The sequence below is a fragment of the Bacteroidota bacterium genome (genome assembly GCA_037133915.1).
Lineage (GTDB): Bacteria > Bacteroidota > Bacteroidia > Bacteroidales > CAIWKO01 > JBAXND01.
Genome location: JBAXND010000018.1, coordinates 1 through 57,671 on the forward strand (window position 1 = coordinate 1; position 57,671 = coordinate 57,671).

Annotated in this window: 53 protein-coding genes and 1 tRNA gene (1 of these 54 running past the window's edge); 23 read left to right on the forward strand and 31 right to left on the reverse strand. The window is 41.8% G+C overall.

Annotation, left to right across the window (positions count from 1 at the left end; genetic code table 11):
- Positions 1-313: 313 nt before the first annotated feature.
- The 4 genes from WCM76_07890 (at position 314) to WCM76_07905 (ending at position 3,133) form a co-directional block, all read left to right on the forward strand.
- Positions 314-781: a hypothetical protein gene (locus WCM76_07890; GenBank protein ID MEI6765548.1), complete on the forward strand. Its 468-nt coding sequence runs from the start codon at positions 314-316 to the stop codon at positions 779-781.
- 135 nt (positions 782-916) lie between these two features.
- Positions 917-1,663, forward strand: a complete 747-nt coding sequence (locus tag WCM76_07895; protein MEI6765549.1) for a hypothetical protein — start codon at positions 917-919, stop codon at positions 1,661-1,663.
- A 358-nt stretch (positions 1,664-2,021) separates the two neighbouring features.
- Positions 2,022-2,468 carry a hypothetical protein gene (locus WCM76_07900; protein MEI6765550.1) on the forward strand — a complete coding sequence of 149 codons (447 nt, stop codon included), beginning with the start codon at positions 2,022-2,024 and terminating at the stop codon, positions 2,466-2,468.
- A gap of 17 nt (positions 2,469-2,485) precedes the next feature.
- Positions 2,486-3,133 (forward strand): hypothetical protein, encoded by a 648-nt coding sequence (locus tag WCM76_07905; GenBank protein ID MEI6765551.1) that lies wholly within the window; start codon positions 2,486-2,488, stop codon positions 3,131-3,133.
- Here WCM76_07905 and WCM76_07910 read toward each other — a convergent pair whose 3' ends face one another.
- The gene (locus WCM76_07910) at positions 3,134-3,643 is read right to left on the reverse strand and encodes a nitroreductase family protein (protein MEI6765552.1); all 510 of its coding nucleotides are present in this window, start codon (positions 3,641-3,643) and stop codon (positions 3,134-3,136) included.
- Positions 3,644-3,850: 207 nt separating this feature from the next.
- On the opposite strand from WCM76_07910, the gene WCM76_07915 reads away from it, so the two are divergent.
- From WCM76_07915 to WCM76_07925, 3 genes are all read left to right on the forward strand, one after another.
- Complete coding sequence (locus WCM76_07915) at positions 3,851-4,903, forward strand: hypothetical protein (protein ID MEI6765553.1); 1,053 nt, start codon at positions 3,851-3,853, stop codon at positions 4,901-4,903.
- Positions 4,904-5,016: 113 nt separating this feature from the next.
- A complete protein-coding gene (locus WCM76_07920) occupies positions 5,017-6,069 on the forward strand; it encodes a radical SAM protein (GenBank protein MEI6765554.1) in 1,053 nt (350 codons plus the stop codon).
- A gap of 52 nt (positions 6,070-6,121) precedes the next feature.
- Positions 6,122-6,196, forward strand: a tRNA-Val gene (locus tag WCM76_07925).
- A 208-nt stretch (positions 6,197-6,404) separates the two neighbouring features.
- Here the strand turns inward: WCM76_07925 and WCM76_07930 are convergent.
- The 5 genes from WCM76_07930 to WCM76_07950 all read right to left on the reverse strand — a co-directional run bounded on the left by WCM76_07930 (position 6,405) and on the right by WCM76_07950 (position 12,038).
- Complete coding sequence (locus tag WCM76_07930) at positions 6,405-8,738, reverse strand: TonB-dependent receptor (protein ID MEI6765555.1); 2,334 nt, start codon at positions 8,736-8,738, stop codon at positions 6,405-6,407.
- A gap of 76 nt (positions 8,739-8,814) precedes the next feature.
- A complete protein-coding gene (locus tag WCM76_07935; protein MEI6765556.1) occupies positions 8,815-9,267 on the reverse strand; it encodes a hypothetical protein in 453 nt (150 codons plus the stop codon).
- Positions 9,268-9,738: 471 nt separating this feature from the next.
- On the reverse strand, positions 9,739-11,229 hold the full coding sequence (locus WCM76_07940; GenBank protein MEI6765557.1) for a hypothetical protein: 1,491 nt from the start codon (positions 11,227-11,229) through the stop codon (positions 9,739-9,741).
- Positions 11,230-11,267: 38 nt separating this feature from the next.
- Positions 11,268-11,624 (reverse strand): GtrA family protein, encoded by a 357-nt coding sequence (locus WCM76_07945; protein MEI6765558.1) that lies wholly within the window; start codon positions 11,622-11,624, stop codon positions 11,268-11,270.
- Positions 11,625-11,807: 183 nt separating this feature from the next.
- Positions 11,808-12,038, reverse strand: coding sequence for a hypothetical protein (locus tag WCM76_07950; protein ID MEI6765559.1), 231 nt, complete (start codon positions 12,036-12,038; stop codon positions 11,808-11,810).
- 374 nt (positions 12,039-12,412) lie between these two features.
- On the opposite strand from WCM76_07950, the gene WCM76_07955 reads away from it, so the two are divergent.
- From WCM76_07955 to WCM76_07980, 6 genes are all read left to right on the forward strand, one after another.
- On the forward strand, positions 12,413-13,843 hold the full coding sequence (locus WCM76_07955) for a TolC family protein (protein ID MEI6765560.1): 1,431 nt from the start codon (positions 12,413-12,415) through the stop codon (positions 13,841-13,843).
- A gap of 8 nt (positions 13,844-13,851) precedes the next feature.
- Entirely contained in the window at positions 13,852-15,234 is a 1,383-nt protein-coding gene (locus tag WCM76_07960; GenBank protein ID MEI6765561.1) for an efflux RND transporter periplasmic adaptor subunit, read from the forward strand.
- A 23-nt stretch (positions 15,235-15,257) separates the two neighbouring features.
- Entirely contained in the window at positions 15,258-15,974 is a 717-nt protein-coding gene (gene tsaB / locus WCM76_07965; GenBank protein ID MEI6765562.1) for a tRNA (adenosine(37)-N6)-threonylcarbamoyltransferase complex dimerization subunit type 1 TsaB, read from the forward strand.
- A gap of 54 nt (positions 15,975-16,028) precedes the next feature.
- Positions 16,029-17,534 (forward strand): AMP-binding protein, encoded by a 1,506-nt coding sequence (locus tag WCM76_07970; protein MEI6765563.1) that lies wholly within the window; start codon positions 16,029-16,031, stop codon positions 17,532-17,534.
- 193 nt (positions 17,535-17,727) lie between these two features.
- A complete protein-coding gene (gene lpxK, locus WCM76_07975; GenBank protein MEI6765564.1) occupies positions 17,728-18,834 on the forward strand; it encodes a tetraacyldisaccharide 4'-kinase in 1,107 nt (368 codons plus the stop codon).
- Positions 18,818-19,630 (forward strand): purine-nucleoside phosphorylase, encoded by an 813-nt coding sequence (locus tag WCM76_07980; protein ID MEI6765565.1) that lies wholly within the window; start codon positions 18,818-18,820, stop codon positions 19,628-19,630. Before lpxK ends, WCM76_07980 begins: the two co-directional genes overlap by 17 nt.
- Before the next feature lies 1 nt (position 19,631).
- Here WCM76_07980 and WCM76_07985 read toward each other — a convergent pair whose 3' ends face one another.
- The 10 genes from WCM76_07985 to WCM76_08030 all read right to left on the reverse strand — a co-directional run bounded on the left by WCM76_07985 (position 19,632) and on the right by WCM76_08030 (position 31,521).
- Positions 19,632-20,141, reverse strand: a complete 510-nt coding sequence (locus WCM76_07985) for a hypothetical protein (protein MEI6765566.1) — start codon at positions 20,139-20,141, stop codon at positions 19,632-19,634.
- A complete protein-coding gene (locus tag WCM76_07990) occupies positions 20,138-20,524 on the reverse strand; it encodes an MmcQ/YjbR family DNA-binding protein (protein MEI6765567.1) in 387 nt (128 codons plus the stop codon). The genes WCM76_07985 and WCM76_07990 overlap by 4 nt, the downstream gene beginning before the upstream one ends.
- 188 nt (positions 20,525-20,712) lie before the next feature.
- Complete coding sequence (locus WCM76_07995; protein MEI6765568.1) at positions 20,713-22,758, reverse strand: PKD domain-containing protein; 2,046 nt, start codon at positions 22,756-22,758, stop codon at positions 20,713-20,715.
- Positions 22,759-22,945: 187 nt separating this feature from the next.
- A complete protein-coding gene (locus tag WCM76_08000; GenBank protein MEI6765569.1) occupies positions 22,946-25,393 on the reverse strand; it encodes a gliding motility-associated C-terminal domain-containing protein in 2,448 nt (815 codons plus the stop codon).
- Positions 25,394-25,646: 253 nt separating this feature from the next.
- Positions 25,647-26,912, reverse strand: a complete 1,266-nt coding sequence (locus WCM76_08005; protein ID MEI6765570.1) for a hypothetical protein — start codon at positions 26,910-26,912, stop codon at positions 25,647-25,649.
- Positions 26,905-27,513 (reverse strand): sigma-70 family RNA polymerase sigma factor, encoded by a 609-nt coding sequence (locus WCM76_08010; protein ID MEI6765571.1) that lies wholly within the window; start codon positions 27,511-27,513, stop codon positions 26,905-26,907. Before WCM76_08010 ends, WCM76_08005 begins: the two co-directional genes overlap by 8 nt.
- 94 nt (positions 27,514-27,607) lie before the next feature.
- Positions 27,608-28,075 carry a hypothetical protein gene (locus WCM76_08015; GenBank protein MEI6765572.1) on the reverse strand — a complete coding sequence of 156 codons (468 nt, stop codon included), beginning with the start codon at positions 28,073-28,075 and terminating at the stop codon, positions 27,608-27,610.
- Positions 28,076-28,088: 13 nt separating this feature from the next.
- On the reverse strand, positions 28,089-28,625 hold the full coding sequence (locus WCM76_08020) for a DUF4468 domain-containing protein (protein MEI6765573.1): 537 nt from the start codon (positions 28,623-28,625) through the stop codon (positions 28,089-28,091).
- A gap of 81 nt (positions 28,626-28,706) precedes the next feature.
- Positions 28,707-30,431, reverse strand: coding sequence for a M23 family metallopeptidase (locus tag WCM76_08025; protein ID MEI6765574.1), 1,725 nt, complete (start codon positions 30,429-30,431; stop codon positions 28,707-28,709).
- Between the two features lie 49 nt (positions 30,432-30,480).
- Positions 30,481-31,521, reverse strand: a complete 1,041-nt coding sequence (locus WCM76_08030; protein ID MEI6765575.1) for a tetratricopeptide repeat protein — start codon at positions 31,519-31,521, stop codon at positions 30,481-30,483.
- A gap of 157 nt (positions 31,522-31,678) precedes the next feature.
- Between WCM76_08030 and rnr the strand changes: the two genes are divergently transcribed.
- Positions 31,679-33,859, forward strand: coding sequence for a ribonuclease R (gene rnr / locus WCM76_08035; GenBank protein ID MEI6765576.1), 2,181 nt, complete (start codon positions 31,679-31,681; stop codon positions 33,857-33,859).
- Here rnr and WCM76_08040 read toward each other — a convergent pair.
- From WCM76_08040 to nadA, 4 genes are all read right to left on the reverse strand, one after another.
- The gene (locus WCM76_08040) at positions 33,846-34,598 is read right to left on the reverse strand and encodes a response regulator (GenBank protein MEI6765577.1); all 753 of its coding nucleotides are present in this window, start codon (positions 34,596-34,598) and stop codon (positions 33,846-33,848) included. The two genes, rnr and WCM76_08040, sit on opposite strands and share 14 nt — an antisense overlap.
- Before the next feature lie 119 nt (positions 34,599-34,717).
- Positions 34,718-35,470 carry a response regulator gene (locus tag WCM76_08045; protein ID MEI6765578.1) on the reverse strand — a complete coding sequence of 251 codons (753 nt, stop codon included), beginning with the start codon at positions 35,468-35,470 and terminating at the stop codon, positions 34,718-34,720.
- 42 nt (positions 35,471-35,512) lie between these two features.
- Complete coding sequence (locus tag WCM76_08050; GenBank protein MEI6765579.1) at positions 35,513-37,021, reverse strand: hypothetical protein; 1,509 nt, start codon at positions 37,019-37,021, stop codon at positions 35,513-35,515.
- Positions 37,022-37,026: 5 nt separating this feature from the next.
- On the reverse strand, positions 37,027-37,959 hold the full coding sequence (nadA, locus tag WCM76_08055; protein MEI6765580.1) for a quinolinate synthase NadA: 933 nt from the start codon (positions 37,957-37,959) through the stop codon (positions 37,027-37,029).
- 525 nt (positions 37,960-38,484) lie between these two features.
- Between nadA and rpiB the strand changes: the two genes are divergently transcribed.
- The 4 genes from rpiB to pyk all read left to right on the forward strand — a co-directional run bounded on the left by rpiB (position 38,485) and on the right by pyk (position 42,345).
- Positions 38,485-38,937: a ribose 5-phosphate isomerase B gene (gene rpiB, locus WCM76_08060; protein ID MEI6765581.1), complete on the forward strand. Its 453-nt coding sequence runs from the start codon at positions 38,485-38,487 to the stop codon at positions 38,935-38,937.
- A gap of 9 nt (positions 38,938-38,946) precedes the next feature.
- Positions 38,947-40,332, forward strand: coding sequence for a LutB/LldF family L-lactate oxidation iron-sulfur protein (locus WCM76_08065; protein ID MEI6765582.1), 1,386 nt, complete (start codon positions 38,947-38,949; stop codon positions 40,330-40,332).
- Positions 40,333-40,443: 111 nt separating this feature from the next.
- Positions 40,444-40,905: an IPExxxVDY family protein gene (locus WCM76_08070; GenBank protein ID MEI6765583.1), complete on the forward strand. Its 462-nt coding sequence runs from the start codon at positions 40,444-40,446 to the stop codon at positions 40,903-40,905.
- Between the two features lie 15 nt (positions 40,906-40,920).
- Complete coding sequence (gene pyk, locus WCM76_08075) at positions 40,921-42,345, forward strand: pyruvate kinase (GenBank protein ID MEI6765584.1); 1,425 nt, start codon at positions 40,921-40,923, stop codon at positions 42,343-42,345.
- Here pyk and WCM76_08080 read toward each other — a convergent pair.
- The 5 genes from WCM76_08080 to WCM76_08100 are packed head-to-tail and all read right to left on the reverse strand — an operon-like array spanning position 42,326 to position 44,857.
- On the reverse strand, positions 42,326-42,769 hold the full coding sequence (locus WCM76_08080; protein MEI6765585.1) for a hypothetical protein: 444 nt from the start codon (positions 42,767-42,769) through the stop codon (positions 42,326-42,328). The two genes, pyk and WCM76_08080, sit on opposite strands and share 20 nt — an antisense overlap.
- A 29-nt stretch (positions 42,770-42,798) precedes the next feature.
- Positions 42,799-43,125 (reverse strand): nucleotide pyrophosphohydrolase, encoded by a 327-nt coding sequence (locus tag WCM76_08085; protein MEI6765586.1) that lies wholly within the window; start codon positions 43,123-43,125, stop codon positions 42,799-42,801.
- A gap of 2 nt (positions 43,126-43,127) precedes the next feature.
- Entirely contained in the window at positions 43,128-43,580 is a 453-nt protein-coding gene (dtd, locus tag WCM76_08090; protein ID MEI6765587.1) for a D-aminoacyl-tRNA deacylase, read from the reverse strand.
- Positions 43,581-43,594: 14 nt separating this feature from the next.
- Entirely contained in the window at positions 43,595-44,560 is a 966-nt protein-coding gene (rsgA, locus tag WCM76_08095; protein ID MEI6765588.1) for a ribosome small subunit-dependent GTPase A, read from the reverse strand.
- Positions 44,561-44,587: 27 nt separating this feature from the next.
- Positions 44,588-44,857, reverse strand: a complete 270-nt coding sequence (locus tag WCM76_08100; protein ID MEI6765589.1) for a cupin domain-containing protein — start codon at positions 44,855-44,857, stop codon at positions 44,588-44,590.
- 120 nt (positions 44,858-44,977) lie between these two features.
- On the opposite strand from WCM76_08100, the gene WCM76_08105 reads away from it, so the two are divergent.
- Complete coding sequence (locus tag WCM76_08105) at positions 44,978-45,748, forward strand: T9SS type A sorting domain-containing protein (protein ID MEI6765590.1); 771 nt, start codon at positions 44,978-44,980, stop codon at positions 45,746-45,748.
- 177 nt (positions 45,749-45,925) lie between these two features.
- Here WCM76_08105 and WCM76_08110 read toward each other — a convergent pair whose 3' ends face one another.
- Positions 45,926-47,188 carry a M28 family peptidase gene (locus tag WCM76_08110; GenBank protein ID MEI6765591.1) on the reverse strand — a complete coding sequence of 421 codons (1,263 nt, stop codon included), beginning with the start codon at positions 47,186-47,188 and terminating at the stop codon, positions 45,926-45,928.
- A 34-nt stretch (positions 47,189-47,222) separates the two neighbouring features.
- On the reverse strand, positions 47,223-48,119 hold the full coding sequence (locus tag WCM76_08115; GenBank protein MEI6765592.1) for a hypothetical protein: 897 nt from the start codon (positions 48,117-48,119) through the stop codon (positions 47,223-47,225).
- 256 nt (positions 48,120-48,375) lie between these two features.
- Between WCM76_08115 and WCM76_08120 the strand changes: the two genes are divergently transcribed.
- Complete coding sequence (locus tag WCM76_08120) at positions 48,376-48,969, forward strand: thymidine kinase (protein MEI6765593.1); 594 nt, start codon at positions 48,376-48,378, stop codon at positions 48,967-48,969.
- 3 nt (positions 48,970-48,972) lie between these two features.
- On the opposite strand, the gene WCM76_08125 is transcribed toward WCM76_08120, so the two are convergent.
- Positions 48,973-49,344 (reverse strand): hypothetical protein, encoded by a 372-nt coding sequence (locus WCM76_08125; protein ID MEI6765594.1) that lies wholly within the window; start codon positions 49,342-49,344, stop codon positions 48,973-48,975.
- A 100-nt stretch (positions 49,345-49,444) separates the two neighbouring features.
- Here WCM76_08125 and WCM76_08130 point away from each other — a divergent pair, with 100 nt between their 5' ends.
- From WCM76_08130 to WCM76_08140, 3 genes are all read left to right on the forward strand, one after another.
- Entirely contained in the window at positions 49,445-50,074 is a 630-nt protein-coding gene (locus tag WCM76_08130) for a peptidylprolyl isomerase (GenBank protein ID MEI6765595.1), read from the forward strand.
- An 84-nt stretch (positions 50,075-50,158) separates the two neighbouring features.
- Positions 50,159-51,181, forward strand: coding sequence for a phenylalanine--tRNA ligase subunit alpha (pheS, locus tag WCM76_08135; protein ID MEI6765596.1), 1,023 nt, complete (start codon positions 50,159-50,161; stop codon positions 51,179-51,181).
- Positions 51,181-51,684 (forward strand): NUDIX domain-containing protein, encoded by a 504-nt coding sequence (locus tag WCM76_08140; GenBank protein MEI6765597.1) that lies wholly within the window; start codon positions 51,181-51,183, stop codon positions 51,682-51,684. The genes pheS and WCM76_08140 overlap by 1 nt, the downstream gene beginning before the upstream one ends.
- A gap of 3 nt (positions 51,685-51,687) precedes the next feature.
- On the opposite strand, the gene WCM76_08145 is transcribed toward WCM76_08140, so the two are convergent.
- From WCM76_08145 to mnmG, 3 genes are all read right to left on the reverse strand, one after another.
- Positions 51,688-55,116 (reverse strand): ATP-binding protein, encoded by a 3,429-nt coding sequence (locus WCM76_08145; protein MEI6765598.1) that lies wholly within the window; start codon positions 55,114-55,116, stop codon positions 51,688-51,690.
- A gap of 441 nt (positions 55,117-55,557) precedes the next feature.
- Complete coding sequence (locus WCM76_08150) at positions 55,558-56,451, reverse strand: class I SAM-dependent methyltransferase (GenBank protein MEI6765599.1); 894 nt, start codon at positions 56,449-56,451, stop codon at positions 55,558-55,560.
- Positions 56,452-56,492: 41 nt separating this feature from the next.
- Positions 56,493-57,671, reverse strand: the 3' portion of a protein-coding gene (gene mnmG, locus WCM76_08155; GenBank protein ID MEI6765600.1) for a tRNA uridine-5-carboxymethylaminomethyl(34) synthesis enzyme MnmG. Its footprint extends 693 nt past the window's final position; only the last 1,179 of its 1,872 coding nucleotides appear in the window; its start codon lies off the right edge, out of view; the stop codon is at positions 56,493-56,495.

Sequence of the window (57,671 nt, forward strand, 5' to 3'; positions counted from 1 at the left end):
TGAAGGTGGTCAAATTAAAACGGCGTAGACTGGTCAATTTAGGCGGCGTATCCAATAAACGTAAACAGCAATAAAATTCCAGTAACAATAAAAAGGTTTGTTAAGAAAAAAAAGAAAGTTCACTACGTCTATTTGGATAATATTGTAGCAAGTAAACCTAATGGCGACTTGATAGGAGTAGCAGATATGTTTATTCAATTTGAATAAACTGCTATAGGTAATAATTAAGCCTTCCTCGCCTAAGGCGAGGCAAGCTGTGTGGTGTAGCCTAACATGAAGGCATGTTGCAAGAAATTGACACGACTAAAAAAAAATGATAATCTCAATATATTCAAAATATAATGGACATCTCTTTTATAAAGACGGGAAACTAGTGTATAAAAGCATCCATAACTTTGAGCTTGATAGCACTCTTTTGAAAGACGAACACGGAGATAATGTCTGCGATATCTTTGTGGATTCGCATAAAATATTTTATGATTTCAACTACAGACTATACTTTTTCAAGCGTGAAAATAAAAATGTGACGGTTAGGCGTAAGTTTTTTTTCTCATTAAAGCATACTTGCGAATACGGTAATGATACCTACAAAACGATTGTCAATTTAGATTCAACATCGTTGCTAAAAAACGCAATGAAAATTGGGTATTTAAAAAAAGCATACCACAGCATGTCGGATAAGCCCAATTATTACCTGACTATATTTAACGACGCCGACATTGAAATGGCTATTTGTCTGCTTTTAATTAAGCCCTTGATTATTGATAATCATACGATATGATGGGATATTGTAAGCATTTTTCCAAGTAAGTGTAAGAAATAAAAATAAATGACCCACAAACCAATAAAATTATTTGTTCTTCTGCTTAGCTGTTTCGCATTTTTTTCTTGCAGCAATAATCGAGACAGGCGAGTAATGATGGAGCTTGAGGACTCATATTCCCAATTCACTGCTTTTACTATAGCCAGAAGTAATGAAGGCTATAAACGCATATCGAATAATACACAATGTAATCCTGTTATAAAAGCCCTTGCGATTAAAAAGGCCGACTCAATAATGCACATTGCCAGCCGTTTCTTTGCATTAACAGACAAGGTTGTGAACAACGAGCATAATTTAAATATTGGTCAGCTGCAACAGAGATACATTCATTCCCTGGACTCTATGAATGCATTGATTGACGCAAAATACAGGAAGCAGTTAGAGGTCAAAGATTATATGATTGTTTCAAAAGAAACAACTTCTATGGGGGCGCTCAAAATGCTTCAAAGCGACATGGCAATTTTGGAATATCAGCTACTCGACCAAATATATAGTGGAAGTGTAGTTTATTCTGACTATTTCTTTCCAGTTTTAATATCGGTGCATCCCACAAAGTCTGACAAGAAAAATGCATGTTCGTTCGATTTGCAAATTAATCAATCAGAGAACCCTAATTCTAATCATACTCAAGATATCTCGATAGACTCAGTCGAATGTAATGGCAAACTGATTGTCGCGAAAAGCACAAGTGTTACCCGGCGAATAGTAACTGTCGGCAGCATATATCTGGACTCACTTGAAGCCGGGAATTATTCGGTTAAAGGAACATATAAGGAAATCTTTCAAACAGGAAACTATGCACTGCGCCCTTTCCGTTATAATTTCAGAATTTCAAAATAAACAACAGATATTGCCCCCCTGCCCCTCCCGACCTGCGGTACGGGACAGGCTCTAAAAAGGGGGGGGGTAAAAAAAATGTCAACCTATTTTAGGACGAGTTATAAATCGCCTGTCAGCCTTTGGCGGGAACAATTGAAAAGTTAAAAAAGTTGAAGTGGCGTCAGAAGGCCGAAGGCCGGTGCTTTTAGCATTATTCACAATGGGTTGTCCGTAACTAAATGCCGATTCCGTTCAATGCACCGTATGATTTGTTAGGTTTGTGGAGAGAAATGACGACAGAACAGGAATATTCATCTGTTTTACATAACATATCGGCGAATATTTTAACACAATTATACATTTCAAAATCAATAAAAAAATGAAAAAACTTTTTGTACTCCTTTTGGTAGTTTCGACCGGCATTTTTGTGGCAAATAAGGTAATGGCTCAGGCTGCAGGGACCTATTCTTGTCAGGTTTGCATGTTTGAAAGTCATTATTTTTCGGAAGGATCGGTAGTCGGACAGGTGAAACCGCTGGGCGAATCCGGGCAATTATATCCCTACACCTGCACATCGGGTTCATGGATTCATTCCGATAATTTCCCCTGTGACAAATTTTTTATTGCAGCTCCACGCTCCATCAATGAGTGGGAAATAAAATACGCCATGGACTGCCGCTCATGCCTGTATAACGACAATGTGTACAGCGAAGGATCTATTATCTGCATGCCTAAAAAAGACAATAAAGTGCAGTCGAAGATTTATCCCTACAGCTGTGTAAAAGGCAAATGGACATCGATTGACGGAAGTAACAGCTGCAACTGATAGTGGCAGATTGCTCTATGAAAAGATTTATTCTATTATTCCTTTGCTGCCTGCTTTTCATGACAGGCTGTATTGAGATTACCGACGAGATAACGGTGAATGCCGACGGTTCGGGAACGATTCGCGCCAGCATCGATATGGGAATGCTGGGCTCGGCATCGGACAAGCAAAGTCCAAACGTAGACATGGATATTCTCAACAAAATCAAAGCCTTTCCGCTGTTTGCCGATTCATTGCTGAAAGGCATGCCGGGCATCAGCAACATCATCCCGGTAACGGATAATAAAAAAGGTCTGTTCGCAATCAGCATGGATTTTAAAGACAGCCGCTCGCTGAATAAGTCTATTTACAGGCTTTTCGGGAGAAAACCGGGTTTGTTTTCGCCCTCGTTCGTGAAGGTATCGAAACATAGGCTGGTAAAGAAAAATATGGCGCCCCTGCTCAAAAAGCTGATGGAAGGAAATAAAACCATCAACTCCATGGCGGGCGACATGATGATGCAATTCATCAGCTTCAACTCCATTTATCATCTGCCGAAAGGCGCAACCAAAATTTCGAACATCAAGGCCATTGCTGAAAATGGTGGTACGACCGTTACAACAAGGTTTTCGCTCAGCGAAATGATAAAAACAGATTTTGATTACGGAATAAAAATCAGGTACTGATTACCAGCCATCCCGATGAATTCTGTCGGGATGAACTCTGTCGGGATGCGGCCGCTCTTCGGCAGGCCTACCGGCTGCGAACATCTGCACGGGCATAAATCCGGAAGGAATATTAAGAACTGAAGCGATGCCGTTCATACGGTCGGTGCGCGGGTAAACGCCCAGCCACACGGCACCCAGTCCGAGCGAATGCGCCATGAGCAGCATGTTTTGCATGGCAGCGCACCCATTGGTATTCAGATATGACTCATGCTCCTCGCGTTCGCGGCTTCCGCAAACAACTACCGCAAATGCAGCAGCCGGCAGCATTTTGCCGTAGGGGTGCGCTTCAGAAAGTTTCTGAAGTATTTCTTTGCTCCGAATTACGATGAATTCGTTTGATTGTGTGTTTCGCGCCGAGGGAGCGTAAAATCCTGCCTCAAGGATTTTTTGTATGGTATCATCGCCCACGGGCTCTGATGTATATTTGCGGATGCTGCGACGGTTGATGATGGCTTCTGAAAGTTTCATGACGATTCTGTTATTTTTCTTTGGCACTTTTGTTTAAATGCAAATGTAAAGAATTAAAAAGTCGTGAGTCGAAAAAGCCCCCATCCCCGACCCTTCCCCCTCAAATGGGGAAGGGAGGTGGCAGGTCGTGAGTCGTGAGTCAAAAGAATAAAGTCGTGAGTCGAAATTCTGTAATGCTTGTAAAGTAAAAAGAAGTCAGGAGACAGAATGAAGGGATTGTTTCGGCTGCCAGGTGGTATCGCAATTACGGGGAATGTTTATATTTGTGATGTTCAAGGTGTAATTCCAATGAATAAACGCAGCGGCATTTTTTTATCATATGGATTTATTGCGGCACTGGTAATGCTGTTATTGAATGACCTGGCGCTGAAATACTCCTTCCATAATTTCTTTACAGGGAAACTCTCTGACCTTGCCGGACTGTTCATTTTTCCGTTGTTTTTCACCGTTCTGTTTCCCGGGAAGAAAAAAATGATTTTCATTATTACGGCAGTGCTTTTTGTATTTTGGAAATCGTCGGCATCGCAAGCCATCATCGACGGATGGAACAGCATTGGGGCATTTCGCATTGTTCGTACCGTGGATTATTATGATTTATCTGCACTTGCAGTACTCCCCTTTTCATATCGTTTTAAGGGAAATCACAAGCTGCCCGTGAGGCTGTTGCGCATACCCGTCATGCTGGCTGCGCTGTTTGCCTTCTGCTCTACGAGCTATGACCGAAGTATTGAAGTGAATAAAACGTATACGCTTAATATGCCTAAAGAAGAGCTTATTGCACGCATAAACAGCATCGGCAATGGCAATGGCTGCCACAATATGATTTATTCATTTGACATTGAGAAAGCAGACACCATGCTTGCTGGTTACGGCGATACATCATGGATATCATACACGTCATCAACTATTCGTAAAGACACGCTTTATAAGTACAACCGCATTACGGACAAACCCACCGATGAAATTGATACGATTTATCAATATTTTATCCCGGTAACGGATACAACTTTTATTAAAGATAATAAGGCGTTTGCGCTGAATATACCCGCATCGCGCTACATGCATACGGATACCGCATCATACTGTAACTGCGTCGAGACCAGGGTAAGTATTGCGGGCAATGGAAGCACTTCCCGGCTTACCCTGAAGAATGTGTACATCAACTATTGCATGGGCGGGTCGGGTAAAAAGGAACGAGAAAAACTGAAAGCGGCACTCACGATGGCTTTTGAAAAAGAATATATAGACAGAATAAAATAAATCAGCAAATTTTTTCGCGCTGATTCGTTCAGAAACAATTATTTTTATCCTCATATTCTGCGATTTTTTGTCCAAGTATGAATAGTGTTTTTTATAATTAACCGAATGCTGCATTGAAAATAGAATTATCAAATATTACGGTTGAAACCACCTGCCAGTGTAATCTGGATTGCAGCTATTGCCACAATATATGGAAGGCCGGCGGCGAGCCTGAAAAATTTGTTTCTTCATACAGAGAAGCGATAAAAACGCTGAAAAAGCTGTTTCGCTGGTCCGATGTAAAGCATATCACCTTTACCGGAGGCGAACCACTGCTTAGTGAGCGCTTCAGCGAGGTTGTGCAGTTTGCGCGTATCCGTAAAAAAGAAGTGACCGTTGTGAGTAATGGCAATGCTCCGTATCCTGAATCATATCAGGAGCTTCTGAAGCTCGGCGTAAGTTTGTTTAAAATACCCGTGCATTCGAGTTTCTCGGGCGAACACGATAAAATGACGAATGTTGAAGGCTCGTGGGCGAAGGCCGTTACGACCATTCGGGAGATTACTGCCGCCGGAGGTTCCGTATTACCGGTGATTGTGCTCACACGCCATAACATTTCATCCGTAGAAAGTACGCTTGCCTTTATATCTGAATCGCTCGGGCTGAAGCAGGTTATGATCAACCGTTTTAATATCGGCGGTAAAGGTATTGCGGAGATGAAAAATATTATTCCTACAATGCAGGAATTGCGAAGCGCCTACGAAACTGCCAATCGCGTTGCCGGGGCATTGAATTTGAAAATATCGTCAAATGTTTGTACCCCTTTTTGTGTTGTAAATCCGGCAGATTATCCGAATATTGCTTTTAGCTCGTGTTCAACCGACCGCAGCAAGCTTCCGATAACACTTGACCTCACAGGTAATATCCGTCTGTGTAATCACTCGCCCCTGGTGGCCGGTAATATTTTTGAAAAATCGCTTGATGAAATTCTTAACAGCGAACCGGCAACCTTATGGCTGAAGAACACACCCGAATATTGCACGGGATGCAGCGTTTATGAGAACTGCCTTGGAGGATGCCGTGCTGCGGCCTTGCAGGTTGGACTTACTATGGACGATGCTGACCCTATCGTATCGCTTACCGGACTGACAAGTGGGGCGGAGATGATGAAAAGTCGCGAGTCGTGAGTCAACAAGCGTTTCGTTTAAGGAAAATTGATATCTTTGCGCAGCTTTAACAGGGACGTTAGCCCAGCTGGTTTAGAGCGCTGCCTTCACACGGCAGAGGTCACTGGTTCGAATCCAGTACGTCCCACTTATTAGTAGTAAGACAATAGACGTAAGATTTTGACCAAAAATGACCGCACAAGCGGTCCTTTTTGGTTTAATGGAGGTCACTGGTTCTCCGTCAGCTGACGGACAGTACGTCCCACTTATTAGTAGTAAGACATTAGACGTAAGATGTTAGACCAAAAGAGCCGCGGTTGCGGCTCTTTTGGTTAGGAAAAACTTTCGCTTATTTCCTAAATATTTCTCAGCCGGTAACGGAATCCGGCATAGATAACACGTCCGGTAACGGGCCCCCAGACCATGGATGTATCGAAATGGGTATGGTACGGTCTGAAATACTCGGTAATCGGGTCTTTTTGTGTGAAGTTGGTAAGATTCTCGCTGCCGATATAAACATCAAAATTGCGGAACTTCTTTGTTATCTGAGCATTCAGTAAAATGTACTCGGGCGTAGTGGCAGGTCGTTTAATTTTTTCGGGCATCAGCTCCTGATTCGGGAGTCTTGATTTTCCGTTGAACTGCGCGGTGAAATCAAACTTCCATTTTTCAAAACGGGTTGCATACGATAGTGTTACCAGTCCTTTATAATTATTAATCATGGGGCGCTGCTGCAATTTACCATTGATGGTTGTTTTGACATCATTGATACGGTAGGCCAGCAATATTGACAAACGCTTTACCGGCTCGAATGAAAACTGCGCCTGATAGCTGTTGGAGTATGATTTTCCTTTAAGATTATAAAAATACGCAACCGTAGGCGTGCTGTCGAGGTCTACAATAGCCTGATTGAGGAACTGAGTACGATACACATCAATGTCAACCTCAGCCTTACGTTTGAACATTTTAAACTCTTTGATGTAATTAATACCGAAGTTGACTGCCTGTTCCTGTTTCATGTCTTCGCGAAATACCAGTGAGCGCTGACTTGCCAACAGCGATAAATTCTCGGAGATGACATTGGGTGTGCGGTAACCCATACCTGCCGAAGCACGAATCACATTATTATCATTAATCTTGTATTTCAGGTTCATTCTCGGGGTAAAGAACAATCCGTATTTATTATGATAATCGGCGCGCAGTCCTGCAATCAGAGAGAATTTTTCTTTGTAATTGTAGGTGTATTCGAAAAAGGCTCCCGGGATTATTTCGGTACGATTCCAGTTGTAATAATTCAGTACCGAATGGTTGATTGTAAAAAGGCTTGCATCGGTAAGTATTCCGGTAATCTGGTAATTATAAATATACAGTTTCTGGTTATAATTCTCGATATAATCATCATAGATAAAACTCAGTCCGGTGGTGAACTTATGATTGGTATTGCCGATAATAGACTGATACAGCAGGTTGGCATAAAAATTCTTCTCCGTTCCCGAATAATCACTCAGACCGAAATAGCCTTCCTGTTTGTGATATATGCCGGATAAAATAAGTGCCAGGCTTTTATACGGTTTGTCTTTGTACATCAGCCCGTTTTTCCAGAATGCTTCTGCGCGCGCTGTTTTCAGTCCGAATCCGTAAGGTTCTGTTCCTTTGTTTATCAGAGCCGTATCGTCAACAAACGTTTTATGATTGTAATCCATAGTGCCTCCGCTGCGGTCTTCCTGCATGTATTTGATGCCGAAACGTGAAACGAATTTTCCCGGGTTGATATAATCCCACCTGTTAAAAACATTGATGCTGGTGAGTTTCGGGATGTCGAGAAAATTATCATGGTTATGGTCAATGCGGTCGCGGTAGTCGCTGCCGCTGAGCATCAGCATAGTGCTTAGCTTATCGTTTATTTTCCATGCGCCCGTAGCATTTGCCTCAAAGCGTTTGTTGCTGTTTCCATAGACGTTTATAAAAACTTTATCGGCTGTTGCGGGCTTTTTATACTCAACATTTATTTGCCCCGTAACAGATTCAAAGCCGTTGATAACAGAGGATGTGCCTTTGGATATTTGAATAGACTCCATCCAGGCTCCGGGAATATAATTCAGTCCAAAAGTAGATGCAAGCCCTCTCACCGAAGGGATATTTTCTGTTTGTATCTGGCTGTATATGCCCGAAAGACCCAGCAATTGTATCTGCCGGGCACCGGTAATCGCATCGCTATAGCTTACATCAACCGAGGCGTTTGTTTCAAAACTCTCGGCCAGATTGCAGCATGCCGCTTTGTAGAACTCGTTGGTAGTAAGTATCTGCACTTTGCGCGGGTCGACTTTCGATATGTAATTACTTTCCTGATTGTCGTGTATTTCCACGCCTTTCAGTTGAAGATTGTCGAGCGCGAGCGTATGTTCCAGTGTTCGGGCATCTTTTTCCAGTATGATTGTGTCGGCTTTATATCCGATCATACTAATTACCAGACGCGCGTTTTTTCCGTTCAATTTTACAATACTGAAATGCCCGTTGGCATCGGTTGATGTGGCTGTTGTGGTTCCGCGCCAATAAACGGATGCGCCCGGCAGTGGCGACTTTCCGTTATTATCTCCCGATCCGTAAATAGTTCCTGTAAGTGTTTGTGCCGTTGCCGCTGTAAGCCCGAACAGGGCTATCAGTAGGGCCGTCATGAGTTTTCTGAACATTTTATTGCCTTTTAGAATGTAAACTGAAATGATGATGCGGGGCAAAGCCCTGCCACTCCGCTATTCGTGGTGAACTTCAGCTTACAGGGGCGGGAATTTTATAATTGTGGGAAAACTTCAGGAACGCCAGTCCCGTGAATGTGGGTGGTGGCGGTCGGTATTCGTTAACGGTCAAGGACTCTTTGCTGACAGGCATTTCTGCCTCTAAACGGGTAAAACCCGGAATGTTGATAAGCACTTTAACAAAATTCAGCTCGGCGCGCTGATTCTGAAATGTTGGTATTTTATAAAGAATATGATTATTGGAACAGCACGGCATTTCCTTCATTTCCGGAATGCCGCCATTATCAGCCTTATTGTCGAATTTTTCAGCAGCACAGCAGCATGATTTTTTGGCGCCGAAATATTCAGGGTAAAATGAATAGTTTGTTTTGCCGGCCGACAGACAGGTGTGCAATTGCAGCGAAACTCCGGTAACAGAGAGCAGAAATACGACTGCAAAAAAATATGTCAGCACTTTTTTAAGCATGCCTACGCTTATTTTTAGAAATACAAAGATACAAAATTTAAGGTTGAATACTACCGGCGCAGTAGGAAAACTTCCGATTGTTGATGATTATCATTGATTTGCCGGATTGGGTGGCAATATTTTTTCGGCGAGAAATGAGTTTGTGTGTTCATAGAACTCAACCCCGGAGATGTTTCGATTTCTTTTATGAAAGCCACCACAAACCCCGGAACTATTAAATTTTATTACGTTCTTTTCTCCTTAGATGAGAAAAGAACCAAAAGAATCCAGGCAAAACAATGCTTCTTCCCGCTCTATGATATTTCTGAATTCCTGTCAATGCGAGCAAGCTTCATTGACGGAATTCTACGAAATATCCTATTCACGCCAACGCCAAGCCCGCTGTTTTGCCAAGCCGACGCGCCCCATTTTAATAACTGTAAGTAATTATTGAAGAATCGTGTTTGAAAAATATTTTTCTTATCTCGCATTCTATTGTCGGATATTTGCCGGATTGGGTGGCAATATTTTTTCGGCGAGAAATGAATTTGTGTTGTCAAAGAAATCGACCACGCGTACTCCTGGAATTGTAATCGTGCGAATCAATGCCGATGGTCCGAAATAGATATCCGCGTCCCGATTTATCGAATCCCGTGTTGCGGCATTCAGAAAGTCCATTGAATAACGTTCGCGGTAGTAATTAATGGATGCCGCGTTGCGCCAGTCGTTCGCAATACTTAATTGCCGGTTGCCGTACAATCCCTGATTGTGCCTGCCGGCAATTGTTTTCATGACTGCCTTCGTATCCTGATCAAAGTTCCATTCAACAGCAAAACGGGTATTCATACAATAAATAAAATTTGAAGATAAGGCTAATAATACTATCCCGCTTATCGCGGAAAGCACTGTTATTCCTGCTTTTTTATTAAATATTTTATACAGTTCGGCAATAAAATATGTGATAAAAATTCCGAAGAGAGGCAAATATACAAGTGCCGTGCGATTTTTAGGGTATGGACTCCCGAACAAATAAAATTCTATAACAGGTGCGGCAACCATGAGTATCACTAACAGTAATGTTGTTCTGAAACCTGACGCACATCCCTTTTTAACAAGCATCATTAACATTCCGGCAGGCAGGGTTGCCACCAGAAAAATCGCGATTATTTTAAACAGGAATTTTAACAGCGGATTTTCATAAGCAGAAAATGAAACCAGCGACAGCATTGAATTATCTACGAAATTATTATCGCCGCCAAAATAGAGCTGACTCAATTCCTTCAATCGCAGAAGCTGCATTAACGCAGGAATGAGCAGTGCAACTGACACCACAACAATGGCTATTGCATAGATTATGTGGGATTGTTTCAAATACTTGTTTTTGCGGCACACGCGGATAAACTGGAGCAGAAAAATAAACTGCGCTGTGATAATAAAGTTGAGCATCCCAAAGTTTGCATATACTGCCAAAATACAACATGCAAGCCCGGCAATCAACGTTTTCAGAAAACGCCGAATGCCCTTCTCATCAGGGATTTCACGCAATAGATAATACACTGCCGCCATCATAAAAGCAAGCGACAATCCATATCCTCTGGCAAGACTAAAAAACTCAATCAGGTAAGGATTCACGATAAGGAGCACAAAACCAATTAAGAACATCCATTGGTTGCCTAACTTCGAAAGTATTTTAAAGCCATAAACGGAATAGAGCAGGAATGCCAGAACATTGGGCATCCGCAGACTCAGCTCCGACATCCCGAACAGGGCATTGAAAATCCACATTAATCCGGTATTCAGGTAATGATTATTGGCAGAATCATAAAAACCACTGCCGTTTTTAAGCATGGAAAAGCTGATGGCTTCATCGATGGTAAAAGACACACTGCAGGCTCTGAAAATGACGTATCCCAGAAAGAACAAGTAAGCAATGGAAATAAAAATGTTGAAGAGTACCCCTTTATTTTCCGTCATGCGATTCATTATGAAATGTTTTGCCTTTCAGCATCCGACTCATGTCATCATGCAAAAGTAAAGGCGAGATTTACCAGAAAATTCCAAATAATAACCACCATAATTGCAAAAAGCTTTGACAGGTAAAATCCTTGTTTGAACTTTGATACCAATAGCCAAAGGATTAGGGTATTGATGCCGAGTCCGATTAATGATACGCTGAAAAACTTAAAGTACTCGAATGCAATTTCAGGGTTATTACTTTCAAAGGTGTAAAAGCGGTTCAGAAAATAATTAGAAGTGGCGGCAGCAACGAAGCCAATTGCATTTGCCACATATTTGGGGATTTTGACAATCTCTTTGAAAAACCAGGTAAGCCCGAAATCTATTATCATTCCGGAGAGACCTACTGCTGCGAATTTCAAAAATTTGAAATAAAAAACTTTATCAAACAGATTCATAGTGCAAAGTAACAAAAGAAAATCAAAATGCACACACAGAAAATGCGATTGAACAAATGAAGGTATAAAAAGAAAAACCCGTGGGAGTTCCACGGGCCGGGGATTGGACAATTAGATGTAATTAAGGTTAATTAAGGGGGATCTTTATCATTCGGGCATGAAGTTGCATTTCGGGCAATAGTTGCGCGCACCGTAAATACTGGTGTTACATGCAGGACATGTCCAATGATGTTTCTTTTCAAAATCGTCGATGGCGATTTGGTAAAAATGGTTGAGCGCTTTTTTCTTCATTGTCAGGCTGCGGGCCAGGATAAATGAAATTGCCAGTGAGAGACCGGCTATTATAATCGCGAAAAATGTGAAGTCAGCACTGCTCATATCTTTTAAGTTTTATTGGTTTTCAGATTGTTTTTTTGTTGTGAAACCTTGTCAGGAAATCAACAATTCAAAATTACATCAGACGCAAAACTGCTTTCAAGCGTCTTTTGACCTGTTTGGTACACTGCTTTTGTTCTATTTGAAACTGAATCGGGTCGCTCCCTAACGCATTTATTCCTCAACGGGCGCTGCCAAAGGGTATCTTTTGCGTTGAGAATAATAATATTATAGGATAAAAGTTATTATAATGTTCGCGAACGGTCTATTTTTGGTCCGGTGGCTTACTGTAAATACAAACCAAGTATATTTGCAGTGGGAAAATCCGCAACAATGGACTTTTCAAAATACCTGATACTGTTTAATATAACGGGAACATGAAATTCACAACGATACAAAGAGCCTTGGCTACCACCATATTGCTACTGGTAGTTTCCACCTCTTTTGCACAAAAATTATGGACGATGGAAGAGTGTATCAATACTGCATTATCAGGCAATATCCAGATAAAACAGCAGCAGCTGAACGCTGAACTTACACGTCAGCACAAGCAACAAAGCGTGGCAAGCCTATTTCCCAGTTTGAACGGCTCCGCTACCTATGTTTACAATTACGGACAAACAATAGATCCCTATACAAACCAGTTTGCAAGCGCACGCACTCAGTCAAATAATTTCTACCTGAGCAGCAGTATTACCGTATTTAACGGCTTTCAACTTCTGAATACCATATTCCAACGCGGACTCGACTACAAAGCAAGCCTGTACGACCTTGATAAAATGAAGAACGATGTTTCGCTGGGTGTTGCTACGGCCTACCTTCAGGTACTCTATAACTCGGAACTGAAGGATATTGCTACAAGCCAGCTTGCCATCACAAAACAGCAGGTGGATCGTATGCAGAAACTGTATGATGCCGGCTCGGTTGCCAAAGGCTCATTGCTCACATTGCAGGCTCAGCAGGCATCAGAAGAATACCAGCTCGTGAATGCCCAGAACCAGCTCGTGCTTTCGTACATCACATTATCGCAGCTCATGGAACTTCCTACTGCTGATGGACTGGAAATTGTAAAGCCGACCCTCGCCAATCCCGACGCATCATCCCTGCTTTCAAAGCCCGAAGAAATCTTTAATAAAGCGCTCACCATACAGCCCGAAATAAAAAGTGCCGAAATTAAATTACAGAGTGCGAAAAAAGGGGTTTGCATTGCCTGGGGCAGCATCAGCCCCAACCTCACACTGAACGGAAGTTGGGGAACAGGATATTCAGGGGCATCTAAAGAAATAAGCAGTGTATCTCAGAGTGGCCTGATTCCCATTGGCAGTACCTCGGGTGGCGAGATTGTTTACGCGCCTACTTATTCCTATGAATACGCTACAAAATCGTTCAACGATCAAATTAAATCAAATGAGAATAAATCGATAGGGCTTTATCTCAACGTTCCCATTTTTAATAAATGGCAAAGCAAAACAGCCATAGCTACAGCAAAAATCTCATATAAAAACTATGAGTACCAGCTACAGGCGACCAAAAATCAACTGAGCAAGGCCATACAGCAGGCTTTCGCCGATGCCCTGGGCGCCCTGAACAGATATGATGCAGCAAGCAAATCTGTGGATGCGCTTCAGGAGTCGTTCAAATATACCGAACAGAAGTATAATGTTGGTATGGTCAACGCAACAGATTATAACGATGCTAAAAACAAGCTGGCTAAATCTCAGTCAGACCTGCTGCAAGCAAAATATGAATACGTGTTCAGGCTTACGGTGTTAGATTTTTATCAGGGCCGGCCATTGAAACTTAATTAATCGGGTTTATGAAAAAGAAAAAAGTAACAAAAATTGTGATAATCGGGGTGGTGGCCCTGGCAGTGCTTCTTGCGGTACTTAAAAAGACCGGCGTATTTGGCGGTAAAGAAGTTGAAAAAGTATCGACGGAACTGGCGCAGAAAAGAACTATTATTGAAACCGTTTCGGCAAGCGGAAAGATACAGCCCGAGCTTGAAGTAAAGATTTCGCCTGACGTTTCGGGCGAAGTTGTGGAGCTGTATGTGAAAGAAGGCGACAAAGTAAAAAAAGGCGATTTGCTGGCTAAGATAAAACCTGATATTTACGAATCGAGCTACGAACAAATGGTGGCTACCATGAATTCGCAAAAAGCCAACGAAGCCAATGCAAAAGCCCGGCTGGCGCAGGTAAAAGCACAGTTTATCAATGCAAAATCAACTTATGAGCGCAACGAAACACTGTACAAACAGAACGCCATCTCACAGTCGGAATACGATGCCGCCAAAGCCGCGTATGAAGTTGCCAAAGAAGAAGTGGCGGCCGCTGAAGAAGCTTATAAAGGAGCACAATACCAGGCACAGAGTACGGGCGCTTCCGTTAAACAGGCCAAAGAGAATCTCAGCAAAACTTCGGTTATTTCACCGGTTGACGGAACAATTTCCAAACTCAGTGTTGAAAAAGGCGAACGCGTTGTGGGAACGACCCAATTCGCGGGAACTGAAATCATGCGCATAGCCAACCTTACCGAAATGGAAGTGCTGGTTAGCGTGAACGAGAACGATATTGTCAAGGTAAGCCTGAACGATACCGCACTCATTGAAGTAGATGCTTACCTCAACCGCAAATTCAGGGGTGTGGTAACAGAAATTGCCAATTCGGCCAATGTAAGCGGACTCAGCGCCGATCAGGTTACTAACTTTGACGTTAAAGTACGGTTGCTGTCGGAATCCTATAGCGACCTTATCAATCCGAAATATCCGAACCTGTCGCCCTTCAGACCGGGTATGTCGGCAACTGTAGATATTCAGACTGAAACTCAGTTTAATGTTCTTACCGTTCCTATCCAATCAGTAACAACGCGTGAAGATACTTCCGCAAAAAAGAAAATTGAAGCGAAAACAGACGGAGAACCTCCACCGCCCGGACAGGCTGATGATTCGAAAAATGGAGCAGTACGCGAAAAACAAGTGCTGGCCGAAAACGAATACGTCTTTGTTTTTGAAAATGGAACAGTGAAAATGCAGAAGGTAAAAACCGGCATTCAGGATAACACCAATATTCAGATTCTGGAAGGTATTAAAGACGGACAGGAAGTGGTGGCTGCGCCCTATTCGGCCATTACCAAAAAACTGAAAGACGGCGACGCCGTTAAAAAAGTGGACAAAAAGAACCTTTTTGAAGAGAAAAAATAATTAATGTCCACGTAAACCGCATCATGCCCCTGATTTTAAATATTGAAACTGCCACTCAAATTTGTTCCGTCGGACTTTCGGACAATGGAAATATCATTGCCATTCGCGAAACGAATGAACAACGGTCGCATGCATCGCGTGTTACCGTATTTATTGAAGAAGTGTTCAAAGAAGCAGGCATCTCATTAAATGCAATTGATGCCGTGGCCGTAAGCATGGGCCCCGGGTCTTATACCGGTCTGAGAATAGGCGTTTCAACGGCCAAGGGTTTGTGCTTCGCGCTTGATAAGCCGCTGATCGCGGTGAGCACACTCGAATCACTTGCATGGGGAATGCGGGAAATTGTTAAAGAACGCATCCCCGGAAATAATGAAAAACTTATTTTTTGCCCTATGATAGATGCGCGCCGCATGGAAGTGTATCAGGCAATGTTTGATATGCTAATGAATCCGCTTACTGCGACTGTGGCCGATATCATTGACGAACATTCGTTTTTTGAATTATTAAAAAGCCACACAATGATGTTCGCCGGGGACGGTTCTGCCAAATGCAAATCCTTATTTGAAGGGCAAGCAAATGCAGTATTCATGGATGATGTGCAGCCCTCGGCATGTTTCATGGCGCCTTTGTCTGACAAGCATTTCATAAATTCAAATTTTGAAAATACGGCGCTTTTCGAACCCTTTTATCTGAAAGATTTCATTGCCGGAAAACCAAAGGTAAAAGGACTTGGAAATTAGATTTAAGACAACAGACATCAGACGCAAGATAAACAGTGGTTAACGTTTCTTTTTATGAAAATGCTTGATTCTATTTCCGCAGCAATACTTAATCACGCTGCAAAAAACTCATTTTGTTTCAGTGATGTATTCAGCTCATATGCAGCTCTGGGTGCGAAAATAAGCGGCATCGCCGATGTGTTTAAAACCCACCCCGAAGCCAGACATATCGGCGTTATCACCAATAATGATATTGAAACTTACGCATCAAACATTGCCGCATTGTTTTGTGGAAAAGCTTTTGTTCCAATCAATCCCGAAAATCCGGCAGAACGCAATATGCTCATTACGGCTCAGGCCGGCCTTGACCTCATCCTGACAAGTTTACCGGAAAAAGTGTATGATATTATCGGAAAAGATGCACAATTCCCGATTATTGATACATCGGTATTAACAGGCAATTCAAGCGTTCCCGAAATTATTGAAACCGATGATTCGGCAACAGCCTATATTCTATTTACATCAGGAAGTACGGGCATTCCCAAGGGTGTGCCTATTACCCGCGGAAATCTTAATGCATTCATAGAAGCATTTTTTGCACTGGGCTATGAGCTTAATGAGAACGACCGCGTGCTGCAAATCTTCGACCTCACGTTTGACCTTTCGCTGATGTCGTATCTGGTTCCGCTTACCGTGGGCGCCTGCGTGTATCCGGTGCCGTCGGGCGAAATAAAATATACGGCAGCCTATACTATTCTTGAAGATCATGAAATTACGGTTGCCCTGATGGTGCCGTCGGTACTTTCGTTCCTGAGAAAATATTTTGATGAAGTGCGCCTCGAAAAGATGCGCTATTCGCTGTTTTGCGGCGAAGCCTTATATAACGACCTCACGCAGGAATGGAAAAAATGTGTACCGAACGCATTGGTGCAAAACGTTTATGGACCTACAGAAGCTACTATTTTCTGCCTGACGTATGATTGCTCTAATACCGCTGCCGCGGATAAAGAATATAATGGCATTGTCTGCATCGGTAAGCCCATGAAAGGCACGCTGGCAGTAGTGGTTGATGAGAACGGAACCATTGTTCCCGACGGAACCAAAGGCGAGCTCTGCCTTGCCGGAACCCAGCTTACACCGGGATACTGGAAGAACCCTCAAAAAAACAGCGAAGCATTTATTCATATCGAGATGAATGGCGAGATAATTCGTTTTTACCGCTCCGGCGATATTTGTTTTGTGGATGATGACTGTGATTTTATGTTTTGCGGCCGTTTGGATAATCAGGTAAAAATTCAGGGATTCAGGGTTGAACTGAGCGAAATAGAACATCACGCAAGGGAATATACCGGACTGAGTAACGTGGTGGCTGTGCCTTTGCAGGATGCGCGCGGAAATGCCATCATTCAGCTGGTACTTGAAAAATATAAAGGCACGGAAGACGCATTAATGAGCTACCTCCGGACACGCCTTCCGGCTTATATGATACCTTCTGTGGTCCGAAATATGGACGCCTTCCCACTCAATGTGAACGGTAAAGTTGACCGTAAAGCATTGAAAAAAATCGTTGAAACGGTCTGATAATATGGCTTTTTATGCGTTTTATTTGAATTTAAATTAATCTCTTCAGACAAGGTAGAAGCCCTCTATTGCCTTTTATTTTTACAAATTTCGACTTGTTATTGCCTTGGATAAATACTATTTCATATATGTGATGTCTTGATTTTGTGCCTTTTTTCCGAACATTCCTATCATAAATACCGTATAAAATCGTTTGCACATCATATTAATTGGATTATTGTTGGAAAATCATCCCGTAATAAAATTTCTTCGCATCCTGCTGCTGCCATTTGCCATACTTTACGGCATCATTACTTGGTTCAGAAATGTATGCTATTCTGTTGGGATATTCAAACAGCACAGGTTTAATATTCCTGTGATATGCGTGGGCAATCTCAGCGTTGGCGGAACAGGCAAAACACCCATGGTAGAATTCATTGCAGGATTGCTGCTGGAGCAGAGACTGAATGTTGCAGTACTCAGCCGCGGTTACGGACGAAAATCCACCGGCTTTGTAATGGCAGATAAAAATTCAAATGCAGCAATCATAGGCGATGAGCCCATGCAGCTTCATCAAAAATTTCCCGGACTGAGGGTTGCCGTTGATGAAAAGCGGGCTCACGGCATTAAAAAATTGCTGGAAATATCTCCGGAAATTGATGTTGTAATACTTGACGATGCTTTCCAGCACCGTGCCGTAAAAGCCGGAATGAATGTGCTTCTTACACCCTACCACAGCCTGTATTCATCAGATTTCATGCTGCCCACCGGTTATTTGCGCGAATTCCGCAGCGGGGCAAAACGTGCCGATTTAATTGTTGTTACCAAATGCCCGCCGGAAATAAGTGCTTCCGAACGAGAAAATATCGTAAACAAACTGAAGCCGGATGCCGCACAGGATGTCTTCTTTTCCCATATCAGATACGGAAAAGCGTATGGTATTACATCGGAAGGTATTCGTAGTGGGGACGACATCAATCAGGCACAGTCAGTCCTTTTATTCGCAGGCATCGCCAACCCTGAGCCTCTTGAAACACATCTAAAACAGACATATTCGAAAGTTGTCACGCTTCAATTTCGCGACCATCAGGATTATGCTAACGAGGATTTGTATCATATCAGAAAAAAATTTACTAATTTTGCACCCGGTAAAAATGTGATTATCACAACTTCAAAGGATGCAGCAAGGCTCGCTGAGCCGGAAACCAAAGCAAAAATTGACGATTTACCGATTTTTTGCCTTCCCGTGAAGGCCGATTTTTATGAACCGGACAAACAAAACATTACAACTAAAATAAACAGCTATGCTCGAAAAAATTAAACAAACCGGAGAATTTATCCGCAGTAAAGTTGACATCAGCCCCAAAATTGGTATCATTCTGGGAACAGGACTTGGCGGCCTGGTAAATGAAATTGAGATTAAGACCGCATTGCCATACGAACAAATCCCCAATTTCCCGGTTTCTACCGTGGTTGGGCATAAAGGTCAGCTCATATTCGGAACGCTCAACGGCGTGCCCGTTCTGGCCATGCAGGGGCGTTTCCATTATTACGAAGGATGGAGCATGCAGGAACTCACATTTCCGGTAAGGGTTATGAAATATCTGGGTATAGAAACACTGGTGCTATCAAACGCCAGCGGTGGCGTAAACCCGAATTTTGCAGTGGGCGATATCATGATTATTACCGACCAGATTAACCTGCTTCCGTCTAACCCGTTGATGGGCAAGAACTATGACGAACTCGGACCCCGTTTCCCGGATATGAGCGATGCATATGATAAGGAACTTATCAATAAAGCAAAAGAAATTGCAGCTAAACATGGCATCCCATATCAAACCGGTGTTTATGCAGCGGTTTCAGGTCCATGTTTCGAAACTCCTGCCGAATATAAGTATATGCGTGTAATCGGTGCCGATGCTGTAGGCATGTCAACAGTTCCCGAAGTTATGGTTGCCCGTCACGGCGGGATGAAGGCCTTTGCCGTTTCTATCATCACCGATCTGGGTGTTGAAGGAAAAATTGTTGAAGTCAGCCACGAAGAAGTTATACAGGCCGCGAACAGCGCTGAGCCCAAAATGACGACCATCATCAAAGATTTGATGAAGGTGATTTAATTCAGGGCGTGTTCTTATTGCTGGAGAGATCAAGAATTTTGACTCTCCAGTTTTTTTTTGCCACAGGGCATTTGCGGTATCTGAATAAGCTTGTGACAAATCCTGCGGTAAGCATGCTTCCCGAGGCAATGATTGTTCCGGTTCGCACCACCGGCTTATCACCATTAATTACATTATTTACGACATCAATGGCGAAGTAGGCCGTGCCTCCCATTATCAGCGCCGATGACAACAGCGTGAAACCCCACCGGGCCTTATACAGCATATCAATCTGTGAAGTCCGGACTTCATAATTATATCCGACTAAAATCGTAGAATCGCCGATACTGTTTATTTTTCCTTCAATAACTGTGGAGTCGCCGATGAGTTTCAGGCGGATGTAATTGCCTTCATAAAATTTATAGCTCACCCTGTTCCCGGGCTTTTCAATGATCAGCACCTTCTGACAAGGCGCCGTGATACAAGCAGCACAAATCAATACAACAAGCAAAATGAACTTTCGGAAATTCATTTTTTGTTTTTTTTAGGTGCTGCGGGTTTAGAACCGCCCAATAATTTTTCGATTTGCTTTTTCGTAAGACCTGATACTACCAGCTCATACGAAAGGTCAACCCAGCCTTTGAGTGTTTCATCATCTACATACCCGTCAACAATTACCATGTTCCAATGCGTCTTGTTCATATGCCAGGCCGGCTGCACACATGGATATTCCTCACGGAGCGAAATGGCTGTTTCAGGGTCACATTTAACCGAGAAGCGAAATGCCGTATCAAGACTGGTGAGGGCAAACATCTTGTCCATAACCTTAAATACAAGCGTACTTTCGTCAAAAGGAAAACTTTCGGTAACGCCATTTTTCGAAAGGCAATACTCCCTGAATTCTTCAATATTCATGTGATAAATTTAAAGAAAATAATGATGCTACCACAATACTATTTTGCTTTCAGCGGCTATCAGTATTCGTCGCTATGGTGCAATGATATTAAACTTAACGTAATTTTTTCATGTTCATTGTATGAAGGGTCATACACATGAAAAATGTCGGTTTCCCGACCCATGCATTATCTTCAGAATACCCTTTTTTAATATATCAAGGTTACAAAGCCTTTAATTTTATGCATATTATACTTCACATCCATATAATAAATCAGCCAGGTGTAGACGCCTTCCCTGGCTTTTTCGCCGGCTATTAAGCCATCCCAGGCGGCATGCAGGTCGGGAGTAAAAAACACAAGACGACCCCATCGGTCAAAAATGCGCAAATTAAAATCGGATTCCATAATGCCATCGCCTGACACAAAAAACCGGTCGTTCAGCCCATCGTGATTGGGCGTAAATGCATTGGGAACAAAAAGTGCGCTATTGGGTGTGACAATTATATTTCTTGTGGCAGTATCGGTACAGCCAAATTCAGAAGTAACAATCTCGGTAACTACGTAAGTACCGGTATCGGAATACTTATGCATTGGGTTGGGAATGTCGGAAGTATTTCCATCCAGATAATAATCGCCAAAATCCCATTGCCAGACGCTGGCACCAAAAGACCGGTCGGAAAACCAAACCGTAGAATCGAGTACTGAGATAACAGTTGGCACTGAGGTAAATTCGGCCACGGGAATCGGGAAAACGTGTATCATTTCGGGCTTGATGAAGGTGGTTTTACATCCATTTGTTGAAGTCGCCGTTAATGAGATATCAAACGTACCGGCAAACAAAAATGCATGTTCGGGATTCTGCAGATAAGATATATTGTTTGACGCAGCATCAGTACCAAAATCCCACACCCAGTTATCTATAGCGGGGGTTGTATTATCAAAGAAGTTGACGATAAGCGGTTCGCAGCCTTCTATTTTATCGGCAGAGAAATCAATAGCCGGCACGGGATTAACTATAAGAGTAACCTCGGCGGTACTGTTGCATCCGCCATTTGCCGCCACTATGCTATATGAAGTTGTGACCAAAGGAAATGCGGTTGTTGACTGTCCTGACGGATTCGTTAAAGTTGCTGCCGGAGACCATGAATAACTCTGGGCATTTCCATTAACCTTCAGTAGACTGCTATCGCCGGCACAGATATGGTCAGGGTTTGCCGTAACAGTTATAACAGGTCCGTATGTCGCAGTAACGGTAATATTTGCCGAACCGGTGCATCCGTTGGTATCCGTACCAATTACTGAATAGGTGGTTGTCGCCGTTGGCGAGGCAGCGACGGTTGTTCCCGTTGGCGACGAAAGTGATGCCGCAGGCGTCCAAACATAATTGGATGCTCCGGAACCGGTTAAATCAACAGCGGTACCAACACATATTGCTGCAGTAACCGGTGATACACTAATTGCAGGATTGGGATTGACTATTACAACAGCAGTAACAGCCGGACTGACTTGCGTACCAATTGTTATGGTAAGCGAATAAGTGCCCGACATGGCCGCTGTGGCGTTCGGAATTGAAGGGTTCATTGCTGTTGAAGTGAAACCATTCGGGCCGGTCCAGCTGTACCCGGCGCCCGGTACGGGATTATTCACACTCAGGTGGATTGTTTCGCCCAGGCACACGGTATCGCCGTTTATGGGTGGTGCCAGTATACCACAATTTGTTGTTCCCGTACCACCCGTCTGACTAAAAATAATATTACAGGGTAAATTCGAATAATTAGTAATCAATAGAATATAATACGTTCCGGTAACGGCATTCGGAATATAACAATATTCAATTGGGTTAATACTGTAACTGCAGTCAACCATATTCTGTGAAGGATAATCGGGGGAGGGTCCCGGAGATGAGTGTGTAGGCGCAGTTCCCGCAGTCAGCTGAGCAACGCAGGGAGTGGTTTGATTTGAGAAAGGTCCCCAGCAGCAAAAGTCAATGTCAACCTGAGGAGTACTCTGCATCTGAATTTCAATAGTGCCGCTGATTCCTACCTGCATATAGTACCAGGCAGGATTCGGCTGCGAAAACAAACAGCCATAATTTGCGCCCACTTCGGCAGTGCCGGCATTTACACCGGCGGCAAAATTATACGTAGTTCCGGTACAAAAAGGACTGCTCTGAACACAAAGATTATTTTGCGAAAAGGATGGCAGATAACCGAATACAATGGCAGTAGCCAGTATTAAAAATACTTTTTTCATCGTTTTAATTTTTTTGTTTTTTTTATGCCCTGAAAAAAACGAAAAGTGAATTTCCGCATTTTCAAGGAATTAAAGACAGGCGTTTTACTCTAAAGGTTGTTTCGTGACGAAAATTTTCAAAATACGACCTGCGAAAAAAGGCGATCTCAGATTGGATCGCCTAGAAGACTTGAGCGTTAATACACATTTAGTAAATCAAGGTTACAAAACCTTTAATTTTATGCATATTATACTTCACATCCATATAATAAATTACCCACGTATAAACACCTTCCATCGCTTTTTCACCATCTACAAAACCATCCCATGAGGCATGCAGGTTAGGAGTGAAAAACACCAGGCGGCCCAAGCGGTCAAATATGCGCAACTTAAAATCGGACTCCATGATACCATCGCCTAACACAAAGAATTTGTCGTTACGCCCGTCGTGATTCGGCGTAAAAGCATTGGGAACAAAAAGAGCGATATTGGGTTCCACAAGGATGTTTTTCATAGCAGTATCGGTACAGCCAAATTCAGAAGTAACAATCTGCGTAACCAGAAATGTTCCCGTGTCGGAATAAGTATGTATCGGGCTGGGAATATCGGATGCATTTCCATCCATATAATAGTCGCCAAAATCCCACTGCCATTTACTTGCGCCCACCGACTGATCGGAAAACCAAACCGTAGAGTCAAGGATAGAAATCACTGTTGGTACAGATGTAAACTCAGCCACAGGCGTTGGATAAACGGTAATGTACTGAGGTAATGTCTGGCTGATATAACAGCCATCAACCGAAATAACTGACAGTGTAATGTCGTACTTGCCTGCGAATGGAAACGCATGAATAGGATTTTGCAGATGCGACGTGGTATTTGAACCCGGAGGCTGACCAAAATTCCAGTTCCAGCTCAGTACAGCGGGCGTTGTATTATCAGAAAAATGAACTATCAACGGCTCACAGCCTTCGGTTTTATCGGCATTAAAATCAATTGAGGGCAATGGATTCACTACAAGGTTAAAATCATCGGTACCCATGCAGCCGCCATTATCAACCGTAACGGTATAATGTACTGTGCTCAGCGGCGAAGCAACAACTGTACTTCCGGTAGTAGTTGAAAGTCCAGTTGGAGGAGTCCATACAATATTTCCATTGGCCCAGCAAGTCAACAACACGGTGTCGCCACGGCAAATTTCAGGTTTTGAAGCGTTGATAACCACATTCGGTAAAGGCGCCACATTCACTGTCACACTATTTGTGTTTGTACACTGGTTGCTGTCGGTTGCAGTAACGGTGTATGTAGTAGTGGTTGTTGGTCCGGCAGTAACTGTTGGACCAACAACGGCTGAAAGTCCTGCCGGAGGCGCCCATCCATAGGTGTCGGCACCCGAAGCCGTAACCTGTATCGACTGCCCGTAGCAAATCCCGGGGTTGGCAGGATTAAAGCTGATAATGGGCAATGGATTCACATTTACGGTGGCTGTTTGAGAAGCCGTACAATTATTAACCGGATCAATGGCAGTAACGGTATACACAGTTGTTGTGGCAGGCGTTGCAACCGTTGTTTGTCCTGTTGTTGTTGAAAGCCCTGTTGAAGGTGCCCATGAATAGTTCCATGCGGGATTGCCGGTACCGTTCAGCGTAACACTTTCTCCGATACAAATCGCAGTGTCGGCAGGGTTGGCCGTCATTGAAAAACCGCCGGCAACATTAATCGTTACCTGATCGGTAACCGTAATTACATTTCCATTGCAATTAGTATAAGTTGCAACGGCGGTGTATGTTGTGTTGGCGGTAGGGCAAACAGTGAGTGTATCGGTAGTGCCGATAGATGAAAGATTTTGGTCAAGCCATTCGATGGTAACATTTGGTGTTCCGGTAGGAGTAAAGCGCCAGGCTTCATTGGTTGCCGACCATTGCGATGTATTTCTTCCCGGGGCGACACAGCCAACGGTCCCTGTTGCGTTCTGAATACCCACCAGTGCATTGCCGCTGTTCCAGGTAGAACAGAGAGGCTTATTTTGCATATAGACTTCAATCACGTTAGTGCTTTCGTAAAGAACAATCTGATTGGTATTGATAAGTGTGGTACATGAAAATTCCGGAATCTGATAATAATTCACAACAAAAGTGCGGCATGGCCATGTTCCAAGAATGGCATAATACATACTTCCGCCAAGGGCAGGATTGATATCCTGATAGGGTCCAAAAATACAATTCAGGATAAGACTGGAAGAAGGACAAGTTGCCGTATAAGACCAGGGACAATAGCCGCCGGCATTTGACATATCAAATGTTATGCAGCCGTTGGAGCCAACCACTATCTGATTATAATTTGTTCCATAATAGCAAAAATTAAAAGGAAGCGGAATGGCATTACTCCAAACATCATCAATATTTACAAGAATAGGTGTGCCCGTATTGTAGGGATACGGAGGTGTATAAGGAATAGAAGTACACGTATAGTTTGTAGTCGTTCCTGTTGCAATATAAGTGGCATCAAGATGTGCACACCCGGCATTGCAGCCCAAGTTCTGGTCAGGACCGGCATTTACGGCAGGACAACCGGGCTGGGCAACCACCGACTGTACCGTAAAAAAAATGAAAATAATTGTAGTGTAAAATAGACGAAGGAGTATTTTTTGTGTCATTGATGCATTTTTTGGTTAAAACTTTCCCCCCGGAATGAACGAACAAATTTAATGCTTAATATCAGAAAATCAAAAAATTCAGATTGATAGGCATTATTTAATAATAATTAAATGTTTGATAGTGTATATAAGACGAAATTTCCCTGAAAAGGTTGCCTTTTTGAATATATAAATAAATGAGAATATGTGCTTTTGGTCAAACGAAGTGAAGCATGTAAGGAGCTGGCGGCGTCCGGAAAAGGAAATTAATTAACTATTTTTCTTCGATTTCGATCAGTTTTGCTTTAGCATGAGAGCTGAAAGTTCCATTCGCGGCAACAATATCATTCAACAGATTTCGGGCGTGTTTAAGTTCGCCCTGCGCGATAAGAATTAGGGCCTTTTGCCATTGAGCGAGCTCAAAAAATGAGGACGTTTTTTCCTTGCAAAGTTTATCCAGATATGAAAGTGCTTTTGCGCCGTTTCCGCTGTTATAGTATGAAAGTGCACAATAATAACGAGCTGCGTCGTAGTTTTTATTTTGTTGCAGCAATGCTTCATATTTGATAATGGCGCCGCTAAAATCGCCTGTATTGTAAAGTGCCATTGCTTCAGCAAAAAGCTGATCGCCGCCGGTGCCTGAACCGCCAGTCGCTTCTGTGCCATCTATAGGTTCATTTCCATTGATGCTTCGCTCAGGCAACACGTCCCTCTGTTTCTTTTTTCCTGAGGCTATTCCATAATCAAATTTGTAGTTCTGCTCCAATTCTTCATCTGTAGTGGTGGTTGCCGTAGTCCCTCCCGGTTCAACATTTTTGGTTTCAGTTTTCTTCTCTTCTTCCTTTGCTATGCCGCCCTGAACGATGATATTTTGCTGATCTTCTCCGGACACCACCAATTTGTCTTTCAACTTGTCACCGTCTTTGTCATCTTCGCGCAGATTTTCTGAAATCGCCAGTGAATCGTCCGCCCATCCATAATTTCGGTAATCAGGAGCAACATACCCACCTTTGCCACTTTTAGAAATGTCTTCCTGCTGTCTGATGTCGGTGATTGTACTTTTATCCGGAGCGGATTTTTCAAAAGCCGTCACTATCGAATCTGCTGCGGCAGGACCGCTCTGGGGGATTTCAGAATCACGGCTTTTCTTCAGGTTCTCTGATATTGCCGTGTCTTCTTTGGATTCTTTGATTCGCGTAAGCGAGAACCAGGAAATGAATATCGCAGCAGCAATTGCAGCGGCAGCACTCCATGTAATAAATGAACGTCGCCTATAATTACCACCGATTTTTATGTTTTTTTTTGATACGGAAGACAACACATCGGAACGCAGGTTGTTAATCATCAATTCGGCGGCATCCGGATTCTTCATTTCAGCAAAACCTTCTATTGCGTCGGAACAGAGCAAGCAATGTGTAATGTGCTCTTCCACGGCGAGTTTTTCGGTATCCGGCAACCGTCCATTAACATAGAGCAGCAGGGCTTCCTGTGAAAGGCAGCCATTAACAGAAAAAAGCCGGTTATTTGTCTGTTTATTCATGGTTATTGCTCATGATTATTTTCAGATTGCGTTTGCCGTTCTGAATAAAACTTTTTACCTGAAGCATGCTATAACTGGTCATTTCAACAACATCTTTGTATGATTTATCCTGAAGGTAAAATAATTCAATACAAGTGCGCTGGTCGTGGTTCAGTTTATTCATTGCCTCCATAAGTCGTTCGCTGGTATCCGGATTTTTAAATGCGCTATTCAGAGTCACCTCATCTGCAAATTCCACAAATTCGCCTATAAATTTTTCGGCAGTATCGGTATCAAGCATGTAAATTCCCTGTTTCTTGCGCAATACCGCCAGGCAGTAATTTTTTGAAACGCTGTATATCCAACTTTTAAAATTTGCCACTTCGTGCTGTTTGAGCGATGTAAACAATCCTTCGAAAACCTGCATCACGGCGTCGCGGCAATCTTCTTCATTCTTAAGATATTTATAGCAAAGACCGGTTACCAAATGTATATACCTGTTGTATAATTCACCTACCAGTTCATTATTTTCTTCTGTTTTATATCGGGCAATAAGTTCCTCGTCCGGAAGATTCCGAAAATTATCAGCAGGTTTTTTATGTATGAATTTTAGGAATGCCATTGTGCCCGGCGGCTATATCTGCATTAGTTTACAAATATAAACAAACGTGAAGAATAATACTTATTGCGGGCTGCTATGAATAATAAAAGCGTAATTACGGTATAACATTGAATTCGACCACCGAAATAAACGAAGTAGTTCCAAGCGACTTGAGTGTAGTGCCTGCAGGCAGCCACATCGGGAGTATGTTTGGGTCGGGCGCTTTATTGGCACAGGTTAAATCATAACCGCCACCGGCAGAGCTGGTGCAAATATTGTCGGTATAAAGAGTGTGTGATGACTTATATCCGCGGATGCTCGAAGGGATGAGCATACCGTTGACATACATTCCGGTGGCGATACCCTTGGCATAATACGAGCTGGCGAAGCAATCGACCGGCATGCAGGCATTGATCTGTTCGCCGAAAATAGCCTCAGCTTTCCATACCTTGCCCGATGGAACTGTTTGCAGGGTAGAACCGACAATGATTACCTGGCTGAACTGCAAAGTGCCTTGTGCATCAGCTTTTATGCAAACAGCCAATAGTATAATCAGGGAAAATAATGCGGGGATTTTTTTCATTTTCTATAAAATTCTACCAGTTATCTTCTTTAACAACTTTGGGTTTAAGACCTTCTTTCAAACTCTTGATAATTCCGTTGATGGTTTCATCAACCTGTTTCAGATAATCATCGCATACCGGTGTGTATTGAGGGTCGGTTTTATTCATCCAGCGCTCAAGCGGGAATTTTGAAACCCGCAATACATTGAAGTTGGAAATGGAGTATCGGTATCTGTTTTCTTTGAATTCCAGAAACATTACATAATCAATTACGGCCGCATCGGTTTTTACGCCTTTATTATCCTTGTTATACACCTTGAAACGGTGGTGGATTTCAATTTTATTATTAACCTGATCTCTTAAGCGGGTAGCTTCCGATGGATTATCATAGAAAGAGTTTATCCAGGAAATAGCAAGATTATACGTTTTTCCCGGCTCTCCATCCTGTTTCACGACTTCTTTATAGGTGATCAGTTTGGTAGAAGAATCAATCGGAAGGTTTTGCGAAACAGCACATTTAGCGGTAAATAACATTACTGCTGCTGCCGGTATTGCGATCCATTTTTTCATATTCATCAGATTTATCATAGGTTGGCAAAGGTACCTCAATAATCAAAATTTCTGCCAATCGTTATTCAAAAATACAAAATTCTAAAACCGAAGCCCTATCTTCAGCGTGGATTTATTGCCACAGACATCCGTAACATCAAGTAAAAATTCATTTTTCCCTGTCGTTGCCTTTTCATCAATTTTATACGTAAGCAAATCGTTTTTGGCATCGTATTCCATTAATATCCATTGCCCGTTAAGGTAGGCGTTGTAGCTCGATATTCCTGAAAGTTCATCTGAAATTTTTACTTTCAAATCCGTTTGCCCTGAAACATTTTTATTCTCGGTAAAATTGAGTGCTTTCAGTTTGGGAGGTATAGTATCAGCAAGCAGGGAGTAATCGCCAAAACGGCGCACGCGTGCCGTATAAAATCCGTTCTCCCACAATCCTTTTACGGCTAACCTTGCAGGACCGTCGCTATATACCATGACGAGCTTATCGCGATATTGTGGAGCCACCTCTTTGTCGGGCTTTATGCTTATGTTGATGTATGAATGAACCGGTGTAAATTTATCAAGTACGGCGTATGTTTTTGAGAATGCTCCCGGAAGCGCTTTCTTCTGATCACAATTAAACAATACGGAATCATAAAGGGCGTTAGGCGGAATCTCAACAATGATATCAACGCCTTCGTACTTATTGCTCATCCCGTAATAATAGACTTTTTTGTTGGTGCTTTCAGCAATCTTTTCTTCAGCTTTAGAAGCATTCGAACTTTTAATATAAAACCGAAGTGCAGATTTGTTTCCGGCAAAATCAGCCGCAACAACGGTGATGGCATGAATAAGAGTATCGCCAAAAGATAAAATGCCGTCTGACTTATTGGTTGAATAAATCGGCAGCCTGTTTCCCGGCTGAATCAGGGTTGTAATAAATCGGTTTCCCGTTTTTTTATATTCCGCGTAATCAATAAATGTGTTGACAAAACGCCCCTGAGCAAAGTCGAGTGAATCCATGCTCCATGCATAAAAACAACCTCCGTCAGCAAAAATGCGCACACTGTAAAGCCCTGTTTCGGCCGATCCGTTTTGCGGATCTTCGGCAAGCAGACCAAGATAAAAACTTCCGGAAACAACAAGAGTATCTTTCTCTTTAGGGATAAAAAGCGAGTCCTTTTTAATTATTTCAACATCCATAATGGCGGCCTTGCCTTCCACCCGACTATTATTCCGCAAGGGATATAATCTTATCTTTTCAATTTGCGGACCGATGTTGTCGGCAGCGCCAATACCAAATAACATAGGATTTTCAGGATGCTCGGTACGACTGTTTCGAATTTCAAAATGCAGGTGAGGCCCTTCTGACGCGCCTGAATTTCCTGAATATCCGATGATATCTCCTTTGTGCACCGGAAATAGAGCCTCGTCGGGCGAAAAATCAATTTCAAACGATTTTTTCTCATACTGCTTCCTGCGGATATAATCATCTACCAGCACATTAAATGCCTCCAGATGCCCATAAACAGAAGTGAACCCTCCGGGATGATTGATATAAATAGCCCGTCCATAGCCTGTTGCAGAAATTTTAATTCGTGAAACATAGCCATCGGCAACGGCGTAAATATTTTTGCCCGATTCGCCTTTTGTAGTAAAATCAATACCTGTATGAAAATGGTCGGGACGCAATTCGCCAAATGTACCTACAACGGACAGCGGAATATCGAGCGGAGAACGCAATGCAGGCGTTTGCCCCATTAGCCTTACGGCGAAAAAGAATAAAACGGAACTAAAAATTGTAACAACAAATAGGGTTCGCGGATTATTCACATCTGCAAGTCTAAGGGCTTTATGAGATAACAACGGAGGTGCTGAAAATTTATTTCATTTTTTCAACATCGCAAAACTCTTTCAGTAGTTTGAACGCCGGATTAAATCCCAGTTCAAATGATTTCTGCCAGTCTTCGCAGGCGCCGGCTTTATCGCCGAGTTCGGCTTTTGCAATACCTCGTAAATCAAATGCTTCAGCATAATCAGGCTGTATATCAATGGCCTTGTTGAAATCCGCGATTGCATCTTTGTACTCCATTTGCAGGTATTTTGCCTGTCCCCTGAAAACGTAAGCATCGGCATCATTAGGACTGATGCGCAGTGCTTGTGAAAATTTATCAACGGCGGCTTTATAATCTTTTTGCCCTAACCGTGCATTTCCCTGATCCAGAAGTTCAACAACCTCCTGATTCTTCTCAGTACCTGCAGCTTGATTCTGATTACCAATATGATCGAATGTGGGCTTCAGCATTTCCAGTTTTTTCAGTGTGCTTTTCTGCAATATCAGCTTGCGGATAGCGGCCTCCGGTGCTGCATAATTGATATCCATTTCATTCATGGGCGATTTAATTGACATGCCCAGAACTTCGCCCCGCTGATTGAGTGCCGGCATCCCTGCATTCTGCAGCAAAACGCCGCCCTTGGCCTTGATAACTTTTTTAAGCCCGTAATCCTTAACGGCTTCAACGGTACTTTCCATGATTTTGCTGATGGCGCTCGGTTCGGGATCTACAAAAAGTATTTTCATTCCGGCAAGGGCGGTGTCGGCCGAAAACTTAAGCGCAGCCCCGCTGTCGCAAACCACCTCAAGAAGAACAAGGTCATTTTCAGGATCGGCTGCAACATAGCCATTTACTGTGTAGGTTTTTTCGTGCTGTAAAAATGAAATAGTAGCATACGTATAAGCCGAAACCTCGGTGTAACTTGCCACAACAAGATTTTTCTCAACGAAAAAGCCATAACCTATCACCTGACTTCCGTTTATCGAAACAAGCGATTTCTGCATGTCTTTATACATGGCATCATATCCCTGTGCCTTTGATGAACTCAATGCCACCGCTAAAATCAAAAAGAAAACTAATCTTCTCATCCGTTCTGTAATTTTATCCAAAATTATTCTTAATCGCAAGGCGTGCCGCAGCCCGAATCATGAAATTATCAACAGGTTTATGAGGCATTTCAAAGTGAACTGAAAAACCATATTATCGCAAAATGCCGTACATTTGGAACTGACAAAAACAACGTTCATGGCAACCGAAAAAAAAGCAGCATCGGCCAAATCGGGCAAGCCCATTGATATAGGTGAGCTAGTACTTGGATTATTTAAAAAGCACCCGAACCTGGCATATAACCATAAACAGGCATGCCATGCATTGGGCATTACCGACAGTGCCGCTAAAGAACTGGTGAGAAAGCAGCTTCCGATAATGCTGAAAAAAGGCAGTATCAATGAGGTGAAGCGCGGTAAATACAAATTGAATTTTGAGAAATTTGCCTCGCTGGCTCCTAAGAAAAACTACGTGACAGGTATTGTTGATATGAAACAAACCGGTAAGGCTTACATTATTACGGACGAGCCGGGCGAAGATATTTTTATTGCCGCAAACGGCACCGGACATGCCCTTAACGGAGATAAGGTCAAGGTGCTGCTGTTTCCGCGGAGGCCGGGCCGAAAGACCGAAGGACAGGTCGTTGAAATTTTGCAGCGCGCTAAAGAAGAATTTGTCGGAGTGATGCAGTTAAGCAAACACTTCGCTTACTTAATTCCCGACCACTCGTCCATGCCGGTTGATATTTATATACCCCTTGAGCGGATTCTGGGCGCCAAAGACGGCGATAAGGCCATTGCACGCATTACAGACTGGCCCGAACGTTCGAAGAACCCGTTTGGTGAAATTATTACCGTTTTAGGGCGTCCCGGCGAGCACGAAGTGGAAATGAATTCCATACTTGCCGAATTTGGTTTTCCCTTGTCGTTTCCTCAGATTGTTGCAAAAGAAGCCGATAAAATACCTGTAACTATTACTGCAGAAGAAATAAGCAAGCGCCGCGACTTCAGGGATGTTTTTACAATAACCATTGACCCCGAAGATGCCAAGGATTTTGATGATGCACTCTCGTTAAAAACTCTTGAAAACGGCAACTTTGAAGTAGGTGTTCATATTGCCGATGTTTCGCATTATATTGAAGAAGGCGGAATCATTGATGAAGAAGCTTCAAAGCGGGGCACTTCGGTGTATCTTGTTGACCGCGTGGTGCCGATGCTTCCCGAATTACTTTCAAACTTTGTTTGCTCGCTCCGGCCCGACGAAGAAAAACTATGTTTTTCGGCAGTGTTTGAAATGAATGAGCAGGCAGATATTGTTGAGCAGTGGTTTGGCCGCACCGTTATCAAATCTAACCGACGATTTAATTATGACGAAGCGCAGGAACTGATTCAGTCAGGAACGGGGCAATATTCGAAGGAAATCGGCATTCTTCAGAGCCTGGCATTAAAACTCCGGGAGGCGCGATTCCGCAAGGGAAGTATTGCATTTGAAACAGAAGAAGTGAAATTCAGACTTGATGAAAAGGGCAAGCCTATTGGTGTTTATATTAAACAGTATAAAGATTCGAACAAACTTATTGAAGATTTTATGCTGCTTGCCAACCGTCGCGTAGCCGAATATGTTTCGGGATTGAAAGGCAAATCGGGACCAAAAACATTTGTATATCGTATCCATGATAAACCCAACCCCGAAAAATTATCGATATTCAGCGCTTTCGTTGCCAAGCTCGGTTATTCCATAAATTCGGGAACAACAAAATCGCTGGCAAAATCGTTCAATTCGCTTTTTACTTCAATAAAAGGCAAGGGCGAAGAAAACCTGATTAATTCGCTTGCCTTACGCACCATGCAAAAGGCAGTGTATTCAACACAAAATATCGGACATTACGGACTGGCGTTCGCGCATTACACACATTTTACGTCGCCTATACGCCGATACCCCGATTTAATGGTGCATCGCTTATTAGCGCGTTATCTTGCCGGAAAGCCTTCGGCTGATAAAAAAACGTATGAAGATTTATGCGACCATTCGTCGGATATGGAGCGTCGCGCCACTGAAGCCGAACGTATGTCGGTGAAGTTTAAGCAGGCAGAATATCTTTCAGATAAGCTCGGGCAGGTTTTCGAGGGCCGTATTACGGGCATCAGCAAATGGGGTATTTACGCAGAAATATCAGACAGCAAATGTGAGGGCATGATTTCTATTCGCGACCTTACAGATGACGTGTATCACTTTGACGAAGACAATTATGTTGCCGTTGGGCAATACTCCAGAAAACGCTACCGCCTGGGCGATAACGTGAAAATTCAGGTGAAGCGTGTTGACCTGTCGCGCAAGCAAATCGACTTTGTGTTCCCTGCAAAAACTATATCAGGTTAAGCTTGTCGAACAGCTCCTTTTTGTACTGGTTGCCAACCGGAAGCACTTTCATGCGCCCTTCAATAACCAGGTCGGGATATTTTATTGAATAAATTTTGTCGAGGCGCACTATATACGAACGATGTACTCTGACAAAATCTTTGGCCGGAAGAATATATTCCATGTCTTTCATTGAAGCGTGCGTCGTATATATATTTTCTTTGGTATTGATGACAATATAATCTTTCAGCGCTTCCACGTAATAAATGTCTTCGAATTTCACTTTATTAAGCCTGTAATCGGCTCTGATAAAGATGCTGTCATTCGATGATTTACTCTCTATGACAGAATGGTAGAGGTCTCTTTCTTTTTTAACCTGAACGTCCTTTTCGTGCTTGTACAAGGCCATTTCAACGGTAGTTTGAAGTTCGGCTTCATTAAAGGGTTTTATCACATAACCATAAGGTTCAGTGTATTTAGCACGGTCAATGGTTTGGTGATCGGCGAAACCTGTCAGGAAAATAATGGGGATATCCATTTTATCGCGGATGAGATTTGCGGCTTCCACGCCCGACAATTTCCCTTTGAGCTTAATGTCCATCAGAATAATGTCGGGTTCGTGCAATTCGGCGGTTTCTATAGCTTCTTCGCCGGAAGAAACAACATCCACAATTTCAAAGCCTGCATTTACCAGGCACGATTTAATGTCCTTTGATACGAGAACTTCATCCTCGACAATAAGGATTTTTTTCTTAGTCATTTTTGTAGGATTTATTTATTTTTTTGTTTAACTTTCGTACAAAAATAGGAAAAAAACAAATTCATTACGAATGTGACCAAAAAAAATAAATCTTATAACATCAAGATAACTAAGTATTTTTATACTCTATTTAGACGATTATATAAATCTTTTCGATAAACACTACCTATTGGCACAATCCTTGACATACCGTCGACTTCAATTTCGGTATACTTGATTGTAACTATTTTATCGAGGCGGGCGATAAAGGATTTATGAACCCGGATAAAATCTTTTTCAGGAAGAATGCTCAGAATTTCTTTCATGGTGGTATGCGCTGTAAAATTGGCATCTGCCGTGAAAATATTGATATAGTCTTTGAGTGCCTCCACGTAGTATATTTCGTCAAAACGTATCCTTTTCAAACCACTGTCTGTTCTAACAAAAACGCTGTCTTTAGAGGGTTTTATTTCGGCAATGGATTGATAGAGCTCTTTTTCTTTTTTAAGCTGCATGTACTTCTGGTGTTTATGAAGCGCCATCTCAATGGTGGTATGCAGTTCTTTTTCGTAGAATGGTTTGACGAGATAGCCGTATGGTTCAGATTCTTTGGCCATTTCTATCGTGGTCTTATCCGCGTAAGCGGTAAGAAAAATAATGGGCACATCTGAATTATTTCGTATTAGCCTTGCCGCTTCGGTTCCGCTCATGGGTCCGTTAAGCCTGATATCCATAAGAATCAGATCCGGGTCTAACTCAGCGAATTCCTCTATGGCTGCTTCACCGGATGTTATCACGCCCACTGTTTGATATCCCGAACTTCCCAAACAGGCAAGAATATATTCGGAAACGATTGATTCGTCTTCAACGACCAAAATTTTTGCTTTTGACATGGGTGGTGTGTTTTAATTTTCTACTTCTACAAATATAAGGAATTACTTTTCAATATCGTTATCAATTTTACTTCCGTCGATAGTTTTTTCAACTCCGTCTTCAAAAGTTATCGTAATCAATTTTGTTCCATCTTCATTAAAAACCGACCAGTTTCCTTCTTTTTTACCCATTACAAAACTTCCCTTTTCTCTTATTTTGCCATTCTCATAATACCAGATATGGTCGCCATTTGCATTGCCGTCGACATAACTGCCATCAAAATATAAAATACCGGAGCTGTATTGCTTCCACAAGCCGTCCCTTTTTCCGTTAACATAGGAACCATTTTCAGTATCGTCGCCCACTTTGTATATCCATTCTCCGTCTTCTTCTCCATCTACAAAATTTCCGGAAATTATTATGCTTCCCGAGTCGGAAAGCTCTTTCATGGGACCGTCGGGAAGTCCGTCTGAAAACGCTTCCTCTTTGCGCAGATTGCCCGATTCAAAGTACCAGCGCCATATGCCATCAATTTTGCCCGCAGCATTATAGGTTCCTTTTTGTTCCTGTTTTCCATCCTTAAAATAGTAGAGCCACTCCCCTTGCTTTTTTCCATCTTTGTAAGTGCCGGCCGACATCTGCTCACCGCTGTCGTAAAACTCTTTCCATTTGCCCTGTTTCAGTCCTTGCTCATCAACAATGCCTTCGCCCACAATTACACCATTTTTAAAAATATAGGATTTCAAAATCTGTCCATCCTGTGCGTATTCTCTGCGCACACCTTCGGGAATGCCGTCTTTATAACTGGCAACAATCTTTGGTTTTCCGTTTTTATAATAATCTGTTTTTACCTGTAGGCTTGCAAGTTCGGGAGCATCGGTAATTTCAACGTCATTCAGGTATTTCCGTATGCTTAACAAATTACCGTCTTTACCGTATTCTTTAAAATAGCCGTCTTTTTTTCCGTACGACCAGTTACCTTCCGATTTAAGAATTTCATCGTAGTAAAATTCTTTCCATGGTCCATGTTTAAGACCATCGCGGTAGCGATTGATATTTTCGCTTCCTACATTGTATCCGTGTTTGTAATCAATCAGCGTTATTACATTACCGTCATGATCGTATTCACGGCCTGTTCCTTCTTCGCGACCATCAATAAAATTGACCTTGCTTTTAATTTTTTTATCGGGATAATAATAAAATGTGAATCCCTGTTTTACGTCGTTTATAAAATTTTCTTCAATAATCTGTTGCTTCTGAAAGGTGCGTCTGATACCATTTTTTAATCCTGCCGAATAATTAATTTCGAGCACCACTTTTCCCGAATCGGAATAGAAACGCCACAGACTGTCGAGCAGGAAATTTTTTCTGTTGCCTTCCGATTTAAGGATGCCCGACTGGTAATATGTTTTCCAATAACCATCAGGTTTTCCCCGGTACATGAAACCTTCGCTGGCAATATTTTTATTAGGGTAATAAAACACCGCATGGCCGTTTGATACAACCGTATCCTGAGCATACATATTAATACCTGCAAAAAGAAATGCAAGAATCAATAGATTTCGTTTCATCATGATTATTTTTTCCTTTCTGCCGAAAGTTTCAGCATTTTCATGATTGGTTCCCTTGCTTTTTCCATCACGGCTTCATCAAGCAATATTTCGGGCTGTTCCGTGAGCAGGCAATTGTAAATTTTTTCAACCGTAATCATTTTCATAAATTCACAATCGTTGCAAGCACAGTTTTTATCGGCCGGAACCACCATAAATTCTTTTCCCGGCGATGATTTTTTCATTTGATGCAGCACTCCGGTTTCGGTTGCAACAATAAATTTTTTGCTGCTGTCTGTTTGTGTGAATTGTATAAGCTTGGCTGTAGATCCAATAAAATCAGCCATTTCAAGAATTATTTGCCGGCATTCGGGATGAGCTATTAATTTGGCATCAGGATGCGCCATTTTTAAATCAACGATAGCCTGAAGATTCAGCGTATCATGAACTTTGCAACTTCCTTCCCAAAGAATCATATTCCGCCCCGTGATATTGTTGATATAATTACCGAGATTTTTATCGGGAGCAAAAATTATCTGTTTACTTTCGGGAATGCTGTTAACGATATCAACCGCGTTGCCCGAAGTGCAAATTATATCCGAAAGAGTTTTTACTTCGGCAGAGCAGTTTATATATGAAACGACTACGCAACCGGGGTGTTTGTCAATGAATTTTTTAAAATCAGCAGGTTGGCACGAATCGGCAAGTGAGCAGCTGGCGTTCATGTCGGGCAGTAACACTTTTTTTGACGGATTTAAAATTTTAGCTGTCTCGGCCATAAATTTTACGCCGGCAAACAAAATAATATCGGCTTTGGTATTACTGGCTTTTTCCGATAGCCCGAGGCTGTCATCAACAAAGTCGGCAATATCCTGTATATCGGCTGTTTGGTAGTAATGTGCAAGTATAACAACGTTCTTCTCTTTTTTCAGCCTTAATATTTCGTTGATCATGTTCATTGTGAATAATCTTTTCAGGAAAACAAAAGTACAACTAAAGCAACACTAAACAAGCCTGAAGAATTGTGCGAAAAGTTTTTATTAGTTAATAGTTATTATTTAAAAATCTTTATCGTTATTAATAACTCCTGTTAGTATTGTTGATAAAATTAATTTCAAAAAATTGTATTTATAATTATTGAAACTTTACTAACATAAAACTAACATTTTTTATTTTATCGAAGCTTGTTTATTAAACGTTTGAAACTTTATTAACATTAATGAACACAAGGGAAGATTTTGTGAGTATTGATAAATTATTGCTACTTTTATGTCGTGGTTTATGTTGAAAAACAAGGATAAAAACAATGAAAATCCGGGTTAGACCGAAAATGAAAAAAGAATTAACAAGGAAAATAATTTTTTAAGTTCAATTGTTTATAAGATGTGAACTATTTATAATACAGTTTATTACAATTTATATAAACAGCTAAATTATTGAAATTCAATTATAATTTTTTTATGTTTTTTTAATTTTATTAACAAATGGAAGATTTTGATATTGTTGTAGGGATTGGATGCGACCATGCAGGTTACGAACTGAAAGAAAAACTGAAAAGTAAATTAAAAAAATTCGGATATACTGTACAGGATTTTGGAGCTAATTCAAAACTGAGTGTTGATTACCCCGATATTATTCATCCACTGGCAAAAGCCGTGAATGATGGAAAGATTCACAAAGCAATAATTATTTGCGGAAGCGGTAATGGTGTGGCTATGGTTGCCAATAAGTACATCAACGTTAGAGCGGCCGTTTGCTGGAGCCCTGAAATTGCCAAGTATGCACGACTTCATAATGATGCCAATATTATTTCAATACCCGCACGCTTTGTTAGCCAGCGTAAGGCTTTCACAATCATGGATGTATTCATGACAACAGCTTTTGAAGCGGGTCGCCATAAAATAAGAGTAGAAAAAATAAGCGCTGTAATTGTATAATTTTATAAGATGAGCGAACAATCAAAGGAATTCCAGAAAAAAGCAGAAGAAAAAGCGTTTGACCTGAAACACCGGAAGACAATAAAATTCAATATAGGCCGGTATAATATCTCAGTTCCTAAAGGAAAACTTCAGTATTCTAACTTAGAACTGGCAAAGCGTCGTGCAGCAAATATAAAGTGCCGCGTTGTCAATGAACTGGAACATTATCTGAAAGAATTTGAAGCAAATTTTACTGCCAAAGGCGGGAAAATAATCTGGGCTGTGGACGCACATGAAGCCATTCATGAGATTTCTAAAGTGCTGAAAAATGCCGGTGTGAAGAAAATTGTGAAGTCAAAATCCATGACCACCGAAGAACTTGAATTCAATGAAGAGCTTCATAAAGAAAACATAACATCCATTGAAACAGATTTGGGTGAGTATATTGTGCAGGTAGCGGGCGAAAAGCCTTATCATATCATTACTCCGGTAATGCACAAATCAAAAGAAGATATTGCCGAATTATTCAATAATAAATTCGGAACGCCTCCGGGAAGTTCACCGGAATATATTACCGCCTGGGTTCGTGAAAAATTACGTCAGGAATTTGTTACGGCTGATGCGGGAATCAGCGGTGCCAATTTTCTGATTGCAGATACCGGTTCTGTTTGTCTTACAGAGAATGAAGGAAACGCTCTGATGTCAACGTCATTTCCTAAGATTCATATTGCTATTGGCGGCATTGAAAAAATACTACCGTCAGTAAAAGATCTTGCATTATTCTGGCCATTACTCTCGACACACGGCACCGGCCAGAATGTTACGGTATATAATTCAATCATCTCCGGACCCCGCCAGGAAGGCGAAACAGACGGTCCCGAAGAAATGTATGTTGTATTGCTTGATAACGGCCGTACTGAATTACTTAAAGCAAAGGATCAGAAAATTGCCCTTGCGTGTATTCGTTGCGGCGCCTGCTTAAACGGCTGTCCTATTTACAGAAACATTGGCGGACATGCCTATGGAACAGTTTACAGCGGTCCTATCGGCGCCGTGATTACACCGCATCTTAAAGGTTTTGCGAATTATAAACATCTCAGTTTTGCTTCATCATTGTGTGGTAAGTGTACCGAGGTTTGCCCGATGAATATACCATTGCATAAATTACTGCTTTACAATCGCAGAGATGCCGTAAAACTTGGATACAGCACAACCGCCGAAAAAGTAGTTGTTTATGGCTGGAAGACGGTAATGACGCATCGCTGGATGATTGACAAATTTGGTCCTAAGATGAAAAACAGAATGATAGGGATGTTCTTTAAAACGCCCTGGGGACAGCGCAGGGAAATACCCGAAGTGAAACCAAAATCATTCAACAGGATATGGAAAGAATCCAAAGGTCTGAGTTCGTGATAAACAGTATTCTACAACTGCACGTACTCAAATTCCTTATCGGAATAATTGCGAGAACCGGGATATGATGACGTGCAGCAGCATAAAAGGTCATTCAGAAAATAGCAGCCAATGAAAACCCGACTTCAGCTCACAAGCGACCTTTGTGATAGTTATCACGCTATCGCAGTATGCTCGCACATCAAAGATTATAAGTTATCGTGGAGCATCAACCAGCAACTGGCTTTTAGTTTCAGAAGGATTGAAAATCTGAAAATATTCAAGGCGCGTAAGTGTGAGCAAGGTTTTCCGATGTTTGTACATGAAGACGATTTTTTAGAATTGTCGTATTACCTTGTGAAAAACAATTGCGGTGCCGATGTTTTGTTCAGCAATATAGGGCAGGTTGACTACATTTTATTTCTGCACGATTGTCCGGGCAAACCCTTTGCTGAAAAAATGGTATCAAAACTTAAGGACTTGCCGAATGTACTTACGGCCTACCTTCTGGACTTGACTCAAATCAAAGATGCCGCAAGCCTTCTGGAAGAAATGGAGCTGCACCTTATACCACACGCGTCCTCAAAAAAATAGAAAGTAATAATAATCATGAGAGCTAAAATAATTGCAAGTATTGGTCCGGCATCGGCCGGTAAAGAAGTACTGCACGAAATGATACGCCGCGGCATGGATGTTTGCCGCATTAACTTTTCGCATGGATCATATGATCAGTATACAAAAATTCTTAAAAATATAAGCAGTCTTGCTGCCCAGACAAAAGAAAATATTGCTGTTATAGCCGATCTTCAGGGTCCTAAAATTCGTGTCGGCACACTGCCGGATGCGGGTTTGATGCTCAAAGACGGGCAGGAACTTATTTTTACTACAGACATAAAAAAGAAAGCGGTCAATACAGTTTATATTTCGTATCAGCATTTTGCAGCCGATGTTAAACCCGGTGAAAAAATATTGCTTGACGACGGGAAACTTATGCTGCAGGTGGTTTCCACAAATAAGAAAAGTGAAGTAAAAACCAAAGTGCTTCATGGCGGATTGCTTACTTCGCACAAAGGCGTAAACCTGCCCGATACGAGGATTTCACTACCCTCACTTACAGCAAAAGACCTTGCAGACATTAAATACATTGTAACTCAGGATATTCAATGGGTTGCACTTTCATTTGTGCGCTCGAGAGCTGATATAAAAGCACTGAAAAAGGAGCTGGCCAAATATAAAATGGAGCAGCAGATTCGCATCATTGCAAAAATTGAAAAACCCGAAGCGCTGAAAGAAATTGATGGCATTATTGAAGAAGCCGATGCTATTATGGTAGCGCGTGGCGATCTGGGCGTAGAAGTGCCTTTGGAGCAGGTGCCGCTGATACAAAAAGAAATTGTGCGCAAATGCCTTAGTGCCGGAAAGCCCGTTATCATTGCTACACAGATGATGGAAAGTATGATTACAAACATAAGTCCAACCCGGGCCGAAGTAAATGATGTAGCCAATTCATTGCTCGACGGAGCCGATGCACTGATGCTCAGCGCCGAAACGTCGGTCGGGAAATTCCCTGCCGAAGTTGTGGGCACCATGCACAAAATCATTCTTAATATTGAGGCAAATCGCGAATCAATTTATTACAAACACTTTGAACCGAAAGATGTTAAAAGCGGCCGCTTCATTTCCGATTCGGTTATTTATAATGCCTGCACCCTTGCCAAACATACCGATGCAACTGCGATAATTGCGATGACACACACGGGTTACAGCGCATTCAGACTGGCAAGTCACCGTCCGAAAGCAGGCATTTTTATATTTACATCCAACCTGCATTTACTGCGTTTACTCAACCTTGCATGGGGCGTAAGAGGCTATTATTATGACAAATTCTACAGCACTGATCATACAGTTGCAGACCTGAAAGAATATCTTAAAAAACATGGTATCGTTAAGAAAGGCGACCGCATTGTAAACGTGATGAGCATGCCCATACAAGAGCTCGGTATGACCAATACAATCAAGTTAAGCCAGGTTTAATTTTCATATTACCTTCTGCATCATTTTTATCGATGTCGTGACGAATAACGTTATTCAACCGGAATAAATTAACGGTAGTGTAACGCGAGAAATTTATTTTAAACTCCATCAGGTCGCCCTGATTGGTGTGATGAATCACAAAGCGGAAGCACTCAAAACCACTCACCCATTCCGATTTTTCGTAATTATCAAGAAATGAACGGACGGACTTTTTTCCGGCAAAGGTCATTTCTATATCCTTTTCCAGCAAGGCCTTCACAAAAATATCTTCGTTGAAATCCGAAGCCAGATGATCTTCAAATTTAGCTTTTGCTGCCTTGTCGGTGAGCTGTCCGTATTTTTCTTTCAGAAGTGTGTAGTACTCTTCAATTTTATTTACGGCCTTATCCTTATTCTGGTTGAACCATTCATCAAATTCAGACATAAGCGTTATTTTTTTGTGATTATAAAAAATTATCTGAGTTTAGGGTTATCCTTGTGGCGCTGTGAATCACGAATTGTCTTCTTTTCAAGGTTCTTATTGAAAGCCTCTGTTAAATCAATACCTGTTTGATTTGCAAGGCAAATCAGCACAAACATCACATCTGCCAGCTCATCAGCAAGATCTGCTTTTTTATCTTGTTCTTTCGATGATTGCTCACCGTAACATCGGGCAATGATACGAGCTACCTCGCCGACTTCTTCTGTCAGCAATGCCATGTTGGTGAGTTCATTGAAGTATCGTACGCCGTTTGCCCTTATCCATTGGTCTACGAGGCCTTGAGCCTGTTCTAATGTCATCGTCATTCTCTGTTTTTAGAATCTATTGTTATGGTAACGGGCCCGTCGTTGATAAGTGCCACCTGCATGTATGCCCCGAATTCACCCGTAATTACAGGCAATCCACTTTCTGATTTCAATTTACTTATGAATTGCTTATAAAGCGGAATGGCTTTTTCGGGAATTGCAGCCTTAATATACGACGGACGGTTTCCCTTCTTTGTACTTGCAAACAGTGTGAACTGGCTGATTACAAGCAATTCGCCCTTAATATCCTGAACTGAAAGGTTCATCACGCCCTGCTCATCATTGAATATCCTGAGTCTAGTGATTTTCCCGCACAGCCATTCTGTGTCCTCTTCGGTGTCGGCTTCTTCAATGCCCAGCAATACAAGCATTCCCCAACCAATACTGCGTTTTTCATCGTTATCAATAATTACTGATGCTTCTGAAACCCTTTGTATAACTGCCCTCATGCGTTAATAGTTTATTATCTCAGGTCCCATTCTTTTTCTTCTACATCGCGACCATAAAAAATATTAAGGTAATTCTGATAGCGCGACAGGCTTACGCGGCCTTCGTCAAGCGCCTTTTTAACGGCGCATTCGGGTTCATTGATGTGGGTACAATTATAAAATTTACATTCATTGAGCAAATTAAAAAATTCAGGAAAAAAATGGGTGAGGTCATTTTTTCTGAAATCAATCAGTCCGAATTCCTTGATACCCGGCGTGTCTATTATAAAGCCGCCACCGGGTAGTGGATGCATTTCGGCAAAAGTGGTTGTATGTTTTCCTTTGAGGTGATAATCGGATATCTGCCCCGTTTTTATCTTCAACGATGGCTCAAGCGCATTGATAATGGCTGATTTGCCTACACCCGAATGTCCTGAGAATAAGTTAACTTTTCCCTCCATCATTTTTCGAAGTTCGGGAATATTGTCACCGGTATGTGCCGAAGTACAAATGCACGGATAGCCTATTTTTTCGTACAGTGCACAGAGGTTTGCCAGATGCTGCAACTGCTCTTCCCTGTAAATATCCGTTTTATTGAAAACAATCGTCGCCGGAATATGATAAGCTTCGGCTGTTACCAAAAAGCGATCGATAAATCCTGTTGATGTTCTTGGTTGCGCCAATGTTACTATTAAGTATGCCCTGTCGATATTCGCCGCTATGATGTGTGTGAGTTTCGACAGGTTGGTTGCCTTGCGGATTATGTAATTTTTGCGCTCATGAATGCGGGTTATGGTGCCGGTTTTATTGTCTCCCATAAATTCAAAATCCACATTATCGCCCACTATTACCGGGTTGGTGGCTTTGTGACCCCTGATGCGGAAAATACCTTTGAGAATACATTCGCGAATGGCGCCATTCTTCTGCATCACAAAATACAGCTGCCCCGTTGTTTTTATAACAAGCCCTTCTGTTCGTTCGCACTGCACGGGTTCAGTCATTTGGATGGTATCAGAAATGTAAAATACTTAATCAAAATTGTAGTGTTTTCTCACGGGCTTCAGTACGTGCCAGATACATTTAAGTCCGGGCTGAAAGGTAACAAAATCACCGGCAGTAATTTTAAAATTACCGTCAGTGGTTTCTATTTCTACTTCGCCTTTAATGAAGAGGCATTGTTCCTGCCCGTCGTAGAACCAGTCGAATGTAGAAATTTCTTTTTCCCAGATAGGCCAGGTACGTATTTCTCTTTTTTTAATTTCATCTTCTGATAATCGCTCAATGATGACGGTGCTCATATGGTTAAATATTTCAGGTTAGTGCTGTTTATTAAGTAATTATAATAAAAAAGTGAATGTAATCAAGAATTTTGTAATTTTGTATCAAAGTTAGAAATTATAAACCAAACTTATACAATCATGAAAAAAGTGTTACCCGGCCTTTTAATCATTCTTGGCTTTTTCTTCTATTCAAACCTTGCCTTCTCACAGTGTACGCCCAATTCCGGTCTTACGGATCCTGAAGGAAACGGTCAAATGTCTCCTGATACTCTCTATGGACAGGAAGGCGTTAATATGAACACAACCCTTTCCATTATTGCTCCTGATACCGCATCGGTTCCCGGTTATTCGGGTTATGTTACCATACACCATGTTACCATTACCGGCATTCAGGGAAAACCCGCATGGCTTTCATATGCTTGCAACCCTGCAAACTGTGAATATACCGGAAGCGCAGTGAATTGTGCTCTTGTAACAGGCACTCCTCCTGTTGGTTCAGCCGGAACCATTCTGGTTTATCCGATTCTCGATGTTTATATTTCTGTTATGGGAGCTCCGGTACAGGCGTTAACAGGTTATGTTGACAATTCAAAGCCTCTGGTTCTTATTGTTGCTCCGGCCGCAGGTGTTGAAGAACTTGGTAACACAGGTTTTGGCGTTATAGCCAACAAACCCAATCCGTTTATCAATACTACCGAAGTAGGCTGCTACACTGTAAATGCAGAAACTGTAACCCTGAATGTATTTACCATGACCGGCAACAGTGTTTACACTGAAACCATTAACACACGCCCCGGAGAGAACAAATTTATGTTCAATGGTCAGGATTTGAGCAGCGGCATGTATTTTTACACTCTTACCGACAGCCGTAATAATACCATTTCACGCAAAATGGTAAAATCAAACTAAAATAGTTCGATTGAATAAAGAAAAGCCGCAGTATCAAACTGCGGCTTTTTTATTTTGAATACAGCGATTGTCGAAGCGTGCTGAATCCGCACCCTGAACATGCCGAAGGGCTGTTGAAGGGCGCGTACACCTTGTCGAAATATTCGGACGTTGAGCTTGTCGAAACGCCCGAATTATTTATTTCCCGGGAAGTGCTTTTACGAATGTTGTCATCAGCCTGAACAGACCTTCATATGCGGTAAGTGGCAAGCCCGAAGCCTTATCGCCTATACTGTGATATTCTTTGTATTCTTTTCCTTGTGTATAAATAAATATCGCAGGAACGCCTTTTTTATAAAAATAATAATGATCACTGTTCGACGATTCTCCTCGCGGACTCACGGTTTTAATAAATTTTTCATTATCATTCAGCGTCTTTAACAATGAAAATTCTTTAGTAAAAACACTGCCGTTTACGACTTTAATTCCTTCGCTTCCCGTTCCAACCATATCAAGATTGATAAGCAATTTAATTTGTTTAAGCGGAAAAAGCGGGTGCTCGGAATAATACTCAGAGCCGTGCAAACCGGCTTCTTCGCCGGTAAAAAAAATAAACGCAATGGAGTAATACGGTTTATTTACGGTATCTGAATAATGTCTAACTAAATCTAGCAACATTGCCGTACCGCTTGCATTGTCGTTGGCACCCGGAAATATGTTGCCCTGCCCCATTTCGCCAAGGTGGTCGTAATGCGCCGTAAAAACAATAAATGAATCAGGGGCAACACTCCCTTTTATATATCCGCAAATATTTTGAGTAGGGTATTTGGCATAGAATTCATGCATGATATCAAAAGAAATTTCTTTGTATTTTTTAGGAATCGCACTTCGGAGAACTTTAATTTTTGGATGATTCAGCGTGTCTTCGGCTCCCGCAACCGACCATAAGAAAGGCTCGTCGCTGATGGTAAGCAGAGCTCGTGCCGATTGAAGCTTTGTGTTTCGCAGGTCTTTGAATCCGGTATCAATTAATAGAACTGTATTTGTAAAATCAGCGTTATTAAATTCCCAGGTACTCTTTTCTGATTTAAACGTTTTTTGATTCAGAATCTTTACAGCATAGCTTCCGCTAAGCCCCGGCGATGCACAATTAATTGCAAACTCGGTTGCCGGAATCAGCGTTTTTTCACCAAACCGAAGTTCCATTTTTCCTGGAAAAGTATTAATCGGGAACGTGAATTCCTGAAAATAACCGTTGCCGAAAAATTGCATGCCGGAATGAGTCAATTTATTACTGATGTATTCGGCCGCAAGGCGGTTGCCATTTGCCACGTATCCTCGGCCGTGAAATGCAGGAGATGCCAGCGTATCAATCATTCCACGAACATATCTGATGTCTTGTCCCGAAGCGAAATTGAAATAATACAATACCAGGAAAAAGAAAATGAATGTCTTTTTCATAAAAGAAGAATAAAGAATTATTGTAAAATATTAATTAACCTGCCAAAAATTTACGCATTACAAATTCTTCAAGCTGACTGTATGTTTCTGCTTTGTTTTCCCATCCATGAGCTGCTTTCAGCGATTCCAGCAATGCGAACGCCTCGGTGGCTACAGTAAAGGCGTTCAGCTGTTCAATGGCGCCATTGTATTGTTGCATATTTCCTCTGAAAAGTTCATTAATGAACAGAAAACGCTCATTGATACCAATACTTGATTTTAAGTCTTTCACGGTAGCTTGTTTGATTTTTTCGACCAGCGGTTTTTCCGATTTATCCTGTGAAAGTCTTTCGTGTAAAGGCTTTTGCTCGGTTTTGAAATTATCTGCCAGCGTGCTTTTTTGTACTTCGGCAAACAAGTCAGCGCCCGTTTTTTTCTCTTTTTTCTCTGTTTTCTTTGCTTCAGGTTTTGGCGCCACTACTTCCGCAATGACCGGTTCGGGAACGATTACTTCGGGGGTAATAATTTCAGTAATTGCTTCCTGTATTATGCTTTCAACAGCGACCACAACGGCCTTTTCAGCTTCAGCAATTTCATCTTTTGGCTCTTCTTTTACTTCGGGTGCGGCTATAATTATTTTTTCAATAGCAGGCTTCACTTCAGGCACAGCCACAACGGGTTCTGCCATTGCTTCCTGAACGGGTTTTTCAACCGTCGGTTTTTCCTGCAATACTTCCGGAGCAACAATTTTTTTCTGTAACTCCGGCATTTTGGCGCCGATATTCACTTTGTCAAGCTCGTTCATGCATTCGTAAATCCTGCGCAGATTTGTCTGCAAAATGTCGATTTCTATCTTGGGAATTGCGCCCTTATAGCTTTCAATAACTGCATATTGCTCGTTTATCGTGTCCAGCAGCACCCTGATTTCTTCCCTGATAATGTTAATTCCCATGTTGGTATTAGTAATTTGATGAAACAATATTTTTCAACTGTTTTTTGAGAAAGCGACAATAAAAATTTCAGCACAAAATGAGTTGTAATTATTTGATAATCCATATGCAAAACCATGAACCTGCATGCTGTGTTTTACAATTGGAATTTCAAGATTTCAACAAACGCGAAAAGAGCGATTATGCTGTCTTAATTTAATTATATTTGTCTGTCTCAAAAAGACGGATAAAGATATAAACTTTCATTGTTCGGACATAATGATAATTGAAAATTCAAACGAATCAATAAAAAAAGGCTGCATCGAGGTCGTTTGCGGCTCTATGTTCTCGGGCAAAACGGAGGAACTTATCCGCCGCCTAAAACGGGCAAAATATGCCAGACAAAGAGTCGAGATATTCAAACCGGGCATTGATACCCGTTACGATGAAGTTCGGGTTGTCTCTCACGACGAAAATTCAATTAACTCTACGCCCGTGCAGTCGGCATCCGAAATTCTTTTGCTCACCAGCGAAGTAGATGTGGTGGGCATTGACGAAGCTCAGTTTTTTGATGACGAGATTGTTTCTGTATGCAATCAGCTTGCCGATCGCGGAATTCGCGTTATTGTAGCCGGTCTTGATATGGATTACCTGGGAAAGCCCTTCGGTCCTATCCCCGCATTGCTTGCCACTGCCGATTTTGTTACCAAAGTAAGAGCCATTTGTATGAAATGCGGCAGCCTTGCATCGTATTCACACCGCATGGTGAAGAGCGATAAGCTTGTCATGCTTGGCGAAAAAGACAGTTACGAGCCCCTTTGCAGAGCTTGCTTTTCTGAAGAAATGGCTAAGAAACAAACCCCGGAAGAGTAATTGTTAGCGGATAAAAATAGTTTTATAAACGGTTTCACCCGGTTTCAGGCGAATTACGCCCGTGCCGTCCAGATTATCCGCAGAAGGACCGGTAGTATTGGTGTCTTTACCTGCCCATACTTTCAAAATAGCTTCAAGCTTAAATACGTGTGAGTACTGACCCAGTGCGTCGGCCTTGCCCTGTACCATCACATCCTGACCGGTTTCCCCGATTACCACATCAGCAAAAGGAACTACCATGTTGGTGTCGTTCTGATATTTTACTGTAACAATTGCAGTAATTTCCGTAGGCTTTTTTTTACATTGTGTGGCTAAAAGAATTATGAAAGAAGCAACTACGAGAAGGAAAATACTTTTTATGACCAATATTTTCATAATGTGCAGGGATTTTGTAATTTTGCGTGAAATTATAATATTTAAACGGATAACTTCGTTTTTTGTTCCACTTACAGCAAAAATATAAAAACTTTTGAACATGAGAAAGACAATCGCAGCAATTTTAGTAATGTTATTTTTGGTAACACTGTCATATGCTCAGGATACCGAACTCAAATTCCTCATCAAAACATCGTATGGCGATATTAAAATCAAACTTTACAATGATACGCCATTGCACAAAGAGAACTTCTTAAAAAATGTGAACAACGGATTTTACAACGGTTCCACATTTCACCGTGTTATTGCCTCCTTTATGATTCAGGGCGGTCGCGGTATTAATGGTGCCGACGATTGCGGATGGACTGTAGCTGCCGAAATTATGCCCAATCATTTTCATAAAAAAGGTGCATTGGCTGCCGCCAGAATGGGTGACAATGTTAACCCGAAAAAAGCATCTTCAGGTTCACAGTTTTATATTGTGCAGGGTAAAAAATATACCGATGCCGACCTCGATGCATTTGAAGCCAGAACAGGAAAAAAATACACCAAGGAGCAGCGCGATGCTTATAAAACAATTGGTGGAACACCTCATTTAGATGGCGATTATACAGTTTTTGGCGAAGTATATGAAGGACTCGACGTTGTCGATAAAATTGCAGCCGCAAAAACAGATGCAGGCAGCAAACCGGTTGAAGACATAAAAATGACCATTACTCAGATAAAGTAATCAACCCACTTTATCTTTTGATCATGAAAACCTGTCTGGACACACCGGGCAGGTTTTATTTTTAAATTTTTAGATTCGGACAAAATGCACGAAAAAATCAAACAGTACCTGCAGGAAATTGAAGATATTTCAATTGAAGGAGAAAAAGAAATCGAAGAATTCAGGATAAAATATCTTGGCAAAAACGGCTTGGTTACCGGACTCTTTACCGACTTTAAAAATGTAATTCCGGAGGAGAAAAAGCAAGTGGGCGCCATGCTTAATAAGCTTAAGACTGCCGCTGCCGAAAAAATAGAACAGCTAAAAACAGAGCTGGGCTCAGGAACAGGTACCGTTGCCGCCGGCAAAGACCTTACGCTTCCCGCAACAAGCGCAGTGCTTGGAGCGCGCCATCCGATTTCACTTACGCGTAAAGAGATTATTTCCATTTTTGCACGTCAGGGTTATACAGTAGCAGAAGGACCTGAGATTGTTGACGACTGGCATAATTTTTCCGCACTCAACTTCCCGCCCGAGCACCCCGCACGCGATATGCAGGATACTATTTTCATTAATAAAGATCCCGATGTTGTGCTGCGTACTCATACTTCATCAGTACAAGTGCTTACAATGGAAAACAATAAGCCGCCCATTCGCATCATCGCACCGGGCCGCGTTTACCGTAATGAGGCCATTTCAGCACGCGCCCATGTTTTCTTTCATCAAATAGAAGGTCTGTATATCGATAAAGGCGTTTCATTTGCTGACCTAAAACAAACGCTTCTTTACTTTGCTAAAGAAATGTTCGCTGCCGATACTAAAATCCGCCTCAGGCCATCTTATTTTCCATTTACAGAACCATCGGCAGAGATGGACATTTCATGCAATCTTTGTGGTGGAGTGGGCTGCGGCTTTTGCAAAAAAACCGGATGGGTTGAGATACTCGGTTGTGGTATGGTCGATCCCAATGTGCTTGAAAACTGTGGTATTGACAGTACCATCTATTCGGGTTTTGCATTCGGAATGGGCGTTGAACGCATCACAAACCTGAAATATCAGGTAAAAGACTTAAGAATGTTTTCCGAAAATGATCTGCGCTTCCTGTCGCAATTTGAAACCGCGTTCTGATGAAGACCGAATTTCCCGACGGGCTGAAGAGAGATGCCGTATTGTGCATTTTAAAGAGCCGGGGCCGCACTTTAATGCTGCTGCGCAACAAGGAGCCCAATATGGGTAAAATGCAGCCCGTGGGCGGTAAAATCGAAGCCTGTGAATCACCTTATGATGCAGCCGTAAGAGAAACATTTGAAGAAACAGGTCAAAAGGTTACAAACTTCAGGTATTGCGGCATGTTAGTCGAAACATCACCCGTAAAGTACAATTGGACCGTATTCGTCTATCAGGCAGAGACAAATCTGTTTGAGCCCTTGCCTTGCAATGAAGGCGAACTGATGTGGATTGATGAAAATGATATCGACAATTACCCGATTCCCGAAACAGATAAATTCCTGTTCAGATATATAAATGAGCACAAAACATTTATGTTCAGCGCAGCATACAATGCCGAACTCAAACTGCTCGAATTATGCGAGGAGATTGAAAACAAGGTGGTTTATCACAATCCGTTATAACCGCTAGTCTTTGTAAACCGGCAGCGAGAATGTGAATGTTGTTCCTCGGCTCTCTTCCGATTCAAAACGGATGCTCCCGCCGCTGTTCTCTATAATGCTTTTTACCATGGCAAGCCCAAGACCCATGCCTTCGGTTTTTGTAGAAAAATTTGGTGTGAAGATTTTCGATGTCATATCTGAGGGTATGCCGCATCCATTGTCCGTAATGCTTACCGAGTAATTGTCATCCTGCTTCACAATGCTAATTGCAATAAGACCGCCTTCATCCTTACCTATTGCCTGTACTGAGTTTTTCACCAGATTGTTCATTACACGCAATATCTGCTTCTCATCAGCCATGATGTAGAATGGCTGATGATTTTCCGGCATTATCGTAATACGGATATTACTCAAATCACCGTATAAACCGGCAACATCTCCAATAATCTTGTACAAATCCACTTTGCCGTTCTCGGGACGCGGCATTTTGGCAAAATCTGAAAACTCGGTAGCGATTGCCGAAAGGTTGTCAATTTGTGCGACTACTGTTTTTGTAAATCGCTCCAGACGCTGTCCCCAATCGGGCACGCCATCTTTCCATGCGCGCTCCAGATGCTGTATGCTTAGCTTCATGGGTGTAAGCGGATTCTTTATCTCATGCGCCACCTGCTTGGCCATTTCGCGCCAGGCGCTCTCCCGTTCACTGCGCGCAAGCAATTCAGCGCTTTGCGCCAGCTCATCAATCATACGGTTGTATTCATTGATGAGATTTCCAATTTCATCTTTGCGCAGCCAGTCTATTTTTTCATTTTTTCTGCCCAGTTTCACGTGGCTTATCTTATCGCGTATCAGCGCAAGCGGGCGTGTAATGCGACTTGCAACAAGCAGCGCAATGATAACCGATATCGCAATCAGGAAAACATAAATATTGATAAAGGCCATAAGGAATAGTGTCAGCTCTTTTTTAAGTTCACCCTCCTTGGCAAAATAGGGCAGATTCAGGTAGGCTATCAACTGTGCCTTATTATTGTAAAATGGCACGTATGCCGAGTAATACTCAAGGCTGCCTATGTTCTCCTTATGCACATAAAGCGTTTTGCTGTTGTATGTCATTTCACCGTATGCCAACGGATTCATACGCATTGAAACCAAGCCTTCAGTGAATATTTGCGGACGCGATGTGGATATCAGATTCCCATGAGTATCATACAGATTAATATCAGTGAAAAAGACATTGGAAAACTTTACCAGCAGGCTTGATAAATAACTCTCCTGTTCCGGGTTCATGGTGTCAATATCCGATACCTTATTTTGCAACTCTATCATAATAGACATGGCTTTCTCGCTGATAATATCCGTATTCTTGTTTTCATTAAGATTGCGGATAAATAAAACGGTCGAAATACCAATTATAATAAATGACACAAAAACGATGGAGATGATTGAGAACTGCAGCCTGTTCTTGAAATTCAGATGAACATTGTTCAGCTTCGGAGGGTAATTGATGATGAAGTAAAACAACAATAATACAATAGTGAAAAATGAAAACAGTATCGAAAACGGTGCCGCAAGGTCAAAAATGTTTCCGCTTTTTTTGCTTATGATAAGCGTTGTGGAGCGGTCGTATTGGCTAACCAGATGATTGTAGCCATTCTTATGATAGAAGCGAAATTCGCCACCAATGCTGTCAGAGGTTTCCTGATGCATGGAATAATAATATTTCCCGTAAGCATCTATCAGCTCTGTGTTGCGGTACTTGGCATATGAATAGCTCGACAAATCGGTGTTCAGAAATATTTTTTTATCAATTAATAACTCCGGATAACCCAGCCCTTTCGGAATGAATTTCGAATTTAATTCAATGTATAGTTTTGTGGAAGTTGCCGAATCTCTCGCAAAATCAATAGCCGCAATGTAATTATTCCCCCCGGTACCATAGTTCAGCAAGTACAGAGAGCCTTTGCCTGCCGGCTTTCCAATGTTTTTAATGAGGTCTCCGAAATATGATGCACAGCTTGTTTTTTCATAATTTGGTTCTATAAGGAGGCTGTCGGCCGGGTTGCAAATTGTGAACTGTACCTTGTATTTATCCCAGTAACCAACAAAATAATTCTTCAGTAAATAGTCTTTTATTTCATGGTCATTCTGAGGATAATTACGCAGTGAGCGCGCCAGCGTTTCGTCCGAACGAATCTTGCTTTCTATACCTTCAAAAAGGTATTCGGCAATGGGGTCCTGCCCCGAGGTGAGTTTCTGCGCCAGCGATTTGCGCTTCTCATGTTCTTTGAACCGGTTCGAAAAATACAGAGTGTAGGAAGAGATAAATGAAAACAATAACAATAGAAAAACTACTTCCGATAGCCTGAATGTGAAAAATGTTTTTTGTCTGTACGCCCTGGTTACGCCTAAAAATGCCATAAATACTGCAATTTCAGCGAGCAGTGGCATCCTGAAGATTAAAATTAATGCGGCAAAGATAACTCCCGAGGTAATGTAAACCGGCAGAAACTGACGTCGGCTGGGCAACAAAGCATAAATAAATGAAATGAGTTTAAGGCCAATGAGACAATACGCGAATAAAAGCAGTGCAATTACTATAAAACCGGCAACACTGTAGTGATCCAGATTAAAAATATTATTCAGGTTATAAGATATTGTTGAATCAAGAATGATACTTTGAATGAGCGTTGTCTGATAACAAAAGAAAGCAAAAAGGAAGGTTATTAGTACGAAAGCAGCTGTATTCCTTGGTAAACGTGGCATGCGTGCTGCACCCGACGGTATGTGGTAATTTCTGAAAAAGGCAACTGATATTGCAAGGAAAACTACCGTGTTGAAAATAAGATCGCCAAACGATGGTAAGAGCTCAGAGGCTGCAAAATAGAAGGGACTGAAAAGCTTTAGATGGTAAAGCGATTCAGGAAAATGAAACACAAAGCTTACGGCCCTCAGCAACAATATTTCAATGGAAAAAACGAATATAAAAACATTGGGTTTGTAGCGAGGCCAGATAATATTTTTATGTGTGGTGTAGAGAAATATTATCAGAAATACAAAGGCGGCAAGGAATAGTGCAAAGCACACCAAACTCTCGTTTTCGTTCAGATTGCAGCCTTGTTTTAACTGAAGCGAGAACATATATTTTCCGTTTCCCGAAAAAATATCATTTCCATTTTTAATGGTATCAATAGTGGCCGAAACCGGTACATGAAGTTCCGCGTTGAATACGTTAGACAGGTAGTCGTTCTGATAATGATATTCATGTTTTACCATAATGGCGGCAACATGCGTGAACGCGCCGGTCTTTACCTTCATTATTTCATACCAGCCCGGACCTATCTGTGCAAATTCACAGTCGAAAATAATTTTGTTGTACACACCTCCGGCCGGAATGCTGTTATCTGTCCAAAAAATTAAACTGTCATTTTTATACGTGAAAAGTGAAATATCCATTTCGGAACATTCTTCAAAAAGCTTTTTATCCGAAAAAGCGGATTGTTCATTTCCATGCAAAAAATTTTCAGCCAGTCGCGAAAGCAAAAGTTTAGTTCTTGCCTCCCGCTCAAGAATGGTTTTTTGAAATGAAGAAGTCAGATAGGGACCGTCATTATTTTTTTTGTGATAATGATATGTCAAAAAGAAATATAGTACAAAAAATGCGATACTAAAAGAGAGGGTGATCAGCGAGCGACCAAAAAATGCCTGTTTTGTCATAAATATGCTTTAATTTATTGTAAAACAATCAAATAGAAGCGACTTTATTTCATGCGTTTTTATGCATTATCTCCGCAAAATCGAGTCAGTATATTATATGAGGGTGAAAATGCAGCACAGGGCTCGGTATTAATTTTCCGGACTAAAATTTGAATGCCCGAGATAAAACTACGAATAATTTCAATTTACGGCCTTTTTATTGAAAACATAGATGAGGCTGGAGTAGTTCAAATTGTTTTTCTTCGCATATCTATTCGAGGCGCATCCGTTCTTTATCGCCCTGAAAATATTTTTACTTCCATGGAGATATTTTTCACTCAACAGAGAAACATAGTACGAATCGAATTTCATAGGTATGGTTTCTTTAAGTTCGAAACCATGTTTTTCAAAAAGCAGCTTGCAATTGTTTTGGGTAAAATGCCAGAGATGTCGTGGAACATCATAACCCGCCCAGAATTTTCCGTATTTTATTGCATCTGCCGAATCGCAATTTGGAAGTGCGATGAATAATGCGCCATCGTTTTTAAGTATACGGCTCAACTGATCCAGCCTTTGGTTCAGCGCCGGAACGTGTTCCAGTACGTGCCACATACTTATTACATCCTTACTTTGGTCGGGAATAACCATTATATCAGCCTCATCGCCAACGTCAATACCGTTGGTCCGAACAGCATATTCCCGAGAGTCACTATCGGGTTCAATACCCGAAACCGTATACCCCTTTTGCTTAAGAAATACCAGAAAGTCGCCTGTTGCACAACCGATATCCAGTACATTGGTTCCCCTTGACAAACGGCGTATGTATGAAAGTTTCTTCCCAAAGTTATAGTTCCTGATGAATCGGTATACAAATGTAAACAAACCTTTACGTGAAGCATGGTGTGATATATAATCGTCTGATTTATAGTACATTGCAAGCTCATTACCTGCCGGCTGTGGGTTTACAAACCGAAACTGACAGTTCATGCATTCTAAAATAATAAAATCTTCCTGAGTCAGAAAATAGTCTTTGACCTCAAGGTGGGTTTTATATTTTCCGGAGCCACAAACCGGGCAGGTTGAAAGTGTCGTCATGTTCGTTTTTGTTTCACGTGAAACATAGTTCTTGGTGAAAATTACCGTCCCAAAAATACTAAAAGTACAGAAATATCGGCAGGAGTTACGCCGCTAATTCTACTCGCCTGTCCTAAATTTACCGGACGGATTTTTGTGAATTTTTCTCTTGATTCAAGTGAGATGGATTTTACTGCTGAATAATCAAAATCTGCAGGGATTAATATGCTGTCGTATTTGCTGAATCTGTCAACAAATTCTTTTTCCTTTTGGATATAGTGCTCGTATTTTATCAAAATTTCAGCCTCTTCTATTATTTCATCGGTGATATTTTCAATAGAAGAAATGAAGTTTTGAAGCCTTGAATTTTCTAAAATGAGGGTTTTAAGACTAATCTGTGGACGTAATATCAGGCTTGAAAATTTGGTTTTATTTGCCAAAACCGACTGCTCAATGGAGGTAAGATATTCATTTATTTCTTGCGGAAAAACACTTTCGGCACTTAAAAAGGCAATAAGATCTTCAACCTTTTTATACTTTGAAATGCTGTTTTGATGCCTTTCATTATCGGCAAGACCTGCCTCAAAACCAATTTTTGTCAACCGCGAATCGGCATTATCCTGACGTAATAATACTCTGTATTCTGCCCTTGAAGTAAACATGCGGTAAGGTTCGTCTGTGCCTTTTGTAATCAAATCGTCTATTAAAACTCCAATGTAAGCCTCTGATCTTTTTAGAACCAGCGCCGGAATATTATTCAGTTTATGATGAGCATTGATACCGGCCATTAGCCCCTGAGCAGCGGCTTCCTCATAGCCGGTTGTGCCATTTATCTGACCAGCAAAATACAGGTTCTCCACCAGTCGTGTTTCAAGAGAATGTTTCAATTGTACAGGGGGAAAGTAGTCATATTCTATGGCATATCCCGGTCTGAATATCTTCACATTTTTAAAACCGGGCACTTTTGTGAGCGCATTATATTGTATATAATCCGGCAATGAGGAAGAGAATCCGTTTACATAATATTCAATCGTATTCCAGCCTTCAGGTTCTATAAATAACTGATGGCGGTTGCGTTCTGAAAAGCGTTCAATTTTATCTTCAATGGAGGGGCAATATCTTGGTCCACGCCCTTTAATTCTTCCCTGAAAAAGGGGCGATTTGTCAAAACCTGTTCGCAGAATATCATGAACCTCGGGGTTGGTATAAGTCATAAAACAACTCCGCTGCCGGGTTAAAAA

Coding starts and splice junctions, on each gene's coding strand:
- WCM76_07935 (MEI6765556.1), bottom strand. CDS start 9,267: ATGCTTAAAAAAGTGCTGACATATTTTTTTGCAGTCGTATTTCTGCTC.
- WCM76_07900 (MEI6765550.1), top strand. CDS start 2,022: ATGAAAAAACTTTTTGTACTCCTTTTGGTAGTTTCGACCGGCATTTTT.
- rsgA (MEI6765588.1), bottom strand. CDS start 44,560: ATGACTGAACCCGTGCAGTGCGAACGAACAGAAGGGCTTGTTATAAAA.
- WCM76_08030 (MEI6765575.1), bottom strand. CDS start 31,521: ATGAGAAGATTAGTTTTCTTTTTGATTTTAGCGGTGGCATTGAGTTCA.
- WCM76_08070 (MEI6765583.1), top strand. CDS start 40,444: ATGAAAACCCGACTTCAGCTCACAAGCGACCTTTGTGATAGTTATCAC.
- dtd (MEI6765587.1), bottom strand. CDS start 43,580: ATGAGGGCAGTTATACAAAGGGTTTCAGAAGCATCAGTAATTATTGAT.
- WCM76_08005 (MEI6765570.1), bottom strand. CDS start 26,912: ATGAATAAACAGACAAATAACCGGCTTTTTTCTGTTAATGGCTGCCTT.
- WCM76_08120 (MEI6765593.1), top strand. CDS start 48,376: ATGATAATTGAAAATTCAAACGAATCAATAAAAAAAGGCTGCATCGAG.
- WCM76_07890 (MEI6765548.1), top strand. CDS start 314: ATGATAATCTCAATATATTCAAAATATAATGGACATCTCTTTTATAAA.
- rnr (MEI6765576.1), top strand. CDS start 31,679: ATGGCAACCGAAAAAAAAGCAGCATCGGCCAAATCGGGCAAGCCCATT.
- WCM76_08110 (MEI6765591.1), bottom strand. CDS start 47,188: ATGAAAAAGACATTCATTTTCTTTTTCCTGGTATTGTATTATTTCAAT.
- WCM76_07980 (MEI6765565.1), top strand. CDS start 18,818: ATGCTCGAAAAAATTAAACAAACCGGAGAATTTATCCGCAGTAAAGTT.
- WCM76_08010 (MEI6765571.1), bottom strand. CDS start 27,513: ATGGCATTCCTAAAATTCATACATAAAAAACCTGCTGATAATTTTCGG.
- WCM76_08020 (MEI6765573.1), bottom strand. CDS start 28,625: ATGAAAAAATGGATCGCAATACCGGCAGCAGCAGTAATGTTATTTACC.
- WCM76_08085 (MEI6765586.1), bottom strand. CDS start 43,125: ATGACATTAGAACAGGCTCAAGGCCTCGTAGACCAATGGATAAGGGCA.
- WCM76_07915 (MEI6765553.1), top strand. CDS start 3,851: ATGAAGGGATTGTTTCGGCTGCCAGGTGGTATCGCAATTACGGGGAAT.
- WCM76_08065 (MEI6765582.1), top strand. CDS start 38,947: ATGAGCGAACAATCAAAGGAATTCCAGAAAAAAGCAGAAGAAAAAGCG.
- WCM76_08150 (MEI6765599.1), bottom strand. CDS start 56,451: ATGACGACACTTTCAACCTGCCCGGTTTGTGGCTCCGGAAAATATAAA.
- WCM76_07930 (MEI6765555.1), bottom strand. CDS start 8,738: ATGTTCAGAAAACTCATGACGGCCCTACTGATAGCCCTGTTCGGGCTT.
- WCM76_07940 (MEI6765557.1), bottom strand. CDS start 11,229: ATGAATCGCATGACGGAAAATAAAGGGGTACTCTTCAACATTTTTATT.
- WCM76_08105 (MEI6765590.1), top strand. CDS start 44,978: ATGAAAAAAGTGTTACCCGGCCTTTTAATCATTCTTGGCTTTTTCTTC.
- WCM76_08125 (MEI6765594.1), bottom strand. CDS start 49,344: ATGAAAATATTGGTCATAAAAAGTATTTTCCTTCTCGTAGTTGCTTCT.
- pheS (MEI6765596.1), top strand. CDS start 50,159: ATGCACGAAAAAATCAAACAGTACCTGCAGGAAATTGAAGATATTTCA.
- WCM76_07995 (MEI6765568.1), bottom strand. CDS start 22,758: ATGAAAAAAGTATTTTTAATACTGGCTACTGCCATTGTATTCGGTTAT.
- WCM76_08130 (MEI6765595.1), top strand. CDS start 49,445: ATGAGAAAGACAATCGCAGCAATTTTAGTAATGTTATTTTTGGTAACA.
- WCM76_07970 (MEI6765563.1), top strand. CDS start 16,029: ATGAAAATGCTTGATTCTATTTCCGCAGCAATACTTAATCACGCTGCA.
- WCM76_08045 (MEI6765578.1), bottom strand. CDS start 35,470: ATGTCAAAAGCAAAAATTTTGGTCGTTGAAGACGAATCAATCGTTTCC.
- WCM76_07990 (MEI6765567.1), bottom strand. CDS start 20,524: ATGAATATTGAAGAATTCAGGGAGTATTGCCTTTCGAAAAATGGCGTT.
- WCM76_07985 (MEI6765566.1), bottom strand. CDS start 20,141: ATGAATTTCCGAAAGTTCATTTTGCTTGTTGTATTGATTTGTGCTGCT.
- WCM76_08000 (MEI6765569.1), bottom strand. CDS start 25,393: ATGACACAAAAAATACTCCTTCGTCTATTTTACACTACAATTATTTTC.
- WCM76_07960 (MEI6765561.1), top strand. CDS start 13,852: ATGAAAAAGAAAAAAGTAACAAAAATTGTGATAATCGGGGTGGTGGCC.
- WCM76_08115 (MEI6765592.1), bottom strand. CDS start 48,119: ATGGGAATTAACATTATCAGGGAAGAAATCAGGGTGCTGCTGGACACG.
- WCM76_07895 (MEI6765549.1), top strand. CDS start 917: ATGATGGAGCTTGAGGACTCATATTCCCAATTCACTGCTTTTACTATA.
- WCM76_08145 (MEI6765598.1), bottom strand. CDS start 55,116: ATGGATATTTCACTTTTCACGTATAAAAATGACAGTTTAATTTTTTGG.
- WCM76_07955 (MEI6765560.1), top strand. CDS start 12,413: ATGAAATTCACAACGATACAAAGAGCCTTGGCTACCACCATATTGCTA.
- WCM76_07950 (MEI6765559.1), bottom strand. CDS start 12,038: ATGAGCAGTGCTGACTTCACATTTTTCGCGATTATAATAGCCGGTCTC.
- WCM76_08140 (MEI6765597.1), top strand. CDS start 51,181: ATGAAGACCGAATTTCCCGACGGGCTGAAGAGAGATGCCGTATTGTGC.
- tsaB (MEI6765562.1), top strand. CDS start 15,258: ATGCCCCTGATTTTAAATATTGAAACTGCCACTCAAATTTGTTCCGTC.
- WCM76_07905 (MEI6765551.1), top strand. CDS start 2,486: ATGAAAAGATTTATTCTATTATTCCTTTGCTGCCTGCTTTTCATGACA.
- rpiB (MEI6765581.1), top strand. CDS start 38,485: ATGGAAGATTTTGATATTGTTGTAGGGATTGGATGCGACCATGCAGGT.
- WCM76_08100 (MEI6765589.1), bottom strand. CDS start 44,857: ATGAGCACCGTCATCATTGAGCGATTATCAGAAGATGAAATTAAAAAA.
- WCM76_08050 (MEI6765579.1), bottom strand. CDS start 37,021: ATGAAACGAAATCTATTGATTCTTGCATTTCTTTTTGCAGGTATTAAT.
- pyk (MEI6765584.1), top strand. CDS start 40,921: ATGAGAGCTAAAATAATTGCAAGTATTGGTCCGGCATCGGCCGGTAAA.
- WCM76_07910 (MEI6765552.1), bottom strand. CDS start 3,643: ATGAAACTTTCAGAAGCCATCATCAACCGTCGCAGCATCCGCAAATAT.
- WCM76_08080 (MEI6765585.1), bottom strand. CDS start 42,769: ATGTCTGAATTTGATGAATGGTTCAACCAGAATAAGGATAAGGCCGTA.
- WCM76_08040 (MEI6765577.1), bottom strand. CDS start 34,598: ATGACTAAGAAAAAAATCCTTATTGTCGAGGATGAAGTTCTCGTATCA.
- nadA (MEI6765580.1), bottom strand. CDS start 37,959: ATGAACATGATCAACGAAATATTAAGGCTGAAAAAAGAGAAGAACGTT.
- WCM76_08015 (MEI6765572.1), bottom strand. CDS start 28,075: ATGAAAAAAATCCCCGCATTATTTTCCCTGATTATACTATTGGCTGTT.